The sequence below is a fragment of the Providencia rettgeri genome (assembly GCF_001874625.1).
GTDB lineage: Bacteria > Pseudomonadota > Gammaproteobacteria > Enterobacterales > Enterobacteriaceae > Providencia > Providencia huashanensis.
Genome location: NZ_CP017671.1, coordinates 4,612,339 through 4,670,009, shown reverse-complemented (window position 1 = coordinate 4,670,009; position 57,671 = coordinate 4,612,339). Strand labels below are relative to the sequence as shown.

Here is a 57,671-nt window from a genome sequence, read left to right as displayed (position 1 = left end):
CTTTACTCGCCGATAAAAATATTTGGTTTCGACCGGTAATGAGTGCATCCATAAAGGCTTCACGAGCGAAAAAGTAAGTTGCCCCGATTTGGCGTGATTTTAAGATGTTACGAATTCGGTGCTTATGGCCGGCGCCGTACCATGCTTTCTGGTACTCAAACATATTTTCACGAAAGATTTCTTCCAGCTTTTCAATCTGCTCTTCGCTAAATAAATTCTTCTCAGGGGCGCGGCGTTCACCTTTATTGCGATTGGCCAGTTTCGGGTTCAAATCAACCTCATTGCCGCCGTTTTGGTACTTGTGAATTTTGGCATGCCGCTCTACTTGGCGATAAAGTAAGTCGATTTCTTTAAAGTCTTTCCCCTCTTTATTTTCTTTACTCAATAGCGTACAAAGTCGCATCTCCAGCGTCATTTCCACGCGATCAATGGGGGTGATTTCATCCCACTTATCGCGGCGTTTCCAACTGTGAATTGTCGCGGCCTTTTCCTTGAGAGCCTCGGCAATACGCGCGATGCGATACCCACTAAAGTACATGTGCATGGCGCGTTTTCTTGGGTCAAAATCGTGTAATGTTTTCATATCGCCAGATTACTGGCTCAGACGCCCAATCGCCCCGAGCTGCCATTGTGCCATTTCCCACACAATGGCAAAGCATTGTTTCTTAGCCCTCATCCCTGAAAACATAGGCTCATTATTTTTTTATTTACGCATGAAATTTATCTACGTATGAAATTTAATTGCCGGAGCCTGAGCAATGACAAAAAAATCTAAACCTGTGCGCCTTTGTGTTGAGGGAGCCACAACCGATGGACGTAAAGTGCAGCGCCAATGGCTCACTGATATTGCCAAAAATTACGACCCATCCGTTTATGGTGCTCGGATCAACATGGAGCATCTAAATTATGAATGGATGCCGCGCTTTGGTGATGTGGAATCTGTTTACACAGAAGAAATCAGTGAAGGTGCTCTGAAAGGAAAACTTGCTCTATACGGGATTTTATCACCAACAGATTCATTAATTGAGATGAATCGTAAGCGTCAAAAGGTTTATACCTCCGTTGAAATTAACCCTAATTTTTCCGATATGAATTCGGCCTATTTGGTGGGCTTAGCTGTCACGGATAACCCTGCCAGCCTTGGCACGAGCATGTTGGAATTTAGCGCGGGTGCAGATAAAGCCGCGACTTTCTCAGAACGCAAGCAAGATAAAGATAACGTCTTTACGGCGGCGGAAGAAACGGTGATTGAATTTACCGAAGAAGAAAACAAACCAGAAAAACCCAGCTTGAAAGATCGCATCATGGCGAAATTCAGTCGCGAACGTCAGCGCAATGATGTTGAACTCAATGACATTCACCAAGCGGTAGAGCTTTGCGCGGAAGAGCAAACCGAAACTGCACAAAAGCTGACTCGACTTGAAACACAAGTCAAAGCGTTATCGGGTATCAAAAAAGAAAATGAAACCCTGCGCAGTGAGCTGGACCAACTCAAAAAAGATTTGAGCCAGCAAGATAATCAGCAACACCGCCCCACGTCTTTTGGTGGCAATACAACCAACACTGAAAACCTGACTGATTGCTAAACGGGAAAAACAATGAGAAAAGAAACAAAAGTTAAATTTAACGGTTACATGACCCGTCTAGGTGAGATTTACGGTGTTCAGCCACACGAATTCACAGATTCAAAAGTGGAAATTGAGCCTTCGGCAGCCCAAAAACTGGAAAGCAAAATTCAGTTAAGCGCCGTCTTTCTGACCAAAATTAATATTGTGCCTGTCAAAGACCAAGTGAGCGAAAAAATCGGCCTCGGCATTGGCTCAACGGTTGCCGGCACGACGGACACCACCAAACAAGACCGCGAACCGACTGACCCAACTCAATTGGCCAAACAAGGGTATCACTGCCGCCAAACGAATTTCGATACCGCTATTCGTTATGAAAAACTGGACATGTGGGCGATGTTTGAAGATTTCCAGCGCCGCATACGTGATGCCATTATTCAGCGTCAAGCTCTTGACCGCATTATGATTGGCTTTAACGGGACACATCGTGCTGCAACTTCAAACCGTGAAGTCAACAAGCTACTACAGGACGTAAATGTTGGTTGGTTACATAAAATTCGCCTTGAAGCCCCTGAACATGTTTTAGGTTCTTCAACCGATAAAGACACCAACCAAATCACCCCTGAGCCTATCAAAGTGGGTAAAGGTGAAGAGTATGAAAACCTTGATGCACTGGTTATGCAAGCCGTCGACCACGCCATTTCCGAAGTCTATGCCGATGATACCGATTTAGTGGTTATCTGTGGTCGCTCATTATTAGCCGATAAATATTTCCCAATCGTCAATCGTGATCAAGCCAATACCGAGGCGTTAGCTGCGGATGTGATTATCAGCCAAAAACGCCTCGGTGGATTGCCGGCGGTACGTGTTCCCTATTTCCCGAAAAATGGAATGCTTATCACACGATTAGATAATTTATCTATCTACTGGCAAATCGAATCACGCCGCCGTCAAGTGGTAGACAATGCCAAACGTGATCGTATCGAAAACTACGAATCAGTGAATGAAGATTACATTGTTGAAGATTACGACTGTGTGGCGTTGATTGAAAACATTGAGCTGACGTCTGGAAAACCGGCAGAGCCTACTGAGCCGGACGAAGTAAAAGACGCGCCAACCGGAGAATAAGCTGTGAATCCGTGGGAACGAAAACGCATGCAGGTTGAAGCCAAGAACGTCAGCGACTATGGCGTTCTTGCTGACCCCTCGGCAGCAACACAAGTCAAATTGATGTTGCGCCAACACATGCGGGATTTAGGTAAAACCCAATCATTTGAACGCAAAGCCGCGTACAAACGTAAAGCCTTACCGCTATACGAAACGTGGATCACTGAAACATTAAAAGGCAATTCAGGCGTTCAAGATGATGTTTTGATGTACCTGATGTTGTGGAGTTTTGACGCGGGTTTGTACGCGCAAGGGCTAGATATAGCGGAGTATGCATTAAAACACAAGCTCGCCATGCCGTCAGGCCAATCCCGCACAACCGGTTGTGCTATTGCCGAAGAAATGGGGGATAGAGCCAAAGAAGCCTATACCGCAAAAAATCCCATTCCATTGGATATCTTGCAGCGCACCATGGCATTAATTGAGCATGAAGATATGCCCGATAAAGTCCGCGCCGAGCTACATAAATGGCTCGGTTACAGCTTGCGCGATAATGATTTTCCGCAACCGGCTTTATGTGAATTAATGCGTGCCCTTGAGCTCAATGAGCGCAGTGGGGTTAAGCAGGACATTAAGAATATTGAAAAGTTTTTGTCAGCAAAAAACAGGGCTGATGAATAAAGAACGTGCCAACGCGCAAGGCGGCGCGAGATAAGAAATTTATTTTTCGGACTCTCGCCCACCGCCTACCTATTTTTAAGGTGACCTTATGGATTTTGTTTCACCCGAACCAGCTAACGAAAAAGACGAAACAATCACCAGTGGTGATTTTTGGCCTGTGATTAATACCCGCGCATTTCGGGAATCAATGCGAGTTGACGGTACGGTCACCCAAAGCCGATTAATTGAAGCCTTAAAAAACGCCATCATCGAAACCAACCGTGAATTATCCCGCTTTCAACAGCAAGAAATCCACTTGGGCTATACAACGTTAGGCGCGGTTCCGGCCAGCAAAATTACGCATGGGGAGATTGACGTATCGGAATTAGTGATCCTTTATCGCCGTGCCGTATTCAGCGCAGCAAAAGCAAACTTAATCGAACGTTACCGCGATATTGATACAACCCCCAACGGTAATAAAAAAGCCGACGCCCTTGAGCCCAATATTGATGATTTACAGCGCGATGCGATTTGGGCAATTCAGCGCATCAAGGGAACGACACACAATATTGTTGAATTGATATGAAAATCAGAACGATAAAAGGTGACACCATAGACGGGATATGTTGGCGATTTTACGGCAGAACGACAGGCATGACCGAGGCTGTTTTGTTAGCGAATCCCAATCTTGCCGAACATGGTGCCGTGCTACCTGCGGGGCTATTGATTGAGTTACCTGAAATTACCGAAGAGCCGGTACAGCCACTTATACAGCTATGGGATTGATACATGTTTGATAAAGATCCGAACAGTTTCGGTATCGCACAGTGGTTATTAATGCTCTTCATTTCAATGTGGGGAGGTGTTGTGAGATACATCATTGACGTTAAAACGAATAATGCCCCGTGGAGCTGGTTTGCGGCTTTTATGCAAATGGTCGTTTCCGGCTTTGTCGGGTTGTTAGGCGGATTGCTCTGTATTGAGGGAAATCAGAGCATTTATATCACCCTATTCACCACCGGTGTATTTGGTGCGATGGGAAGTATCGGACTTTCCTATTTATGGTCACGCTTTACTGGAGGAAAACATGTCTAACGTACCACGCGGCATACGCAACAATAATCCGGGCAATATTGATTATAACCCGAGAAACCCATGGCGAGGGGAGCTGGCCTTTGACCCTAGCATTGAGCCCCGTCATAGCCGTTTTGAGAAACCTGAATACGGTATTCGCGCATTATTCAAGCTTTTGCGAACCTATTCAACCTATGCAGGAAAACAAGGGGTTGGTTGCGGCAAAATTGATACGGTGGAAGAAATTATTGAACGTTGGGCGCCGGCAAAAGACCGTAATAATACAGAGGGTTATATTAATCGTGTCTGTAAAGAAACGGGCTTTGGTCGTCGTGATTGCCTTGATGTTTATGACAAAGAAACGGCATTCAAAATCGCTAAAGCGATAGTCCATGTTGAAAATGGTCAGCAGCCATACAGTGATGAGCTGTTTGAAAAAGCGTGGGCGATGTTGTGATGTTTGAACCCAATAATGCGAGACGAAAAGCTTATGTTTAATATGAAAAAGTGGGGAATCGCTTTCGCATTATTCCTTGTCGTCGGTGTCATATTCGCCGGCTGGCAAGGTCTCAAAAAAATAGACCAGCTCAATGAACGAGTCGGCATACTCACGGCAGAAAACCAACAACTTTCGTTAGACGTTGATAAAAAAACCGCACTGATCACTGACCAATCATTAAGTTTTCACCGTGCAAATCAAATCGCGGGTGATGCCTATCGTCGCGGTATTATTCAACGCGCCGCCGCCGAGGAAAGAAAAATTGAATATAAAACCCTTCTTAAAAACGAGCCAACGTGTGATTTACCTGTGCCTAAGTATCTTGCTGATCGGGTGCTCGACAACACCTACCGTATCCGTGCAAACGCAATGCGTTCCCATTCCGAAAACACTCACCCAGCAAGTACCACCGCCTCTACCGGACGGGTTCTAACTTATTGCGATTTGGCTTTGATGGTTGACCCTTTACTTGCAGCCTTAGAAACCGCCAATATTCAACTAAGTGCGATTGAGCAATTTGATGAGGAACGGAACCGTGAAAAAGCTCATTAACTTACGGGAATATTTAGACAGCAAAATTCCATTTCTCAAAGATAACCCCGAAAATTTATACTTGTTCGTTGAAAACGGGCGGATTATTTCCACGTTAGAAGAAACGCCCAGTTTTGAATATGAATACACCGCTAATATTATTATTGAGCGTTATAGTGGTGACCAAAATGTCTTAATTGCAGTAGTCAATGATTGGCTAAGAAAAAATCAATCCGATATTTCAGCGAACCCCGCAAAGCGGCAACAAGATTTTAGATTTGAAGCGGTGATTTTAGATAACAAAACCGCCCACATCAGTATTGATTTAAATCTCACCGAGCGTGTATTAGCGATTGATAACGACGGCAAATATGTGATTGAGGCTACCCCTGAGCCGGCCAACCCGTTTAATGAATGGCCAACGACACGATGAATGATGATACTTTGCGTCAACTTGACAGTGAATTAACGCATTTATTAACTCGCATGTCGCAAGGCCAGCGCCGGCAGCTCGCCAAAGAAATCACTCGCGATTTACGCCGTTCTCAAATTAAGCGCATTTCACAACAAAAAAATCCGGATGGCAGCCCATACACCAAACGCAAAGCGAATTTCATCACGGTACAACGTGAAATCCAATTTATGTGGCACGGTCAAAAACGTACCTTACGGAACTGGCGAGGTAATAGCAAAACAATCACTGGCCAAGATGCGAATAAAAAAGCCCAGCGCTCATTTCGTAAATCAGATATTCAGCGCTATATCAGTATCAAGAAAGATAAAATCAGTACAGAGCGCAAAACCAAGCAAACCCGCATGTTTAAAAAACTGGCCACCGCCCGTTTTTTACGCGCCTATAATAGCGATAAAGAAGCCGCTATTTATTTTTTACCTTCCGCAGCAAATATTGCCGGTGTACACCAATTCGGTTTAACAGAGCGTATTGGTAATGCAAAAATAACCTATCCATCACGCCAGTTGTTAGGGCTCACTCCGCAAGAAATCAGGCATATTGAAAGTCAGATTATTGATTTCCTCTCACGATAATGTGTATCACTGACTGCACAAAAGGCAGTAGCTGCAATCAATACACTATCAATGGCACGCTTAAGAAAATCATTTTTTTGAGGTTGTCATGCGCAAATTTATTCCGCTTTTACCTGTGGGGCTTTTTATCTTTATTTCAATTCTGGCCATTAGTGTTGATGACTATAAAGTCGTTGCAGGTGCAGAGGTCGTTAGAATTCTTGTGAATATCTACGTGATAGCAATATTTTTCTCTTTTAGCCCTAATTTAGAAAGTGGCTCTCATTCTTGTACATTAAAAGGAATAACGAAAAGTCTAATTCCTTTTAATCTAAATATTTACCGGTTAGTCATCGTATTAAACGTTATCGCTGCATTCCTATTAATTGTTACCAAGCAATGGATTTCTATTCCATTGCTCATAGTCTGGTTTGCTTATCAGTACTGGTTTAGAAAAACAATTTTATCAGCCATTAACTCCGAGGCTTGATATTTAATGTCTGCCGAGATTCGTCGCTTAATCAGAAACATGATCCGCATTGGTATCGTGACAGATGTGAATGCCAAGAAAGGCTGTCGCGTACAAATTGGAAACTTAGAAACCGACTGGCTAAATTGGGTCACCTTACGTGCTGGTAGTACTCGCACCATGAATGCACCTAGCGTGGGTGAGCAAGTCCTTATTCTTGCTTTAGGCGGCGAACTTACCACGGCATTTGTGCTAACCGGTATCTTTTCCAATGAACACTCAGAACCAACCGACTCCATCACAGCGGACCATCGTACTTATTCAGACGGGGCAATCATTGAATATGAACCCGCTACCGGCGCACTGAAAGCAACAGGAATTAAAACGGCCAATATTGAAGCCAGTGAGCAAGTTAGCGCTACAACAAAAGTGGTTATCGTCAATGCAAGTAAACAAATTAACCTCACTACTCCAAAGGTGATTTGCTCACAAAACCTCACCTGCGCCACGCTCAATGTCACCGAGGGCGGTGAAATGACGGGTAATTTTACACACACCGGCGGAGCGATTAAATCCAATGGTATTACGTTACATGATCATACACATGGCGGTGTACGCAGTGGTGGCGAATCCACAGGAAAACCCCAATGAGATATTGCGGTATGAGTCGAGAAAATGGAAAGTGCCTTTCCGATATTGAGCATATACGCCAATCCGTGCGCGATATCTTGATCACGCCTATTGGCTCACGCATCGCACGGCGAAATTATGGTTCGCTATTATCAGAACTTATCGACCAGCCACAAAATCCCGCGCTGAAATTGCAGTTAATGTCAGCGTGCTACACCGCATTGTTAAAATGGGAGCCCCGCATTTTATTAACTCGCATTAGCCTAAATAGCACCGAGGCTGCGCAGATGATTGTGGATATTGAAGCCACAAACCAAGACACCAATCAGTCACTTAATTTTTCGGTCAATGTGAGGTAGCGATGGCAGCCAGTATTGATTTAAGTTTATTACCCGCACCGGATGTGGTCGAAACGTTAGATTTTGAAGTGTTCTTTGCCGAGCGCAAAGCCGCACTAATTGGTGCGATGCCAGCAGAACAACGGGAAGCCATCACTCGCACCTTAGAATTGGAATCTGAGCCGTTAACCAAATTATTGCAAGAGAGCTGCTACCGTGAATTGATTTTACGTCAGCGCGTTAATGAAGCGGCTCGCGCAAGTATGGTGGCCTTTGCCACCGGTGCCGACCTTGACCAACTCGCGGCTAATAATAATGTTAAACGCCTGATGTTATCAGCCGGCGATGAAAACGCTATCCCACCCATTGCACCGGTGTATGAGTCCGATTCCAATTTACGCATGCGTATACCCGCCGCTTTCGAAGCGTTAAGCGTAGCTGGCCCGATTGGCAGTTATGAATATCACGCACGGTCTGCCGATGGTCGGATTTCTGACGCTTCTGTGATTAGCCCATTACCGGCTCATGTCACGGTTACTGTTTTATCCCGCGAGGGGAACGGCAGCGCACCGGCTGATTTAATTGAGAAAGTCGATATTGCCTTAAACGATGAGGATGTAAGGCCAGTGGCTGACCGTGTGACTGTGCAATCAGCAACCATCGTTAACTATGAAATAGACGCAGTGATTTACTGTTATCCCTCACCTGAATACGAGCCGATTATGGCGGCGGCAGAGGAACAAGTGAAACGCTATGCGACACAGCAGCACCGGTTAGGCCGTGACATAGTGCTCAGTGCTATTTATGCCGCGCTGCATGTGCAAGGTGTGCAACGCGTGAAACTGAAAAAGCCGGTAGCGGATATCAAGCTAGATAAAACACGGGCCAGCTTCTGCACACAAATTAACGTGGCACTAGGGGGCTCAGATGAATAATCGTTTATTACCTGTCGGCTCATCACCGTTAGAGCTAGCGGCGGCTGAGTCACTGGCACAAATTGAGCGCGTGCCTATTCCTATTCGTGAACTTTGGAACCCTGATAAATGCCCCGTGCATTTGCTGCCGTATCTGGCGTGGGCGTTTAGTGTTGACCGATGGGATAAAAACTGGACGGAGAAAGCCAAGCGGGATGCCGTGAAAGCCGCCATGTTTATTCATAAACACAAGGGCACGATTGGTGCATTGCGCCGTGTGGTTGAGCCATTGGGTTATTTAATCCGCGTGATTGAATGGTGGAAAACCAACGAAACCGCCGGCACGTTTCGCCTTGATATCGGGGTTCTTGAAACGGGTATCACCGAGGAAATGTATCAAGAGTTAGAAGCATTGATTTTTGATGCAAAACCGGCGAGCCGTCATTTAGTCGGGCTCACTATTCAACTAGAAACCCGCGGTGAATTCTATTGTGCGGCATCCAGTTACACCGGTGATTCATTGACTGTTTACGCGTATACACCGCCTTTAATTTCTGTTTCTGGCCTTGATGTTCAAGGCGCGGCTATTCACTTAATTGATGAAATGAGGATTAATCCACAATGAAATACTTCGCCTTACTCACAAAATTAGGTGAGAACTTATTAGCCCAAGCGACAGCGCTAGGCACAAAACTTGAATTAACACATATGGCAGTGGGCGATGGTGGCGGGAGTTTGCCAACGCCGGACACCAATCAAACTAAATTAATTGCTGAAAAACGCAGAGCCGCCATTAACACATTATTTATTGATGATAAAAATAAAAATCAAATCATTGCTGAACAAATTATTCCTGAACAGGATGGCGGTTGGTGGATACGTGAGATTGGGTTATTTGATAAAGCCGGCAATTTAATTGCGGTAGCAAACTGCCCCGAAACGTACAAGCCACAATTAGCGGAGGGCTCAGGCCGTACGCAATCTATTCGAATGGTATTGATTGTCAGCCACACTGAATCCGTCACATTAAAAATTGATCCGTCAGTTGTTCTGGCAACTCGTGAATATGTGAATACTGAAATCACCGTGCTGGACAAAAAAATTGATGCACTATCAGCACAAACCAAACTGGATTTAAATAAAAAATTCGATAAAGCGAATATTTCAGGTGTTAAAGGCAATGATAACGACAAAGTGCCTAGCCTGAATTTGCTTACGACTGAGATTGGAAAATTACCGACAAAAGCAGACCTTCAAAATATCACATCTCAAACTATCTTCGCTAGAGCTGAAGCAATACCACAGAATGCAGATTTAAATGATTACACAAATGCAGGTTTGTTTTACCAAGCTTCGAGTAATCCTGGTGCAAATGCAAAAAACTACCCACCGAATAGTTCCGCAGGCTCGCTTGAGGTTGTAAGAACGGGCTCAACAAGCGTTAAGCAAGTTTATACAGATTGGTACGATAAAAAGACGTATACAAGACGCTACAACGGTGGAAATAAAACGTGGGCGGATAAATGGGATGAAGATTACACAAAGCTAAACCCCCCAACAGCTGCCGAATTAGGCGTGTATAGTACCCAGCAAGCTGATGATAAGTTTCAACCTAAAGGAAATTATCAACCCGCAGGGAGCTACCAGCCGAAAGGTGATTATGTCGATAAGACGGCAACATATGAACAGGTTGTTAAAGGCCCATTGACCGCAAACAGCGCTATGTACATAACAAGTGACGGTGTAGGCAGTGATTTACTGTCACTTGTTACATGGGGCGGCAGGTTTGGACTAAGAAAGCGTGTGAATGGTAACTACGGTGGTACAGTCGAAGTACCTATGACAGGTGGAACAATTGCGCTTGTCGAGCAGACAATTGGAATTAACCAAACGTGGAAAAATCTCACAAGTTCACGAAGTGTTGGTGTGTCTTATACAAATACGTCTAACAAACCAATTTTAGTGGTATTGACGGGGCAAGGCGAAGGTGATAATTCAGCAAAAATTGCTGTTGATAATGTCACGGTTGCAATTCTTGGGGGGATTAAAATCTACTCAATCAATCGTGGAGTATCATTTATCGTGCCACCGGGAAGTAAATATCTTGTTGAAAGTACGGCAGTCATTGCAGTATGGAGCGAATTATCATGAATCACTACAGAGATAAAAAAAATGGTCAAGTCTATGCGTATGATGAGCAGCAGCTTGCTACAGTTGCTAGAATGGGGCAACTGGAACAGCTCATTCAAGATATTGAGCCACAATACATCGCAGCCCGTAATAATGTCTATGATGCATCGAATACGCTTGAGCAATTGAAAACCCAACTTAATAATGCTGTAGAGAATGAAGAGTCTGAGGATGTCATTTTAACGCTAACAAATGATGTTGATAACGCGATAGAAACCTATAATCAAGCAATGGCAATATTTGCTCCAATTGAGTCCGAATACCAACCTTTGAGAACAGAATATGACGCTATTTTGCCTGTTTTTTTTGAAGTACGCGAAAATATCAGCGTAATGAAAAAAATGACAGAAAAAGAAGTTAATGCGTATTTGAATCCTCCTGTTTCAAAAGAGCAATTAATCTCAGAAGCTGAACAGAAAAAACAATCACTTTTAGTAGAGGCGAATAATGCAATTGCACCATTACAAGATGCTGTAGATTTGGGCATGGCAACTGACGAAGAGAAATCACAATTAACAGCGTGGAAAACATACCGTGTCTTGTTAAACCGTGTTGATACTTCGCTAGCACCAGATATTGATTGGCCTGAAAAACCCGAATAACATTAATCTACTCTGAGCCCCAATTAACGGGGCTTTGCTATTAAAGTGTACACAGAGAATCACTCATATCAACATTTGATAACTGCTCCCGCCAATATCCGAATATTCAGCATAACCTATTAAAAATGTAATAAGTTACAGTTTCTATTTTTTACCGCAGCACTTTTTATATTTAAGGCCACTGTTACATGGGCAACTATCATTTCTACCAATTTTATTCCGCATTAAATGATTATATTTAAAATAAGATGATATATGATTAAGAGATGGTGATTGGTTTAATACCATACGACCAATATAAACACTGCCGCCACCGACTCCTATTGCTAGTGAATTATTGGTAATCTGGATACCAACTTGGCAATCACTTATATTCATAGCCGATGATGTCAAACATTGACCATTTTTGGTGTTTATTTGTAAATCTTCGTTTTCATTACACTTTATTTTACTACCACGATGGGTCATCTCTAGTTTTTCAACAATTAAACTGTGAGGGGCTTCCGTACGTAATATTAACGTAATATCCCCACGTTGTTTCCTAATTGTTATTTTTTGACCAACGACTTCAACATCCCAATTTGAAGTCGTTGTAATCCACTCATTATCAATTATTTTTAAAATTTCATGCCCATTTCTATCTGCAATAAATGCATTTATCCGAAAGGGAGCACCTTCACATTCAGGTGTTTTAATAGTAAAAATTGATTCCCCGTCAATTTCAATTAAAGACTCCACATTTTTACATATTAAAGTACCTATTTTGATAGTAGGCTCTACTAATCCTAAATCGAATGGGCCAAATGAAAAACCTTGTTGTCTACAAATAGGCTTAATAGAGCGAAGTTTTATAGTTTCTTTTGAAAGGATTTTTCTAGTTACTCTATCATGACAGCCCCCACATAATAGAACTATATGTTCAGGATTATGTTCTATAGCTTCAGCGAATGTGGGTTCTAAGTGCTCATATTGATAGACTGCATTTCCACAATTTACACACCCAAACCCACATCGTTGCCTCACTTCTCTCTTAATGGCTGCTGGAATAGTATCTGTCAATCCATATTTGTTTTTTCTCACGCTACTTTCCTTAAAAATTCTGATTCCTGCGCTACTTATATAAATGTATATTACAACATAGCATTGAATTCATTTTATGTACTTTTATTGCAAGATATCTAATTATATCGGCTTTGTTTCATCCCTCACACAATCCCCATTCCGTGCATTTACATTAACCCCAACCCAAAATTGAGCTATTGCAAAATAGAGGACGCTAGTAATGGCTCAAGATTATCACCACGGCGTGCGAGTGATTGAACTCAATGAAGGCACGCGACCTATTCGCACCATCAACACCGCCATTGTCGGAATGGTGTGTACTGCTGATGATGCAGACACAAAAGCCTTTCCACTCAATACCCCTGTTTTAATTACAGATGTGAAAAATGCGGCAGGTAAAGCCGGCGAAACTGGCACGCTTGCACGCTCATTGGATGCTATCGGTAACCAATCAAAACCGGTTACCGTGGTTGTACGTGTTGAACAAGGGGAAAGCGAAGCAGAAACCACATCCAATATTATTGGTGGCACCACGCCCGATGGCCGTAAAACTGGCTTGCAGGCATTAACCGTGGCGCAAGGCCGTTTAGGTGTTAAGCCTCGTATTCTAGCCGTACCAGCTCATGATACACAGGCGGTTTCATCAACACTCGCCGGTATCGCGCAAAAAATGCGTGCCATGGCTTATATTAGCGCCTATGGCAGTAAAACTATTTCAGATGCCATTGATTACCGTAAAAACTTTAATCAACGTGAATTAATGTTGATTTGGCCTGAATTCCAAAGTTGGGATACCGTCGCGAATGCAGAGAGTAATATCTACGCCACCGCGTGTGCCTTGGGTTTGCGTGCCAAGATTGATAATGAAATTGGCTGGCATAAAACCTTGTCTAACGTGGGTGTTAATGGTGTCACGGGCATTTCTGCCGATGTGTCATGGGATTTACAAGACCCTGCCACCGATGCCGGCTTACTTAACGAAAACGATATCACCACGCTAATTCGCAATAACGGCTTCAAGTTTTGGGGCTCCCGTACTTGCTCTGATGACCCGTTGTTTGCCTTTGAGTCCTACACCCGCACCGCACAGGTGTTATCCGACACCATCGCCGAGGGATTGGACTGGTCAATTGACGGTACGCTCAATCCCTCACTGGCTCGTGACATTATCGAAAGCATCAATGCAAAACTGCGCAGCATGACAACGCAAGGCTATTTGTTAGGCGGTGAATGTTGGTTCGATCCAGACGTTAACACCAAAGAAGAGCTGAAAAGCGGCAAGTTATACATTGATTATGACTATACAGCCGTACCCCCACTGGAAAACTTACTGTTGCGTCAGCGTATCACCGACCGCTATTTATTGGATTTTGGCTCAAAAATTAAGGGGTAATCATGGCCTTACCACGCAAACTTAAAGATTTAAATCTGTTCAATGAGGGTGAAAACTATATGGGGCGTATTGAAGAAATCACGCTACCGAAAATCACCCGTAAATTTGAAACCTATCGCGGCGGCGGCATGAATGGTGGCGTCAAAATTGATATGGGGTTAGAAGATGATGCTCTCTCAGCTGAGTTAACGTTTGGAGGCTTAGAAGCCCAGCTCTATAAGCAGTGGGGGATCACTCAAATTGATGGCGTGATGTTGCGCCTTAATTGTGCTTATCAACGCCAAGATACTAAAGAATACACCGCCGTTGAGGTCGTGTTACGTGGTCGATTCAGTGAAATTGACTCCGGTAATGGCAAGGCCGGTGAAAACACCCAAGTCAAAGCGCCTTTTAATGCCACGTATTACAAACTGATTTGGGATGGTGAAACACTCATTGAGATTGATTTACTCAATATGATTGAAAAAGTTGATGGTATTGACCGCTTAGAAGAACAACGCGCCGCATTAGGTTTATAGGAAAAGTAAATGACTGAACCAGTAGAAAAAAATCAAATCACCGTCACGCTAGATGAACCCATTACGCGTGGAACAACCACGGTAACAGAGATTGTGGTACGTAAACCCAATTCTGGTGCATTGCGTGGTGTTCGTTTAGCCGCACTGATGGAAATGGATGTGGATTCGGCGATGTTGGTATTACCCCGCGTCACCGCACCGGCATTGACGAAACCCGAATTAATCATGATGAACCCTGCGGATATGCTGAATTTAACCAAAGAGCTTGTGCTTTTTTTGTTACCGAAGTCGGTGACTATGGATTTCCAGAACGATTAACCGTCAATGACTTAGTGGCAGATATTGCCACTATTTTTCACTGGTCACCCGCTGTCACCGATGAATTTTCCCTAACCGAATTATTAGAATGGCGTTATCACGCCCTTAAACGTAGCGGTGTAGAAGATGAGTAAAGATTTACGTTTACAGGTGATTTTAAGCGCCGTTGATAAATTCACGAAACCGTTTAAGAGCGCCCAAGCGTCGAATAAAAAACTGGCGGAAACCCTCCGCCAATCTAAACAACAACTCAAAGAGCTCAACAACCAAGCCAAGCAAATTGACGGGTTTAAGAAAACCAAGCAATCCCTTGATGCAGCAAATAATGCCTACCAACAAGCCACCGCCAAAGTTAGCCGGCTCGCACGTGAATTATCCAGCGTTCAAAATCCCACGAGGGCCCAATCACGGGAGCTTGACCGCGCAAAAGCGGCTGCTGCAAAACTCAAAGCTGAAACCGGCACACTGAGTGCCTCATTGCAGCGCCAACGGGAAGCGTTAAAAGGTAGTGGGATTTCAACGCGCCAATTGAGCCAAGCGCAAGTCAAATTAAATAGCGATATTGCCAGCACAAGCCGGCGATTACAGCAACAAGAGCAGCAACTAAAGCGGGTAGCCAACCAAGAAAAGCGAATGTCTGCGGCAAAAAATAGCTATCAAAATGCCATGGGAGTACGTAATAAAATGGCCGGTAGCGGCGCGGGTATGCTTGCATCCGGTGTGGGGCTAGGTTATGCGGCTAAAAAAGTCTTAGTACCAGGCTATGATTTTGAAATTGGCATGTCGAAAGTGCAAGCCTTAACCCGCCTTGATAAAAATTCTGACGACTACAAGATGTTAAGGGAGCAAGCGCGAGACCTTGGGGCAACAACCGCATTTACCGCTAATGAAGTTGCACAAGGCCAAGCGTTCTATGCCATGGCTGGTTTTAAGCCAGAGCAAATTAAAAATGCGATGAAAGGTACATTATCAATGTCACTCGCTGGAGACATTGACTTAGCCACTACGGCGGATATTGGATCTAACATCTTAACTGGCTTTAAACTGAACTCGAATGAAATGAATCGGGTTAGTGACACGTTAGTAGGGGTGTTCACTCGCGCTAATGTTAATTTAGCTATGCTAGGCGACACAATGAAATACGTTGCCCCACCGGCAGCAGGATTAGGTGTTGACTTAGAAACCGCAGCAGCAGCAGCGGGTAAACTTGGCGATGCAGGTATACAGTCGAGCATGGCTGGTACTAGTTTAAAATCTATTTTTGGGAGACTAGCAGCCCCGACGTCAGAAGTATCAAAGGCTTTAAAAGAAATAAATTTAAAAACAACCGACTCAAAAGGAAACTTTAGAGAATTTACTGAAATTCTTGTCGAACTGGACAAAAAAACAAAAGGAATGGGTAATGCTAAGCGCGCTGGATTGTTTAAAAAACTAGCAGGGGAGGAAGCCTTTAGCGCCTTAATGGTTTTAACCGATCAAGCGTCCACGGGATCTTTACAGCAATTAATAGCTGAGCTTAAGGCCGCAAAAGGCGAAGCTGAAAAAGTTGCAAATGTCATGACAGATAACCTTGATGGTGACTTAAAAAACTTAACCTCGGCTTATGAAGATGTAGGAATACAAATTTTTGGCGGTGCGGATAGCCCTTTGCGGGATATCACTAAACGAGTCACAGACCTCATTTCGAAGTTTGGCCAATGGGCAAAGAAAAACCCTGAACTGGTCAAACAAATCACCATGATCACATTGGGGTTAGGTGCGGTGCTGGCCGTTGGTGGCGGAATCACATTGATGATTGCGGCATTAATTGGACCACTCGCCATGGCGAAATTAAGTCTGTCCGTATTAGGTATCAAAGGCAGTGGTTTTCTATCATTACTCATTAAGCCTATTAAGTTAATTGGAACGGCATTTATGATGCTAGGCCGTGCGCTATTAGCTAACCCGATTATCTTAATTATTACCGCCATTGCTGGCGCGGCTTACCTGATTTATAAATATTGGGATAAAATCGTACCTTTCGTGAAAAATTTATGGGAGGGAGTTAAGAATATATTTTCCGCTACATGGGTATGGATCAAATCTTTTCTTATGAAGTGGACAATTGTCGGTATCATTGCTCCTCATTGGGATAAAATCACCAACTATGCCAATGTCGTTTGGGATGCGGTCAAACAAACGTTTTCTCAATTTTGGGAATGGGCCAAATATTTTATTTTGAATTGGACAACACCAGGGCTGATATACCAACATTGGGATAGTATTGTTGCTATTACGTTAAGCATGTGGACTACTATCAAGAAAACCATATCTGACAAATGGGATCAGATTGTCGCGGATGTTAAAGGCTTACCGGAACGCTTTAAACAAATTGGCGGTGAGATCATTGATAGTTTGAAAAACGGCATTCTGGAAAAATGGGAATCACTGAAAGCCCAATTTGCCGAACTCAAGCAAATGGCAACAAACATATTGCCCGATTGGATGCTTTCGGATGAAACCAAAACTGTCCGCGCCATGTCACAAGTGACCGTTATTCAAGCCGGTATGAAAAGTGCGGGCATGTTCGACAATGGCGGATTTATTCCACGTGGACAATTCGGCATTGCGGGGGAATATGGACCCGAGCTTGTTAATGGGCCAGCTCATATCACTAGCCGGAGAAAAACCGCTGCACTGGCTGCGGCAGCATTAACCCTCGGCTCTATGACAGCGACAGCAAAACCCATCCATCCTTATGCTTTACCCGCAAATAGCTATCAATCCGCGCCAACAACCATAAACCAAAGCAATCATGCGGCAAATACTGCGCCGATCACTATCAATGTTTACCCATTACCGAACCAGTCAGCAAACGATATTGCTAGAGAAGTCGCTAAACAATTAGAGCAAAACCAACGGCGTGAACAGGCAAGACGACTGAGTCGGTATCAAGACAGCGAGGACGATTAATTATGGCAATGGCAGCACTAGGCTTGTTTGTCTTTCAATTAAATACAACGCCTTACCAGATGATGCAAATTAACCAAAAATACCGTTATGGCGTGAATAATCGTGTCGGCAAACGCCCCGCAGTTCAATTTATCGGCCTTGATAATGACGATATCACATTAAGTGGCTCATTATTTCCGTCACTGACTGGCGGCAGACTGTCATTACTGGTATTAGAGCAAATGGCAGAAACGGGAAAAGCATGGTCGCTGATTGATGGCTCAGGCACCATTTACGGTATGTTTGTAATTGAAGAAATCACCCAATCGAAAAGTATTTTTTTTGCTGATGGCTCGGCCAGAAAAATTGATTTTACGCTGAAATTAAAACGCACGGATGAATCGCTGTCTCAAATGTTTGGCGATCTAGGTCAGCAGCTCAATGATATTCGCGGAGCCTTACCGCTATGAGTTTTTTAACCAAAGATGAACTAACCCCTGCATTTGCGCTTGCGGCCGGTGGTGAAAATATTAATAGTCTAATTCAGGGGCGTTTAATGTCATTAACCATGACGGACAATCGCGGCTTTGAAGCTGACCAATTAGATATTGAATTAGATGACAGCGACGGAAAGCTCGCCTTACCTAAACGTGGAGAAACCTTATCATTGCATCTTGGTTGGAAAAACGAACCGCTGATCTACAAGGGTACATTTACGGTTGATGAGGTTGAACATAGCGGCGTGCCAGATAAGCTCACGATCCGTGGTCGTAGTGCGGACTTCCGCGACACTTTAAACGTCAAGCGTGAGCAGTCTTACCATCAAAAATCGTTGGGCGATATTGTCCGCACCTTGGCGGAACGCAATAAGTTAAAGGCGGTTATTGATGAAAAATTAGATAAAATTAAACTCGCTCATATCGACCAAACCAACGAATCGGACGGCTCATTTCTCACACGAGTGGCGAAATCCGAGGGGGCAATTGTTGCGGTTAAAAGCGGAAACTTACTGTTTATGAAACAAGGTCAAGGGCTCACCGCAACTGGCCAACCGATTCAAACTATGCACATTACTCGCTCAGTCGGTGACGGTCACCGCTTTTCACTGGCTGACCGTGGTGCATACACCGGTGTTATTGCTAACTGGCTTGACACACGTGAGCCGAAAAAGAAAAAAGCAGTGACGGTAAAGCGTAAGCGAAAAAGCAAACAACCTACAAAACCCGCCGAACCGAAAGAAAAACAAGGGGAATATTTAGCCGGCGAACAAGGAAATGTTCTCACGCTTTCTCATACCTACGCCACGAAAGAAAATGCCGCCCGAGCCGCAAAAGCCAATTGGGAAAAAATCCAACGTGGTGTTGCGTCATTTTCGATTCAACTCGCGGTTGGTCGTGCAGATCTCTACCCTGAAATGCCTGTCACCGTTAGCGGATTTAAACCCGAAATTGATAACGCGGACTGGACATTAACGCGAGTCGTTCATTCACTGAATGACAGTGGTTTTACAACCGCATTAGAGTTAGAGGTGAAAATCTCGGATTTAGATATAGCTGACGAATAATTTTTTAGACTGTATAAAAACACATGATATAATTCACATAACATCAACATCATGACAAAAGGTAATCTATCATGATGAATTGTCCCGAATGCGGTCATGCTGCACACACTCGTAGTTCCTGCCAAGTTTCATCCGAAACCAAAGAACGTTATAACCAGTGCCAAAATATTAATTGTGGTTGCACATTTGTCAGTCACGAATCAGTGACAAAAATTGTTGTTAAACCCGCACATGTTAATGTTGTTGAGCCGCATCCGAACAAATACCAACAACCCTCTTTAGCATTATAAAAAAAAACGCCCTCAATATGAGGGCAAAGAATTATTTACTAACGTTTATTAACTCATCAAAGAAATTATAAAAGCCTTTTTTGTTGTGGTCATCAAAGCGTAATTCGTTAAACTGCATAGTAAATGAGCAGTTATTATCCGTTAATTCGCTTAATGAGTTTATTGGGATATATTTTTTAACAATATCTAGCGCTTGTTGTTTGGTAATAGTCGTTGTGTATTCAGGGCTATTTTTGAGTTTCTTACCATCAGAATAGACAAGATATGAAGTTACTGTAACTTTATCATTTAGAGTATTAATAAAGGCGCGATAAATACCATAGATAATAGCTCTTTTAGCAATAAAATCCTTCACATCGGGAAAATCATCATCAGCTGCTTGCGGAGATATTATAACATTTAATGGATTTTCACTGATAATGTTAAGGGTATGCTCTTCTTCTGTGTAGTCATTAAAGTAAGTCATTGCTGCTGCGAAATCTGGGTAAACTTCGTTTTCTTTTGTACAAAGTTCATTGTTTTCTTGTGTCACGGGAAGTACCTCTGATTGGTTTTGTTTGGCTTGCATATTTTGCGGCTGGGCATGTTTTTGTTCGTTTATAGACATCTGGTTTTCAATTTGGTTTTGTGTATCAGAAGAGGGGATGAAAGCTATAAATATGGACAGTAAAATAAGAAAGCTTACTGAGTACACAAGAGAAGATTTTGTTCTATTGGGCATGAGTACACATTTGGGTTTTATCAAGCCGACAATAAAAGCAATTAAAGCTATAAGAGTCAGTATAAAAAATAAGTTAGCCATGAATTCTCCTTTTAGTGAGTGACGTGCTTAAATTAGATTCTGGTTTGAATGATAAGTAAAGCCCCTCATTTTGAGGGGTTGATGGGTCAATAATGGTCGATGTGGACGGAACGTGGACAGTGTGAATTATAAAACATTAGATAACAATAAGTTATAGTTAAATAATGAACACCATCCCTGTCTTTTATAGCCCCTGTTAGGGGCTTTTTTTTTATCGCAACACTCGCTTTTGATTTATAGTTGTTAGCTATAGTTAGCAATTCAATCAGGGTCGCTATGATAAAATAACGTATCCATCAAAAGCAGGGTTCACCTTATGATTCAGATATTAACAACACAAGATTATCGCAATATGCCTTGGAAAAATGGCCAAGGTTCAACCCTTGAAGTGGCTCGTAGTCATGGTGAGGGTTTAGATGACTTTGATTGGCGAGTGTCGATTGCTGATGTAAAAACGGCGGGGCCATTTTCTCATTTTATGGGGCGGCAGCGTATCATTGGTGTACTAGAGGGGGATGGGCTTATTTTACATGTCGATAATAATGCGCCAGTTGCACTAAAATCTAAATCATTCTTTGCTTTTTATGGTGAAAGTGACGTACATGCCGAACTAATTAACGGCCCCATTCGTGATTTTAACTTGATTTATAACCCTGAAAAATATGCCGCTCGGTTACAATGGGTTAATTCAACGTCAGCTAATTCTTGGCATAGTGATGCCAACGAAATTTTAATATTTAATAATAGCCATAGTTTAAATATGGAAATCAATTTAGAAAACGTTTATTTAAATCAATCTGAAACCTTATTGGTTAAAGGGAATGAGCGGGTCTTGAATTTTAGTCTTGAACAAAATAAGGAAAGTGATTTTTGTATAATTGAGTTATTTATTAGGTAGTTGCAATTTATGATGACTCTATATTCGCATATTTTCTGTGAATTAAATGTTTAAAGTGTTATTTGTCAGAACAATGTTCTGACAAATTTGCAATTTTAATAAAAACATTATCAAATTCATATATTGAATAATTATGGCTTTATTCCTATTGTTATTTTCCGCAGAATTTATAGGCTTTAGCATTACTAAAAAATATAATACTTATATATTCTAAAGGAAAAATGTTCTATGAAAATGAAGGCACTTGTGGCGGTCGCTGTTTCTGCTGTCATCTTAACGGGCTGTAAAAACTTAGACCAAGGGATGCTGACTAACTCTGGTATGCAGTTATTCCAAGCAGCAACATTGAGTGATTCAGATGTTAAACAGCTAAGCGATCAATCTTGTAAAGAGATGGATGCACAAAACAAAATTGCTCCTGCTTCTAGCAAATACGCTAAACGTTTAGATAAAATCGCAAAAGCACTGGGTAATGAAGTTGACGGTACTCCAGTAAATTATAAAGTTTATCTGACTAGCGATGTGAATGCGTGGGCGATGGCAAATGGCTGTGTCCGTGTATATAGCGGCTTGATGGATGTTATGAATGATAACGAAGTCGAAGGCGTTTTAGGCCATGAAATGGGCCACGTTGCATTAGGTCATACACGTAAAGCTATGCAAGTTGCATACGGTGCCGTAGCAGCACGTACAGCAGCGGCATCAGTGGGTGGCGTTGCAGAACAATTAAGTGCATCTCAATTGGCTGCTCTAGGTGAAAAACTGGTTAATTCTCAGTTCTCTCAACACCAAGAAAGCCAAGCAGATAACTTCTCTTATGACCTGCTGAAAAAACGTGGCGTTAAGACGGAAGGTTTAGTGACTGGTTTTGAAAAACTAGCCAAAATGGGTAGCCAAGAGACAAGTATGTTTGACTCTCACCCACCATCAAGCGAACGTGCGCAAAATATTCGTGACCGTATTGCGGCCGACAAAAAATAATTATTAATTTTGTCTACTCAGTGTAGCGGCGTAAATACATGCCGCTACACCTTTGTTATTCCCTGCTGTTTGTCTTAGTATCGCTGTCCTTATATTATTTGATGATATAAATCAGAACTTACCCCGTTGTACTCTTGTTATTGACTCTCTATCTTAACCAATTAACGATATTCAGTTTTTTTCGTAATTTTGCAGTTTTACTTGTGATAAAACGCTAGCAAGGAAAAAAGATGGAAAAAGTGCAGAAAATTTCTCTTCTCGCGAAGGGAATGGGCATGTTGTTATCGGGAACTTGTCGTTTATTAACAGGCGTTCGTACTCGTTGGGTGGGCTGCCAGCCATCAATGACCCCCCGTATTTATTATGCAAACCACTCAAGCCACCTTGATGGCCTAGTTATTTGGTCTGGTTTACCCCCTCTTATGCGCCATTTTGTTCACCCTGTAGCGGCGAAGGACTATTGGGATAAAACACCTTTTCGCCGCTATCTTGTTAATAAAGTATTTCGTGCAGTATTGGTGGAAAGAAAAGGGGACAAACCTGCACAAAATGCTATTTTGCAACCGCTTGAGTCGGTATTGGATGCTAAGCATTCTTTGATTTTATTTCCTGAAGGGACAAGGGGTGATGGCGAAACGTTGAGCCAATTTAAAAGCGGCCTTTATCACCTTGCGAAAAAATACCCTGACGTTGAAGTGGTTCCCGTGTATTTGGAAAACTTAAATCGGGTATTACCTAAAGGCTCCAAACTTGTTGTTCCAATAATTTGTTCTGCAATGGTGGGTCAGCCATTGGCACCTCTAATGGAAAATGAAAATAAAACGGTGTTTTTGCAACGCGCAAAAGCAGCACTTGAGGAGTTGATGCCATGAGTATTTGGGACAGTGAGCTCGTTTTATTATTATCTGGTGTATTTGGTATATTAGTGTTTGCGAGTGTGATCGGCGGCATTTTAGCTTATCGCTATTCTGGTGAGAAAAGTAACCCAACCATTGATAACTTAAATGCGCGTATACGTGCATGGTGGGTTATGTGCATTATCTGTGTGCTTGCCGTTGTGTTAGGTAATATTGGTGTGGTGATCTTATTTGCCTTGATATCATTCTTCGCACTAAGAGAGTTTATTACGTTAACGCCAACACGTAGAAGTGACCATGAAGCCCTATTTTGGTGCTTCTTCGTGTTCATTCCGTTGCAATACTTGCTTGTTGGTATTGAATGGTATGGGTTATTTTCGATTTTTATTCCTGTTTTTGTCTTTTTGTTTTTACCGACCCGAATTGCCTTAGCTGGGGATACTTTTCATTTTCTTGAACGTACCGCTAAAATTCAATGGGGAATGCTAGTCGCTGTTTTCTGTTTAAGCCATGTTCCTGCTTTGTTGATGTTAAATATTGAAGGTTATGAAGGGGAAAATGCAAAATTATTACTTTTCTTGATCATCGTGACGCAGATTTCAGACGTGCTTCAATATGTATTTGGCAAACTGATGGGTAAGCACCCTATTGTGCCAAAACTTAGCCCAAACAAGACGATAGAAGGCTTTGTCGGTGGCATTTTATCTTCTGTGTTGATCGGGATATCCCTTTATTGGGTGACACCTTTTAGCTGGTGGGTTGCCGGGCTGATGTCATTAGCGATCACGATTATGGGGTTTGTTGGTGGTTTATGCATGTCAGCGATTAAGCGGGATAGCGGAATTAAAGATTTCGGCGCTATTATTGAGGGGCATGGGGGGATGTTAGATAGAATTGACTCACTGTGTTTTGCTGCTCCAATTTTTTTCCATTTAACGCGATATTACTATACATAAAGGTATTTCGTTTTCGTTTTTGTTCGTTTATTCAAAAGCACCGTAAGGTGCTTTTCTTTTGTTTGACAGATACAGCATAGGATGAATTTAAGTGTTATCATCAATACTTAATTTTTATTTCAAACTAAGATGCGATCTAGGGCTATAGCTGGTTAGTCTAGGGCATTACATTTATTTAGTGCTGAAATATTTACCTATTGGGGTCATCAGCTAGAATTATGTAAACTAGATCACAATAAAGCATAAAAGCTTGATGGAAAGCAGAGGCATAATCACCTATTTGCCGTATTATTTGCTAGGTGAATCAATTCAGCTTTGTAGTTAAACGCAGTTAGCACGAAAAAATTAAGTAACTCAATGAGTTTATAGATTTGCAATTTTATATTCATTAATCAGAGGTCATCATGGTCAAGCAGATTAAAAGAATTGGGGTTTTAACGAGTGGTGGTGACGCACCGGGCATGAATGCAGCGATCCGCGGCGTGGTACGCGCAGCGCTAGGCGAAGGCTTAGAGGTCATGGGTATCTTTGATGGGTACCTCGGGTTGTATGAAAACCGAATGAAACAATTAGACCGATACAGTGTGTCGGATATGATTAACCGTGGTGGTACTTTTTTAGGTTCAGCACGTTTCCCACAATTCCGTGATGAAAAAGTGCGCGCTGTTGCGTTTGAAAATCTGAAGAAAAACCATATAGATGCATTAGTGGTTATCGGTGGTGATGGTTCATATTTAGGGGCTAAGTCACTGACAGAAGCTGGTTTCCCGTGTATTGGCCTGCCGGGGACAATCGACAATGATGTCGCGGGTACGGATTACACTATCGGTTATTTTACTGCGCTTGAAACCGTTGTTGAAGCGATTGACCGCCTACGTGATACCTCAACATCCCATAAACGTATTTCTATTGTTGAAGTGATGGGGCGCTATTGTGGTGACTTAACGCTATCCGCAGCCATTGCCGGCGGTTGTGAGTTTTTGGTATTACCAGAACAGGAAATGGCATTTGACCGTGAAGAGCTGTTATCAGAGATTAAACGCGGCATCGAAAAAGGCAAACGCCATGCGATTGTAGCTATCACTGAGCACGTTTGTGATGTTGGTGAATTAGCAAAATATATTGAACAAGAGACGCATCACGAAACACGTGCGACGGTTCTTGGCCATATTCAGCGCGGTGGCTCCCCAGTGGCTTATGACCGTATTTTAGCTTCTCGCATGGGGGCTTATTCAATACAGTTGCTGCTTGAAGGCTATGGCGGGCGTTGTGTTGGTATCCAAAATGAGAAATTAGTACACCATGATATTATTGATGCTGTAATGAATATGAAAAGGGTCTTCAAGAAAGACTGGTTCGATACAGCGAAAAAATTGTATTAATCCCTCTGTAATTGCAAATCTCTCCTGCATGGTTGGTTTCTACTGTGCAGGTTTGATGCTATTTTTCGCCCTAGACAGCTAGGTTGTTGAGTTAATATTCGTTTTGTAGTCTTGTTGCGACCCGCTTGTTTTTTATTCTACATATTCCCCATACGCATAAGTTTTTCTTTTTAATTATTTCTCGTAATTGATTCTATCTGTCAGCCTCTTCCTTATCTAAAACTTGATGGGGTAAAAGATGACGCATTCATGGCAGGTGACAAAGTCTCGATTGGCAGCAGCGTTGCTATTAGTATTAACTACAGGCACTTGGGCGAAAAATATTCAGTTGTTGAATGTATCTTATGATCCAACCCGAGAGTTTTATCAACAATATAATCAGGAGTTTAGCGATTATTGGAAAAATAAAACCGGCGATAGTGTGACTGTTCGCCAATCTCATGGTGGGTCAGGTAAGCAAGCGATATCGGTGATGAATGGCTTAGAAGCAGATGTGGTGACATTGGCATTAGCTTATGATGTGGATGCTATCGCGCAAAGTGGCCGTATTGATAAAGACTGGGCCAAAAAACTTCCTGATAACTCAGCTCCTTATACATCGACTATTGTTTTTTTAGTCCGCAAAGATAACCCCAAAAATATCCAAGATTGGGATGATTTAATTCGTCCGGATGTTTCTGTGGTGACGCCTAACCCGAAAACATCTGGGGGGGCTCGTTGGAATTATTTAGCCGCATGGGGCTATGCCTTAGATAAAAACCAACAAGACTCTGAAAAAGCAAAGCAATTTGTAAAGCGGCTCTATCAAAATGTTGAAGTATTAGACTCCGGCGCTCGTGGTGCAACGAATAGCTTTGTTGAGCGTGGGATCGGTGATGTATTGATAGCTTGGGAAAATGAAGCGTTACTCGCTATCAATGAATTAGGGGAAAATGGCCAGTTTGAAATAGTGACACCCAGCATTTCTATTTTAGCTGAACCAACAGTCGCTGTGGTGGATAAAACCGTTGATAAACGAGACCGCAGAGTTGTTGCTGAAGCTTATTTAGCCCATTTATATTCCTTACAAGGGCAGGAAATCGCTGCGAAAAACTATTATCGCCCACGAAATAGTGAAGTTGCTAAAAAATATCGTCAGCAGTTTCCTGAGCTTAAATTGCTGACCGTCGATGAAAGCTTTGGCGGATGGCAGGCGGCACAAAGCACGCATTTTGCCAATGGTGGGGTGTTTGATGAAATTATTCAGCGTTAATACGTTTTATATTTCACACTGTAGTGCTGTTGGCTACGTTGATTAACCACTGGTGTATGCATCTAGGGGATGCTTAGCGCGAACTATTTTGAGTCTAACTAATAATCAGTGGGATATCATTCCTAGCCTGTGAGGGGCAGACTAGGAATGAGGTTAATTTATTGCCACTGATATTTCACACCTAATTGGCCAAGATAGAAGGTTTGGCGGTTGTTGCTTCCAGAGGTGATCCCTGCATTTTTAGGGTTTTCCCAAGTGCTTGGCTCAACGGCGAAGCCACCCCAAAGAGTGAGTTTTGGTGTTAAGTTATAGAAAACTTGAGTCCCGACGCGATAGCCATCCTTCACTTTTTGCGTTGTACGTTTGTTACTATCATAGTTATGTTCATTTAAATAGTAGCGAAAATAGGGCATAACGCTCCAATCTTGGTTGAGTGTTATTGGGAAGTAGCCGCGAATTTGGTTTTGTTCCCACGTCTTATTGAAGTCTTTATCCCATGTCCAGTCGGTATACATATACACTTTTGCGGTTGCAGAATCATTGATTTTATAGACTAAACCGTGTTCAGACTCCCACTCATAACTATTCGCTGCATGGAAATTATCGTAGTGGTATATCGCATCCCAGAAGTTAAATGCCCATTTGTCGTTAAAATTATAGGTTCCACTAGGCATTAACCAAAACATGGTATTCGATGGGCGTGCTTGTGTACCCGGTGCAGAATCATTTGATTCTTTTCGGTAAGTTACATTTAAGTTGAACTGCCCAATATCACTTGAATACATTTTTCGCGTTGCACCAATTTGTGTACGGTTACGAATAAACGAATCTTTTGAAGTTGAAAAGTCGTGGTTATAGCTACGTAATGATTCCTTGTGCTCAAGGAAAAAGCTCCATTTTGACTCTGGGTTAACTAAAAATAGCTGGCCTATCATGCTGGTTTTATCAAAAACTTTGCGATCATTAGTATTATGGTGGCCTTCAAATTTTTCGAGTTCCATATATACGTTAGAAGATATTCGCCAATAATCATTGTTTACTGGCTCTGCCGCAAAAGCAGATGCTGTTAGCCCAGATAGTGCGGTAAGAAATAAACCATTCAGTGAAGTTTTCATTTTAACCCTTTATTTTTTATGTGTTTTTTATTTTTAGTGCCGTTATGACGGGCGTGAGTATCTAGCCTTTATACCGTGGAGGTATAAAGGCTAATTTGTTAATAAGAATTAATATGTGGTGTGGTAGTTTTCACCATGACCATAAGGGAATAGGATTTTGTCCCCTTGTGGGTTTTTGATATTGACGGGGAGCAACCCTTGAGGTGGGTTTAGAGGTTGTGCAGCGCGGTTAGCAAACAGCGTACGTAGCCCGCTACGGATATTAGTTTCCAACGAATTGCGGTTATTATTAGTCACATCGAAGCCAGTGATCCCATAAATAGCAATGTTAGCTTTAACATCATTTAAATAGGCAATGTCATATGGATTACGTGAAGAAATAACAACAAGCGGTATATTTGCGTTATTAGCAGCATCAATAATTAGCTGAGCATTTGTTGGGGTATCTTTCAGGTTATAGGTTGTCAGTAAAATTAAATCTTGTTTTTTAACGATATCTCTAGCCTCGCTTTTTGATAGCGTATTTTCATTTAGTTTTATTACATTGTCGCTGCTATTAATGATTACGTCTGTTTCTTCCGCAATATCACTTAACTGTTTCTGGATTAACGCATTACGTGGTTTTTCATCAGAAATAACTAAGATACGGTTTTGAGGTTTTAACTGGTAGGGCAGAATATTATCATTCTTAATTAATGTAATTGCTTGTTCAGAAACCATATTTTCTAGGTCTTTATGGCTTTTAGACGCTACAATTTTTTTAGCCTCAGTGAGGTTAATAGGCTGCGCCGTAATTTCTTGTTGAAGTTTTTTCAAGACGACTCGTTTTGCCGACTCATCAATACGTTTTTTTAACTCAGGGTTTTTCGCCGCTTGTGTTTCTAAGTAACGATACATGTTATCTAGGCGTGTAATTGCTTCTGTATCCCACATCTTTATTGGCATTAATACAATATCGGAACCCGCTAACAGCGATGTTTCGACGGCCCAATTAATGTCAAAGTTGTCAGCTATTGCCCCCATGTCCATTGCATCAGTGATAATTAGCCCATCATACTTTAGCTCATCGCGTAAGATACCGTGTAAAATAGGTTTGGATAAGGTTGCTGGGGTGCCAACTTTTTTCCCCGCCAACGTTGTGATTTTATGGTCATCAAGGGCAGGGACAATAATATGAGCGGTCATGACCGCATCTGCGCCATGTGCTAAAGCATATTTAAATGGGGCGAGTTCAGTAGAATGCCACGTTTTTGTATCAGAATTCACCACAGGTAAATCAACGTGGGAATCGGCGGAAACATTACCATGTCCTGGGAAATGTTTAATAGAAGTCAGTAGGTTATATTTATGTATCCCTTTTATATAGCTGGTGGACAATGTTTCAACTAGGTTTTTATCATCAGAATACGAGCGGACACCAATCACAGGGTTATTTTGGTTGTTATTAATATCAACGACAGGGCCAAAGTTGATGTTAAACCCAAGGCTAGATAACTCATATCCGTGGATCATCCCTGTCAGTTCAGCAAGTGCCGGGTTACGAGTCGCGCCTAAGGCCATATTTCCCGGCATTTCAGTCCCAACTCTCAAGCGTGTTACATATCCGCCTTCTTGGTCGGTGCCGATAAATAAGGGTAAATTACTACGAGATGATTGTAATTGATTAATAAGTTCAACGGTTTGTGGTGTATCTATTAAGTTTTCACGGAATAAAATAACAGACCCTAAATGGTATTGGTTGATCACTTTAGAGACTTCATCATTCATAGCAAGGAATGGGGCTGGGTCACCATTGCTATCGTTATTCCAATATCTGAAATCCAACATAAATAACTGGCCGATTTTTTCTGCTTCAGACATGTTATTAACGATTTCTTCAGCTGATTTCTGTTTATTTTTCCATAAATCATTGAGCTGGGCTTGTGTCATTGGGTCGGCGATTGACCATGCACTGAAAAGGCATGCAGCCAGTAAGGTAAGCTTTTTCATATTATTTTCTCTAGGTTATTTTTCGAGGAATAATAAGTGCCAAAATTTATTTATGATGTGAGAAAAATCACAGTTGATACTATTCTTCATTTTAAGGTAATGGGAATAGCGAGGAAATAGTGACTTAGATATAGCAGATTCATTTGTATGATATTAAACAATAATTATCCCGGAATAGTTTATTATTACCTGGAATAATTTCATTTTGGTATTATTTCGTTGTGTGACCTAAGCCTTAAATATGGTTAAATAGTATATATATCTTTGTATCTTGTTTATGCTTTATTGTTTCATCGGGCAATTTAGTTTTTATTTGATTTAATTTTATAAAATTAGTAAATGGCGAGCAAAAATATTAAAGCCACATATAAAAGCAACGTGGCTTATTTTTCTGTAAAAAATAACTAAGCCCTATGAATTAAGGGTTACCAAGTATATTTTACCCCAATTTTTCCAAGATAGAGTACTTGTTTATTATTATCGCCAGAGGTGATGTCATTCTTTTTAGAATATTGCCATGTAGTGGGTTCGTAAGCGGCACCTCCCCATAACGTTAATGAGGGAGTAACATGGTATTCCACATCAGCACCAATTCGGAAACCATTTTTAGCTTTTTGCGTTAAGTAATGGTTTTCATCATAAGTGTGTTCGCTTAAATAGTAGCGAAAGTAAGGTGTAAACTGCCAATTGTCATTAAGAGTAATGGGAAAATATGCCCGAAGCTGTGACTGCATAAACCGGTCACTGAAACTGTTATCCCATAGTTTATCTATATAAACGGTTAGTTTGGCTTTCAATGCATCGGAATGTTGATAAGTGAGACCATATTCTGTTTCTGCTTCATAACTATTGGAATTAAAATAGTTACTATAGTAAAGATAAGAAAGCCAAAAATTAAATGACAAATTATCGTTAAAATAATAGTTACCTGATGGCGTTAATGCATATAAGCGATTTGATGAGCGAGCTTTGGTGCCTGGAGCAGAGTCATTGGATTCTTTACGATAGCGGAAGCTAAGGTCGAGATCAGATTGTTTTGATTTAACCAATTTCTTTGTGATATCAAATTGGGTTCGGTTGCGAATATAAGCGTCCCGAGATGGGCTAAAATTACGCCCATGGTTTCTTAATGATTCCCTGTGTTCTAGAGCAAAATGCCAGTCTGATGCGGGGTTGGTTAGCTTTAATTTCCCAACAGTGCTGATTTTGTCGTAGACTTTATTGTTGAATGCATCACGTTGACCGCGATATTCTTCTATTTCTAGATAAACATTGGTTTTTATATGCCAAGCATCCTGTTTTTTTTCAGAAAAGCAAATAGTCGGGAATATAATTATGATGCTATAAATTAGACTAACTATATATTTCATATTTATCCTTTATGATGAGATGAATAATCATTGTTGATTTTTTAAGTTGGATAAATCTGAATTATATTTTATTTTTAGTCTACTGTTATTATTTGATTTATGAGGAATGATATTTGTAATGGAAAAGAGTAATGATATTTAATTAATTGATTTTAATGGTTTTATTTTTACTTTGTTTATATTTGAATGTTGTCTTAATTATGCTATCTGGTTTTTCTTAATCATTTGTTTATTAATTAATTTGAAGATTAATTTTAATTGTTTTAAATTTAAATAACTTCAGGTTTTAAATCTAAAGCTATATTTTATTATGTGAACAAAAAGTATTATAAAGTATTTAATATATTCCATTAAATATAACTATTATCTAATAAAAAACCGCCAATAAATGGCGGTTAAGAATAAACATGAATAACCTAATAAGGTTATTTAGTTTTTTTCGCTTCAGCTGCTGCTTTTACAATGACTGCAAATGCGTCAGCTTTTAGTGATGCACCACCAACTAAAGCGCCGTCAATATCTGGTTGAGTAAATAACTCAGCAGCATTACTTGCATTCACAGAACCACCGTATTGGATGATCACTTGCTCAGCAATTGCAGCATCTTTTTTCGCAATATGAGTACGGATAAACTTATGAATTGCTTGTGCTTGGGCTGGAGTTGCGGATTTACCAGTACCGATAGCCCAAATTGGTTCATAAGCAATTACTGCACCTTCGAATGCTTCTGCGCCTAATGAATTCAGTACAGCATCGATTTGGCGAGCACAGACTTCTTCAGTTTTACCTGCTTCATTTTCTGCTTCTGTTTCACCAATGCACAGAACTGGGATTAAACCTTGTTCTTTTAATACAGCGAATTTTTTAGCAACAAATTCATCACTTTCATTGTGATAGGTACGGCGCTCTGAGTGACCAATAATAATGTACTTGGCACCGACATCTTTCAGCATTTCAGCAGATGTTTCGCCTGTGAATGCGCCAGACAGGTTAACGTCAACGTTCTGTGCACCTAATGCAATACGGCTACCTGCCAATGCATGTTTAGCTTGAGTCAGGTAGATTGCTGGTGGCGCAATTGCTACATCGCAGCCATCAACGCTGCTAAGTTCATTACGCAGACCTGCGATCAGGTCATTGACCATATGGGTGCTGCCGTTTAGTTTCCAGTTACCCATTACCAATGGATGTCGCATGTTGTTTCCTCCAACCAGAGAGTTTGAATGATTAATCAATAAGTTATTCATTACGCGCTGATGTTGTACGCGCAACGTGACAGTTTTGTCGCCATTCACCTTTCGTATTATAAGAACAATAGATGATAATAGCTTTGCTTTTTATCATGCTTATTCTGAGAGCGTGATCACTACCCGTTTAGGGCGTTTGTTGTTCTAGCTTAATCGGTTCAACAGCAAAAGTAAGCACATTATTGTCACTTTTTACTAAAATATACCTCAATACCCCGAAGCGAGCTTCTTCAGCCCGGTTTGTGTTTTTGTCTGCCATAATTTTATTTAATGCCTCAGTGAGTTCAGGAGCTTTATCAAGTGGGACATCGGGGGCAAATTGGTGGATAATTGCGATGGTATAGCGTTCCATTAACTGTTGGTTTGCTTGTGCTTCTTGGCTATTTTCTGCGGGGAGTAGCGTAATTTGTAAGCTCTTAATTTTTTCGCTTCCACGCTCTAAAACCGCGGATGAGTATATGTATTGGTTTATACGAGAAGCTGCCCGAATATAAGGTGCGGAAATGTCTTGGCTGGCAATCACTTTATATTCGTGAAGATATAAATCTTTATAAGTTTGGTTAAATTGATTGCGCAATTTAGGAATGGTGAGGTCAAAAGAAGGGGCATCAGGAGCTAAATAGGCGACTTCAACGTCGGTATCTGGCATTGTTGGCACTTTCTGAGCCAAGACCAATTGTGGCACACTAAGCGCAAAAATGGTTATGATGGCGTATATAGAACGAAATAAGGTTTGGGGCATTTTTTTGACACTCATTCTTTGGGTTTTCATATTGTATCAGGATTATAGGTAATGACATTACAACAATGGGCTTTTTCCTTCAAAGGTCGTATCGGTCGCCGGCCATTTTGGGTAGGTATTGCCGCCACTTTTATTTTAATAACGGCTGTTGCACTATTACAAAATGTATTTTTATTGCCTGAAATATTCTCTTTAGTTTTCTTTATTGTATTACTTTATCCCCTAGCAGCGATTTTTGTGAAGCGTTTACATGACAGAGGTAAGTCAGGGGGCTGGTTCGGGTTAATCGTACTCGCATTTGCCCTGTTTTCGATAGATGTCAGCCAATTTGAGCCGATATGGCAATGGGGAATAGGCCGTTTTTTACCTTTGCTAATTACCATGATCATGGTTTTAGATTGCGGCGCTTTTTTGGGAATGGAAAGTGCGAATCAGTATGGTGAGAAAACAGAACCCGTTGAGTATCTATAGCGTGAGGCTATGGAGCCAAAACTACCCTGAGCATCTCTCAGGGTAGTACTTTTACATGATTGCTAACGTTGCGGGTCTATTGGGCCTGTTTACCAGTATTGTTCACTAGAAATATGGCCGGGTTTTCGGCGTAGGTGCTTAACCATCCCGTGGCTATTTTTCAGCATTTCGCGCGTATCTCTTACCATCTCAGGGTTACCACATAACATGACATGGCAGGTATCAGGAGAAAGGGTTACACCCACTGCATTCTCTAGCGCATGGCTTTCAATGAGAGCGGGGACACGCCCATGGAGAGAGTTTGAGCACTGTTCACGGCTCACGACAGTGACAACCTTAACTTTCCCATGAAATTGTTGTTCTAAAGCTTTCATGAGAGGCAAATAGCTTAAATCTTTTGCAAAACGTACTGCATGTAGCAAGATGATATTATCAAAACGCGCTAAGTCTTTACCTTCTTGTAAGATGGATAAAAACGGCCCGATGGCAGTTCCGGTTGAAAGCATCCATAAATTTTTGCATTCTGGTATTTCATCCAAGACAAAAAATCCGGCAGCTTCATCCGTGATTTGTAAGGTATCGTTAGGCTTTAATTTTGCAAGTTGTGGGCTTAATTTCCCTCCAGGAACAATCACAAAGTAAAATTCAAGCCGGTTATCGCTCGGTGCGTTAACGTAGGAATAGGCTCGTTGAACTCTTTCTCCCTCGATTTCCAGTGCTAATTTAGCGTATTGTCCGGCTGTAAAAGGTTTAATTGGCGCCTCAATGACAAGGCTAAATAATGCATCAGTCCAAAATTTGGCTTCAATGACTTTCCCAGTTACCCAATTTGCCATAAATTCCACCTCTTAGTATTTCAAAATAAACTAACTAAAACGACATATTGATTACATGAATTAGCTAGGGAATGGATCATTAGGATTTAATACTAAATCAGTTCACTATTTATGCTTATCGATAATGTGTCCCAGTGATTTATTCTTAAATATGGCTTATTTTCAATTTCAATGTACAGTTATCTTGACAGTGTTGGCGAATATTACTGCCATTGTTAAATAAACTAAAATGTACTGCTACTACGAATAAAGGGTAATTTTTGTTATCTTAATCACAGTAGGACAAAATCTGTTGTTTGTTATTTACCTGAAGCAGGTTTAAAGCGCAGAACAACAATTAAATATTGATAATTTAATGTCTAAATAGTCGCTGTATTATTTTTAAATAATACAGCGTTATTGTGTGTCCGGATTGTCTATCCGGGGTTTTGATATATTTGAGAGAAAAATGAGAAAGCTGGAACATTTCAATCTGTTATTAATGTTAATTGCATTAGCGGCTGTCGGCCAAATGACACAAACTATTTATGTCCCTGTGATAGCTGAAATAGCGGTGTATTTTAATGAGCCTTCCGGGGCTGTTCAGCAGGTAATGGCCGCTTATTTATTTTCTTATGGTTTTTCACAGTTATTGTATGGTCCGTTGTCCGACCAAATTGGCCGCCGACCTGTTATTTTGTTCGGTTTGACAATTTTCTTATTTTCCACCATCTTGGCGATTTTTGCTCCAACCTTGACGACATTAACAGTTGCCAGCGGTTTACAGGGGCTAGGTACTGGCGTAGCTGGTGTGATGGCGAGGACCATGCCGCGTGATTTATATAAAGGTACTGCGTTGCGCTATGCAAATAGTTTATTAAATATGGGGGTATTAGTTAGCCCATTATTGGCACCCATGTTTGGTGGTATATTAGCCCATTTTTGGGGGTGGCATGCCTGTTATATTTTCCTGTTTATCTTAGGTGCATCAGTGTTATTAAGTATGTACCGTTGGCTACCTGAAACCCGCCCAGTTTCGCCTGAAAAACACAGAATGGTTGATTCATACCGAGCGCTATTATCAAACGGCTCATTTTTATCGTATTTAGCAATGCTGATAGGCGCGTTAGCAGGGATAGCCGTGTTTGAGTCGAGTAGCGGTGTATTAATGGGGGGAGTTTTGGGGTTAAGTAGTATCACAGTGAGCATTTTATTTATTCTGCCGATCCCTGCCGCTTTTTTTGGTGCTTGGTATGCAGGGCGTGAAGGAAAAACCTTTTATCACCTGATGTGGCACGCCGTATTAATTTGCCTGCTGGCAGGTATCATGATGTGGCTACCAAGTTGGTTTGGTATTATGAATACATGGACATTGTTGGTGCCAGCCGCCGTCTTTTTCTTTGGTGCTGGGATGCTATTTCCTTTAGCAACAACGGGGGCAATGGAGCCATTCCCTTATTTAGCGGGTGCTGCCGGAGCGCTGGTAGGGGGATTGCAAAATGTAGGTTCAGGGGTTGCAACATGGATCTCTGCATTGTTACCACAGGATGGGCAGTTTAGCCTTGGGCTTTTAATGTTTTTAACATCCATACTGGTTTTATTGTGTTGGCTGCCATTAGCTAAACGGATGGGTCATACAGAACGAACTGTTTAATGGATAAAATAAAGTGGGAAACGATAGGTTGTCCCACTTTATTTGCAATATTAGGCGGCAGTGCCGTTAGGTTTATTGGGTGATTAGGCGATTAAAGGCGAAACAATTTGCGTAGGTTGTGGCAGTATTGCTCCATGAAAAAGCGATAAGTTATCCTTTTGATCAATTGTTGATAGCAGCGCCGGTTGTTCTGCTATTGAGTTAAATTCGACTGGGCGGTCATAATTTACAAACGCGGTATTTTCTGCCAATTGGTCTATGCTGTTTTGGTAGAGCCAAATTGAGCTAGGAGCCACGTTATCCTGCAAGTGTTGGTCGATATACACTTTGATTCCAACTAATTCTAAGCCCGGGGTACTGTCGATGGTTCCGTTGATAGTCAATATGTCTTGGTCTACAGAAAGATACCAGCGTTCTTTTGGTGTATATTCTTCAATTCTACCCTGCTCATTATAAAGCTGTAGTGTTACCCAATATGTATGTTCGCTATTAGTTAGGCCAAGTTGTTTAATGTTAACCAGTTGATGAATATGTACATCAGATAGTAAGTTTCTTTCTGAGGGGACATTAAGTTGGCGATTAGAAATAAAACGTTTATCTACTTGAATATCAAGGTGGTTAATCGGCTTAAATTCGTGTATGGCCAGTTGTATTTCATCCTCACCAAATGGGTCACTTAATGAAAAATCCTGTTGGTGTAATTGGCCGTTTTCGACCCAGCTAGCGCGTAGTTTACTATGTTTATCAATACGCGATAAATTTACCTGACCCGTCTTAGCATTAACCAAATCATGTTCGGTTGCAGACCAAAACAGCTTAGTGCCACGCCAATAATTATCTAGCTGTAATTTTTCTGGTAGCGTTTGCCCATTACTGTTAAAAAACAAACGATTTGCCAGTGATTCAGGGTTTTTATATTGAAAAATGATTTTTGCTGCATCTTTGTTGCCCGCTTCTTTAACTTCCAGTTTAACCAATTCCCCCTTGTCAGCAATTTTTAAGTTCAATTGGTTATCAAATATAAAAATATCTTTTGTTTCAGAGAGTAAGCCGTGGTGCGTTGCGTAAGTAACTTTGAATGAATAGTCCGAGTAGTCATCATCAAGAGATTTTGTGATGAATTCATCATGAGGGGTATTTATGGTGCTAGCGATCGTTTTGATGATATTCAGCCGACTATAAGGATGAAGGGTACCATCCGTCATTCGCGTAAATTGCCTATGTAGCCAATATATTGGGGTATCACGCTGAATATAGTGTTTAGAGTACTTGTTTTGATGAGCTTTTTGGATGAGAAAATCTTGGATTTTTGCTACGAAATAATCAGAGTGAGGAAGAAAAGCATCGTTATTGGCTAAGAGTTCCATAGACGAGGTGGGGTACATTGCTGGCTTGACCTCAGTAACATCACCGTTAACCGATAGCCGTTTATAGGTAATATACCGTTGCTGTTGTTGGTCATAGGCAATATTTACCCCATTGCTATGCTCCTTAAATGGGTATACTTCTTTATTATTAGTATGCGGTAAGCCTAAGCCATGGCCATATATTTCATGCCATAAAATCCCCGAATCTGCCAATCCCCCGCCATAATTGGGTGAAGCTATCCCCAACAACCAGAAAAAAGCACCATCAGGTATTAAAGGCTCGATAGCGGAGTAATGAAATTCAAAATTGAATGGGGTTAATTTTGCTAATTTGAAGCTATTCATATATGCCCAATGAATCTGTGAAGCGGTAAATTGCGGAATTACTTTGGGGTTATCATATTTAGGGTTTGACAGAATACGGGTGGTAAGGTAGCCATTAATATAAGGGTTTAGTGCTGGGGACTGCGAAACAGCTGGGTAACTATAGAGAGTAAAGTGTTTGATTGGTAGCCTAGCGGCGGCTTCTATCCCCCAACTTAGGGGGGAGTAGGTGTAAGTGCCATGCCCTTGTTGATAAAGGCTAGTAGTATGGATATGTGAGGTTATTGAGTGATTGGGTTTTACGTTTAATTGAAAATTACCATTTTCCTCGGTATAAGGCATAAGAATCGGGGTATTATCGGCTAAAATGCGAATTCTAACCCCCGGTTGTACCCACTCGCTTTTTAATGGGGCGGTATAGCTTTGATGATGCAAATCATTAGCAGGAATACTCATTTTTATGGGAATTGGTAATAACGTTTGCGGTAGCCTTTCGGGGCCCACTAACCTTACTCGGCCTAGTTCTTTTCCCTCCTTTGTGCTGACTATCGCGACAAAATCAGGTGATTTCGCGGAAGATTGACTAGTCACATCGACTTTAACCAATGCCCAACGGTTGGCGGATAAACAGAAATGGGGGGTATCTGGTGCCTGCAGGTGAGTCTGTGCGAGTTGAATATTATGTACTTGCATGTCATGGGGTTTAGGGTGTTTTTTGGGGCTGGGCTCATTATAGATAGGGTCTTGGATGGTAAAGGTTTTTTTCCCAGGGATGGAAACCAGTGGAGGGGCTTCCATTTGTAATTGAACGGATATTGGGGCAGAGATATCCCCATTTTTCATTACGGCAACAAAATCAAATTGCTCTACTCCGTGGTGATTAAAGTGATTATCTGGCTGGTATTGCCATTTCCCGGTTCTCTCATCTAGCAAAACGTCGCCAAATTGTGGTTTTTCAATTAACTGATACTCCACAATGTTTTCATCTGTAGGGAGATCGCCTGTGACGGCACCTACGATGAAAGGGTCTAATGATGATGTTGGGTTTTCAACAATAACAATAGGGAGGATTTGTTCTTGATAACCAAATTGGAGGAGGTCGAGCTTCCGGTTTTGTAAATCAGTAATATTTAACTGATATGTCTTTTTATTCCAGTTGACACGAATGTCACTATCATCAATGTGCTGGTGGATATAGTCTTGCAGGTATTGTGCAAATTGTTCAGGGGAGGTGAATTGGGTTTCTGTCAGTTTAAACTCTTCACGATAAATCTCAGTAATATGGCTATCTTTATCCGTGAGTTTTAGTGAAAGGTGTGTCCAGTTATTAATTTGGTCTTTATCAATGCTAATGGATTGAATAATTGCATTATCTTCTATTTTTTATAAACGGTATTGGGAACATCAACATAGGGAACAGGCACGTTTCTTTTTAATTGAAATTGGGAAATGCAAATACCTTCTCCAACAATTATTATTTGGTTATTTTTATAGCTGACTTTTACTAATGGGTGGGATAATAGACTCAGTTGATGGTTGATCTTATTTTCAATTTCTTGGGCTAATTCAGGCCAAGAAGACCGTGATATTAATGCGATGTCATCTAATTTTAGAATTATATTTTGATGTTCACTGCTAAGGACAATTGAAAAATATTCTGATTGTTGAAGGGTTTCATCTGTTAACTGTATTGAGTTGATCGCTGAATGAGGTAAGGAAACCACTTGTTGGAAGCCATGTGGGTTAAATGACGGTGTATTTTTGTTTGTTTTGGCTATGTCAGTCTTAGATTGGATATAGCTAAAGGCACTTTCTGGAATACGCTCTATTGGTGATTGCCCTGAACGATATAATAAGTCAAATTTAGGTGGTGATGTTTCTGTAATTGTCTTAATGCTAAAATTTATTGTGCCATTTTTATCTATATGCCCAAGGGAGATAGCCTGATGTTCATTCGAAGGTATAATATGAATGTCTCTTGGGCCTATGCTTAATGTCGCGCACTCCTGTAATAATGAAGTATCTAGGTATAAGGTCCAGTCACCTGAATCGGTAAACGTTATTTCCCCGCTATAATTCCAACCAGTTCGGTAAGTCTGTTCGGTAATTACCGAGTTCTGCTGCGAAAAATTGGAAATGATATGGGTATTTTTTTCAATATCATTTTTACCTTTAATTTGGTAAGTGCTAACTAATATTCCTTGTGGCGCATTATTTTCTTTTTCAGTTTTTGCACTGTTTTTATCATTAACATCAATTAATGAAAGCTCATTGATAAATTTTTGCATTGATGGAGAGGGGGGAACATCGTCATTTTCAATGATGAGTAAGCTACCGCCAGTCAATTCGAGGTAATGGCGTAGTAGCTCGACTTGTTTATCATTACTGCTAGATGAAACAACGACCGTATCATAGTGGCGGTGCCATTGCCCACTGGGTAATAAGAGGTCTGCGATTTGGTCTGCGGCACGTGCATCCCCCTCTTGCCATTTAGTTGGTGAATTAGAACTATCAACAAATAAATTATGGCTGGGGTGGAATTCAGAGCCTGAAAATTGAAACTGTTCAACGGTGCTCAGTACATAATTGGGCTTGTTTCCACCGGATAAACGCGGCGAATTCATTAACCAATTGAAAAAAGTAAAAGTAGCTTGGCTGGTGGTAGATTGGCGCGGGTTTTCTTTTAATCCACGAATTAAGTCAGAATCGTTTTTTATTATTGCTACTCGGCTGTTTTGTTTATAATAGCCAAACTGTAGTTTTTTTTGCTGTATTTGTTCTGAAACAAGCGTAGATGTGGTTAGTTTATATAAATAATTTGTAGGTTTCTTGAGGTGTTCCATACCCATTTTCCTTGAAAGAATAAGTAATAATACATGTAGTTCAAGGTGATTTTAGATAAACTCATATGGGCTTTCTAATTTATTATTAGTCTGATTATTGGCTTTCTATTTATTAGCTAATTGGTTTTCCCTGCCTTGTCTCACCATTCGAAAGTCAATAAATTGATTTTCCTCGTTTATTTTCAAAAACTATTCAGTTTACTGGCAAACACAATATATCAGTTAATCGTTTAAGGCAGTGCCGAAGCACCGCCTTAAAAAACAATAAAGTGTTAGTGGCAATAATTAACCACGGTCTTCCCACTCTTGAGCTCGTGCTACTGCTTTTTTCCACCCTTCATATTTGAAATTACGTTCTGTCGTTTCAATACCAGGCTTAAAGACACGCTCAATAGTCGCTTTGCTTTGTAGTTCATCAAGGTCATTCCAGAAACCAACGGCTAACCCTGCAAGATAAGCAGCACCTAATGCTGTACTTTCACGAACCTCTGGGCGTTCAACAGGGGTCCCGAGAATATCCGCTTGAAATTGCATTAGGAAGTTATTGGCGACAGCACCACCGTCAACACGTAGTGCTTTTAAACGTTCGCCAGAGTCTGCTTGCATTGCGTCAAGTACGTCACGAGTCTGGTAGGCGATAGATTCTAGCGTTGCGCGAATAATGTGATTACGGTTAGCACCACGGGTTAAGCCAAAAATTGCTCCTCGCGCATAAGGGTCCCAATAAGGGGCTCCTAACCCTGTAAAAGCAGGAACGACATAGACACCATTACTGTCTTTCACTTTAGTGGCAAAATATTCGGAGTCAGTCGCTTCATCGATTAATTTTAGCTCGTCGCGTAGCCATTGAATGGAAGCGCCCCCGACGAAAACCGCACCTTCAAGTGCATAGTTCACTTCACCTTTCGGACCACATCCTATGGTCGTTAGTAAGCCGTGATTAGAGCGTACCGCGGTTTCTCCGGTATTTAACAGCAAGAAACAGCCTGTTCCATAGGTATTTTTCGCCATGCCAGGCTTGACGCACAGTTGGCCGTACAGCGCCGCCTGTTGGTCACCCGCCATTCCTGAAATTGGGATACGCGTTCCACCTTTCCCCCCAATATTGGTTTGGCCATAAACCTCTGATGATGGACGAACCTCTGGGAGCATGGCGCGTGGAATATTTAGGGCTTTAAGAATTTTATCATCCCATTCTAGGTTGCGGATATTAAACATCATAGTACGGGATGCGTTGGTATAGTCGGTGACGTGGACACGGCCTTGTGTCATTTTCCAAACTAGCCATGTGTCAACGGTTCCAAACAGTAATTCCCCTTTTTCTGCGCGCTCACGAGCTCCTTCTACGTTGTCTAAAATCCATTTAACTTTTGTGCCGGAAAAGTAAGGGTCAACGACAAGGCCTGTGTTTTGGCGAATATATTCTTCTAGATCACGGTCATTTTGTTTGAGATGAGTACAAAAGTCAGCTGTGCGGCGGCATTGCCATACAATCGCATTATAAACAGGCTTACCTGTTGCTTTCTCCCAGACAATAGTCGTTTCTCGTTGATTAGTAATGCCAATTCCAGCGACTTCATCAGTTCGGATATCTGCTTTGGCAAGAACTTCAACTAAGGTCGAACTTTGTGATGCCCAAATTTCCATAGGGTCATGTTCTACCCAGCCTGGCTTAGGATAAATTTGTGTGAATTCACGTTGTGAAATACTAATAATATTTGCATCGTGGTCGAGTACAACCGCTCGTGAACTGGTTGTGCCTTGGTCAAGTGCGACAATATATTTTTTCGCAATAGTGGTTTCTGTCGTCATAATTTAAGCCTGTTCCGAAGATTTGGTGTTTTTAACGGATAACTTTTCTGTTTTGGTCTCTTCTTCACATACCATGCACGGTAGGTGGCGACCAATAAGTTTACGATAGGCGAATGCCCCTAGCAGACCACCAACAATAGGTGCTGTCAATGGTACAAGGAAATACGGTATATCACGGCCACCTGTGAGCGCGATGTCACCCCAGCCTGCAAGATAAGCCACAACTTTCGGCCCAAAATCGCGAGCAGGGTTGAGGGCGAACCCTGTTAGTGCACCAAATGAACCGCCGATAACTGCGATTAAAATACCAATTAATAGTGGAGCAAGTGGGCCACGAGGTACGCCATTACCATCATCAGTTAGCGCCATAATTAAACACACTAAGATGGCAGCAATAACCACTTCAATGAAGAAGGCATGAGGAACGCTGATTTGTGGTGCAGGGTAGGTAGAGAATACCCCTGCGGTAAATAAGCTTTCTTGTGTACCCCTAATAATATGGTGAACTTGGTCGTAATCGAAAAAAACGGGGGAATACATAGAGTAGACTAATGCCGCTGCAAAGAAGCCACCTAGCATTTGTGCGATGATATAAGGGATCACTTTGCGCTTATCAAAACAAGCGAATAGCCATAGTGCAAGGGTCACCGCAGGGTTTAAGTGAGCACCTGAGGTTCCCGCTGTAAGATAAACGGCTAAGGCAACACCGAAGCCCCAGATAATACTGATTTCCCAGAGACCAAGTTGCGCCCCTGCAATCCTAACTGCGGCAACACAGCCTAAACCGAAAAATACTAGCAGTGCAGTGCCTAAAAACTCTGAGATACACTGACCAGTGAGTGATGTAGTCGTCATTTGGCTCATATGTTTCTATCCTACGAAAATGAAAATTATTGTAATGTTTTTTTAGTTAAGACTTTCTAATCGAAAATCATTAGCTGTAAATTTATCGTTAAAGAACATAAACGAGAAATATCGAAATTGAAAAATGTGTGTTACATCACTAAAGCGAAAGAAAACAACCAAAAATAGTGACGAGTTCGACCTTTATGGTGTGATCTGACCAGTATTTTTTATCAATGGTTATTAGTATTCAGATGGAAGGAACTGGACACAGGGGATCATGCTACTTACAATCGTGTAAAAGCAGATAAGGGAGACCTAACAAATGTCATTTGAAGTATTTGAGAAACTCGAGTCCAAAGTTCAACAAGCGATTGATACAATCACGTTGTTACAAATGGAAATTGATGAATTAAAAGATAAAAATGGTGCACTAAGCCAAGAATTAGAAACGACAAAGTCAGGTACTGAGTCTTTAGTGCGAGAAAATGAACAACTCAAACAAGAGCAGCAAGCATGGCAGGAAAGGTTGCGTACTTTGTTAGGGAAGATGGAAGAAGTGTAATTTCTCGTCATACTTCGCGTTGTAGGGGTGTTGGCTTCGTCTCTTCGCCCTAGTCACATACTTATGTATGCTCCTAGGGTCTTATCGACTTTGCCGCCTGCCTACAACACGAATTATTTAGAGAAACGTTCGTCATACTTTGCGTTGTAGGGGGTTGGCTTCGTCTCTTCGCCCTAGTCACATACTTATGTATGCTCTTAGAGTCTTATCGACTTTGTCGCTTACCTACAACACGAATTATTTAGAGAAACTTTCGTCATACCTTGCGTTGTAGAGTATAAAAATAAGGGCTGCAATAATTTGCAGCCCTTATTTTTAGAATTTTTAACGGATTATGCGTCGATATTGTCATCTTCGATAAAACCGTCGTTCTCAGACGAGGTTAATGGCTCTTCAGAAAGAATAATGCCGGTATTATCCGCATACAGATAATCACCAGAGAAGAAGGTGACGCCACCAAAATTGACGCGGACATCACTTTCACCAATGCCCTCATCAGGGCAACCTGCTGGCATAGCGGCAATAGCTTGGATGCCAAGGTCAAGTTCCATTAGTGCATCGACTTGGCGAACCGCGCCATAAATCACGATGCCTTCCCAATGGTTGTCAACAGCAAGCCTTGCTACTTCGGCGTCAATAAGCGCTTTACGGACAGAGCCACCGCCATCAACTAGCAGAATACGGCCGGTACCGTCTTCTTCCAGCAAATCATACAGTAGGCCGTTATCTTCAAAGCACTTAACTGTAATGATTTGACCGCCAAATGAAGTACGCCCACCAAAGTTGGAGAAAAGAGGTTCTACCACATTAACGCTTTCTTGGTATATATCGCAGAGTTCGGAAGTATCATAATTCATAGGATTTAGGTCTTTTTTTGCTGCAAGAGGTAGCCAGTATATCCCTTTTGAACAGTACTTGGCAAAGTTACCCGCCTAAAAATAGGCGGGAAAAGTCAAAAAATAGGCAAATAATGATGATTACTTGCTCATCACCACGCCAATAGAGAATAACACGTTGGTGATCAGTGCCGCTTTTACCATATTTTCAAGTAAAGGACGCATACCTTCTGGTGTGGGGTCGCTAAGAACACGGCGTAAATGGTTCATCAATACTGGCACCGCAAGTAAGAATAGCCAGCCACTCCAACCTTGTAAGTAAATCAGGTTGAAAAACACTAAACATAAAATGGCAACGATAATAATAATTGCGTGGTAAATGCGTGCACCCTGCGGCCCTAAACGCACAGCTAATGTATTTTTACCTGCTTTGATATCATTTTCGATATCACGCATATTATTAATGTTTAATACGGCAACTGATAGCAACCCGCAAGCTGTGGCGGGTAACAGGGTGATGATATTGAAACTATTTGCCTGTAAGTAGTAAGTCCCAATCACGCTTAGCCAGCCAAAGAAGATGAGTACCGATATATCCCCCAGCCCTAAATAGCCATAGGGTTTTTTACCAACAGTGTAGGTAATGGCCGCAACGATGGCAATTAACCCTAGGGCTACGAAACCGATAGCATCTTCGGGTTTTTCACACGCGACAATAATTAACAGTAACCCAGAAATACAGGCCGCCGTAATATTGATTTTTAACGCTTTTTTCATGTCAGCTTGCGTGATAACGCCTTTTTGCATACCACGTAGTGGGCCAATACGCTCTTCGGTATCGGAACCTTTTACAGCATCACCATAATCATTGGCAAGGTTAGATAAAATCTGTAATAGTCCAGCGGTAATAAGGGCTAAAAGCGCCACAGGCCATTTAAAGTTGCCTGTTAAATAGGTTAGAGCGGAGCCTGTGACAATCGCAATCACCCCGAGAGGGAGGGTTTTGGGGCGTAGGCTTTCAATCCAAGCTTGTTTACGGCTTATTGTATTTGGTGAGTTCATTTAATTACTTCACAGGTTCATACTTGTCATATTTCAAATTGTAGTGATCTTGGCTGTACTTTATTGCTCTAGTCACATACTCGTATAGGTTACTTGCTATATTCCAGCTACTTTAGTCACATCGGGCTGATGTTATTTTGGTTTTCTACAATCTGAATTATTTAAAGTCGTGTTCTTAAAAATTTAACTAGCCTATCGCAATGATAAATATTGTTGAATTTCAAAGCAGTAGGATTAATATTTCATAGAAAAAAGTGCAGCGATAAAAGCTGCACTTTAGTCGATGTATATTAAGGATACATGAAAACCTGATAATTAATAAGATTATAAAATAAATCTACTCAGGTCTTCGTCAGCAACCAGTTCGTCTAAGTGTTGTTTGACGTACTCAGCATCGATTTGGATAGTTTGGCCATTACGGTCGCTTGCATCGAAAGAAATATCTTCCATTAAACGTTCAAGTACCGTGTGCAGACGACGAGCACCAATGTTTTCAGTTGATTCATTCACTTGCCATGCTGATTCTGCAATTTTACGGATACCGTCTGCTGTAAATTCAATATTGACGCCTTCAGTTGCCATTAGCGCTTTATATTGCTCAGTTAAGGAGGCATTTGGTTCTGTCAAAATGCGGACAAAATCTTCAGTGGTCAGTGCTTGCAGTTCAACGCGAATAGGTAGACGACCTTGCAGTTCAGGGATTAGATCTGATGGGCTAGATACTTGGAATGCACCTGATGCAATAAAGAGAATGTGGTCGGTTTTTACCATACCGTGCTTAGTCGAAATGGTACAGCCTTCGATTAATGGTAATAAGTCACGCTGAACCCCTTCACGGGATACGTCTGGACCTGAGCTTTGACCGCCACGTTTACAGATTTTGTCGAATTCATCGATAAACACGATACCGTTTTGCTCTACGGCTTCAATAGCTTGTTCTTTTAGCTCTTCTGGGTTAACTAATTTAGCGGCTTCTTCTTCCACTAATAGTTTAAACGCCTCTTTGATTTTCATCTTACGAGGCTTTTGTTTTTGACCCGCTAAATTTTGGAACATGGATTGTAACTGGTTAGTCATTTCTTCCATGCCCGGAGGCGCCATGATCTCAACCCCCATTGGGGTGGCCGCAACTTCAATCTCAATTTCTTTATCGTCTAACTGGCCTTCACGTAATTTTTTACGGAATGTTTGACGCGCAGGTGATTGTTCATCAGTGGGTTCAGATTGACCCCAATTGTTTTTTGCCGGTGGGATCAACACATCTAAAATACGCTCTTCGGCCATTTCTTCTGCACGATAGCGGTTTTTTTCGATAGATTGTAAACGCACCATTTTGACGGCAGAATCAGTCAAATCACGAATAATAGAGTCAACTTCTTTACCCACATAACCGACTTCTGTAAATTTTGTCGCTTCAACTTTGATAAACGGTGCATTCGCTAATTTTGCTAAGCGGCGAGCAATTTCAGTTTTACCTACCCCTGTTGGGCCAATCATCAGAATATTTTTTGGGGTAACTTCATGGCGTAACACTTCATTTAACTGCATACGGCGCCAGCGGTTACGCAGAGCAATTGCTACAGAGCGTTTGGCTTTGTTTTGGCCAATAATATGATTGTCGAGTTCGCTGACAATTTCGCGTGGAGTCATTTCGGACATGCTAGCAATCCTTATGATTTTGAAGAAATTTCTTCAAAGTTGACATTGTGGTTGGTGTAAATACAGATGTCGCCAGCAATGGCGAGTGCTTTTTCGGCAATTTCTTTTGCGCTCAAGTCTGTATTTTCTAACAGTGCACGTGCTGCTGATTGCGCGTATGGACCACCGGAACCTATGGCAATTAAGTCATTTTCAGGTTGTACCACGTCACCATTACCCGTAATGATAAGCGAGGTGTGTTCATCTGCGACAGCGAGCAACGCTTCTAGCTTGCGTAGCATACGGTCTGTACGCCAATCTTTTGCAAGCTCAACGGCCGCTTTAGTTAAATGGCCTTGGTGCAGTTCGAGTTTACGCTCAAACAGTTCAAAAAGTGTGAATGCATCTGCGGTGCCACCGGCAAATCCGGCAATGACTTTGTCATTGTATAAGCGGCGAACTTTGCGGACATTGCCTTTCATGACGGTATTACCCATCGTCGCCTGTCCATCACCACCAATTACGACCTGGCCATTACGGCGAACACTTACGATTGTTGTCATGAGTTAGCCCCTGGTTTTATTACAAAAAGAATGCAGCTGGTTTTAATTTCCAAAAGATAAAATTCAAGTGGTAGCTGTTTAATTAGCTAGCACTTGAATTGTGTTGAAGATAAAAACAACCGCTCATGAGTACATTAAAACAGTACATGGGGTGGGAGGTTAGGATTTTCAACCCCCTGAAGCACGAAGAATGCAACCTGATACACCGACACCTGCTGCTCGGTCACGCATTTTCTCTGCGGTTGACTTGGAATAAGGGCCTAATACGATACGGTGCCAGCCACCGCCACTAGAGATACGGCTTTCAATACCTGAAAAGGCGAGTGTTGCTTGTACCGACTCTGCTTGTTCTGCTGTACGGAATGACCCGCATTGAACTAACATATTTTGCAGATTATTCGCTGGTTTTTTATCCGGTACATTTTGTGACGATGAGGGCGGTGCCGCTGGTCGAGATTCTACTTTCGGTTCGTTATTCACAACAGGCTTACGTTGAACTGGCTCTATAGGTTGAGCCGGTTCATTGATAATGACCTGAGACCGCGGCACTGGTTTACCGTTAGCAGGGATTTCTTGTAAGTTAGTTACCGGTTGGCGCCGGTCAGAATCGATTTGCTCTAATAATTGACGTTGTTCAGGTGTTAAATCTGATGGACGCAGAATATTAGTACCGGTATTAGGCTGCTGAGAGCTTGGTATATCAACACCGCGGCGCTCGAGTTCTTTAATATAGCGCCAGCGCTCTTCAGGTTTGGGCGGAAGTGTGCTGCCCGTAGGTGCAGTTGGTACGACAGATTGTGGTGGTAGGGTATCCTTTTTATTTTGGGTGATATAAAACAGGCCACCAACGAATAGCACGACAATCACCACAGCAACGACCAAAGTAGTCATTGGCAGTCCCTGTGCTTTTTTCGATTTACCTTTGCCTTTTTTACGAGCGGATGAGCGCCCTCGAGCTACATAATCTTTTTGTGCCACGCTATTAATTCACTAATTATTAATTGTTGTCGTCATTTGGCTTAACATGTTACTTAACCTGAGTGGCTTTGACTAGGGGCTGTTCATCTTTGCTGATGATTTTTACAGCGCGTTTTGGTGTTAAAACCAGCTACATGGTTAGGTTTAGTACAACCATGCTCGGTAAGCTACATAATTCAGAAAAATAGACCTTCGGGTTCGATTAAATGTAATTTTTCTCTGTGTTAAGCACTTCTTGCCTAGGTGACTGTGACTAGACGGTGAATCGCTCGCCTTGAGCAAAATACATTTAATACGAATAAAAATGTACCATTAAAGTTCAATAACCCCTAGCTTTTAGGCGCTTTTGTACTCTCTCTAATGATTAAATCAGAATCTAGGAGACGAGACCCTGGGGTGACATTGTTACCGTGGATCTGTTCTAGTAACAGTTGCATAGCATGATGGCCGATTTCAGTACGCGGTTGGTCGATAGTCGTTAATGCGGGTAAAGTGTATTTTGCTTGTTCTAAGTTATCAAAACCAACGAAAGAAAGGTCATCTGGGAGTTGTAACCCCATTTTCTTCGCTTGCCACATAGCCCCTATGGCCATGATATCACTGTGACAAAAAACGGCAGTTGGGGGTTCAGGAAGTGAAAGTAACGTTTTCATGGCTTCTGCGCCACCTTCGTGCGTAAAATCGCCGCGAATAATATAGTTTTCGCGTAACTTTTCGCCAGTACGCAACATCGCCTTTTTATAACCTTCTAACCGATACTCACTCAACGGCATATGAGAGGGACCTGCGATACAAGCAATCAGCCGGTGGCCTTGCTTTTGTAGGTAATGGGTCGCGTTAAATGCTGCCGTAAGGTTATCAATATGAACGGTAGGGAGCTTTAATTCAGGGGCAAACTCATTCGCCATAACAATTGGCGGTAGGTTTTTTTGTTCTTCAGTGGAGACATCAAAGGGGATATTAGAGCCGAGTAATACCATACCATCGATTTGTTTGGTAATAATCAGGTTAATAAAGGCATTTTCTTGTTTTTGTTGATGTTTGCAATCACCAATTAGCACAAAATAGCCTTCTTGTGCTGCAATTTCTTCGATACCACAAACCACGTCGCTAAAGAAAGGGTCACGGATATTCGGAACGAGTACAAGAATAGTTTTTGATTCATTGCGCTTATAACTTCTAGCAAGGTTGTGGGGGTAATAGCCAACATCCATCACGGCTTGCTCGACCTTTTGCCTTGTCTGCAAAGAAACCTTTTCTGGGTTCATCAAGGTTCTAGAGACTGTCGCTGTCGAAACGCCCGCAGCACTGGCAACGTCTTTCATTGTTGCCGTATTATTGTGTTTTTTACTTTCCACAACGCCTTCCTTAGATTGATTTAATCGTTTGCTTTTTTTTGAATGGCGAAAGCACGTCATTATTTATGATTAGAAGTTATTCTAATTGGTTTCACAATAATATCTGTTACCTAGTTTGCATAAAAAGTGTGACTTACGTCATTTTTTAGAGCTGCTTCGCAAATTTAAAAAAAATTTGAGAGGAAATTCCTAAAAATCGGCTGTTGAAACACAGAGATATCTAGAGATACTTTGTTCATGAGTATTCAAATTATTAATTTAAGGAATGAGGTTAGCAATCAGTCGGGTCGACGTCCACATTCCATTTTACTTTACGGCTTTCTGGCTGCTGAAGGATTTCAGGCAGTAGTTTTGCCATAAATTGCTGCAAATATAACCGTGAAGGGTGTTGGAGCAATAATTGCCAGCGGAATCGTCCACCTCGTTTGGCTTGAATCGACGGCGATGGCCCTAAAATCCACAGTTTAGCGTCACTTTGCGGGTGCTCTGCGATATATTGCCGTACATTTTGCAAAAAAAGGCGTGAATCTTGGTTATTGTGATCTTCGGAGCGGATCAAAATATGGTTAGTGTAAGGTGGTAACATGGCGATACGGCGCTCTTCCATTGCCTCTTTTGTGAAAGCGTCATAGCCGTTTTCAAGTAAATTGAGTAGCAGAGGGTGCTCTGGGTGGTGAGTCTGTAAAAAAACGTCCCCTTGCTTACCAGCTCGACCCGCACGGCCTGAAACTTGTACATATAATTGGGCAAAACGCTCAGCCGCACGAAAGTCACTCGAAAACAGTGCGCCGTCAACGTCTAATAGCGCGACTAAGGTAACATCTGGAAAATGGTGGCCCTTAGCTAACATTTGCGTGCCGATAAGGACCCTTGCCCCACCTTCGTGAACTTGGTTTAAATGTTGCTCAAGTTCGCCTTTACGACTAGTAGTATCACGGTCAATACGGGTCACTGGCGTGTCAGGGAAAAGCTCCGATATCCCCTCTTCAAGTTGCTCTGTTCCCATACCTACGGGCACCAAGTGGGTTGACCCACATTGTGGGCATTGGCGAGGGATCGGGCGTTGGCTGTCGCAGTGATGACAACGTAATTGGTGAAAATTCTGATGTAAGGTGTAGTAATGATCACAGCGTTGGCACTCGGCAATCCAGCCACATTCATGGCAAATCAGTGCCGGGGAATAGCCCCGACGATTTAAAAATAAAATCACCTGATTATTTTTCGCTAAATGTTCTTTAATATGTTGGATTAGTAAGTGTGATAGGCCATATTTTAAGGGTTGGCCTTTTAAGTCAATTAGATGTTGTACTGCAGGGTGAGCATTCCCAGCCCGAATAGTGAGGTTTAATTGACGATACTTATTTTGTTGAACATTAAAAAGGGTTTCCAGTGACGGTGTTGCGGTCCCCATCACAATCGGAATATTATTTTTTTTGGCGCGAAAGACCGCGAGGTCTCGAGCATGGTAACGCCAGCCATCCTGTTGCTTATAAGAGCTATCATGCTCTTCATCGATAATGATGATGCCTAAGTGGGCAAATGGGGTAAATAGGGCAGAACGAGTGCCAATAATAATTGCATTTTGCCCTTGTTTAGCTCGTAGCCAAACGGCTAAACGTTCACTGTCATTTAACCCCGAATGTAGAACATCTACAGGGGCATTGAAACGCTCACGAAAACGGCTAATGGTTTGTGGGGTTAAGCCAATTTCGGGAACGAGAACTAAAGCCTGTTTACCTTGGGAAAGCACATTTTCTAATACGCTTAAATAGACCTCTGTTTTACCGGAACCTGTGATCCCAGCAAGCAGCCATGGTGAGAACTCGTCATCTTGTGCACGGATCGCTCCGACCGCGGTGGCCTGTTCGCTGTTAAGGCGTAGCCTTTCGCCACATATTGTAAAGTTAGGTTGCCATTTTTCCGCAGTAGGCTGAACAGGGTGTAGTTCTATATAGCTTTTCTTTTTTAAGGCTTGTAAGGCACTTTCGCTGATTTCAAGTTCATTGACCTGATGGCGATACACAGACCGGCGACGTAAAAGGGCGAGTGCTTGCTGCTGCTTAGGTGAACGTTTTAGCTCATTAAGGTCAACCGCAAGGCCTAACTCAGTAACTTGCCATTGCCAAATAGGGGTGAATTCTGCGGCTTTACCTTGGCGCAGTAATGTCGGTAGAGCGTGGAAAAGAACCTCACCAATTGGGTAATGGTAATATTGGGCAGACCATAATAATAATTGCCAAACATCGTCAGGAAATAGAGTTTGCTGGTCAAGAACCAGTTCGATAGCTTTGAGCTTGTCTTCAGCAAATTCACTTTTATCGCTATGTTTAACCACAACCCCCAGTGCTTGGCGCTTGCCAAACGGCACCATGACACGGCTCCCAATGACGGGAAGCGCCATGTTATCAGGGAGGCGATAATCAAATGTGCGATTTAAAGGAACAGGTAATGCCACCTGAACGACGATCATAGCTGGATTTCCGTCTGTTTTTTATGCGATGATAATAATAAGAGCGGACTAGAGTAACACAAAATTTACTCGGTTTTCATTGCGTGATAAACAGAATTTCTGTATGATCCGCCGCCTTTGGTAGTTATTTTTGCCAATAATATTAAATTCAATCAACACGACGTGTGGTGTCCGGCGTTAGGGCTGGAATGGCGACACGGCCTTAATAGAGGTTCTCCCATGAAAAAAGGTATTCATCCTAAATACGAAGAAGTTACTGCAACTTGTTCTTGCGGTAATGTTATGAAAATTAATTCAACTGCTGGTCACTCGCTGAACCTGGACGTTTGTGGTAATTGCCACCCGTTCTATACTGGTAAACAGCGTGATGTTGCGACTGGTGGTCGTGTTGATCGCTTTAACCAACGTTTCAGCATCCCAGGTTCTAAAAAATAATCGAACTTGTGAAATGCAAAAAAAAGGGAAAATATATTTTCCCTTTTTTTATGGGTAGAATAAACCGTTAGAAGCGGTAAACCACACCAAGCATAATGTCATTGCTTCTGACTTTCACTTTTGATTTATCTTTGGCACCGTCAGTGTAAGAGCTCACCTCAGATTTACCTGCATCTAAGAAGCGGTAGCTTAAATCTAATGATAGATTGTCATTGATTGCATACTGTGATCCCAATCCTAAACTCCAAGCAAAATTACTATTAGTTTTTGATTTAGACGATGAACTATATTCGCTACCACCGGAATTCGTTTCAGAGTAGGAATACTGTGCTTTATGCTTAATGCTCGCTAACCCTAAGCCCACAGATACATAAGGTGTGAAATTAGTTTCATTTTTGAAGTCATAGTAGGCATTGACCATGAAAGTATTTAGCGTGATATCATTTTTTGCATCATCACTATCTGAATAGAAAGAACCATTGCCATTGTCCCAAGAGCTACTCGCTAGATTATATTTGGAAGATGCTTTCCCTCTAAGGGTTATATCGAGCTCAGTACGAAGAGGTAAAGAGGTCATATCATATAAGTCATAACCAACAGCAAGGCCGCCACCGAACACGCCTTTGGTTTTACTTCCACCACTGGCACGATCATACTCACCAAGGTCATCAATACTTTCCCATTTTTGGTCGGAAAGTTTTAAGATTGATGTTCCCATTTTACCAGAAACATAAAAACCACTATTCGATGCCATCGCTACGCTAGAAACGACGCTTAAAAGAGATACTGCAATTATCTTTTTCATTAAAAATACCGTTTAGTTAGTTTATTGGAAATAAGGTTTTATTATAAGTCAAATTAAGCGTTTGATTTAAGATAAGTTAAAATTGGGTGAAAAACGATATGATTATCGTTATTCTTTGTTAATAGTTGATAATTAACGGTTTCATGGTGGGTTTATGGTGGTTATTAGTATTTTATTTTGTTTAAACGCGGCCAATATTTAAGAACGCACTCTTTATGGGGTGCGTTTTATGCGTATTTAGCGTTTTTTACACGGGGCTGGAGCATATTGTGTCTCTGCGGGGAAAGGGGTTGCTTCGCAGTCGGCTAATTCTTCCCGAACTTCAAAAATCGCAAAACCAATTACGCCAATATTCCGTTCGTCACCTTGAACATTTTGATTTACATAAGAATCTTCTGGTGCTGAGAAGCGAAAAGCGGCGACTTGGTCCTGATTCTTGCGGAAGCCTTCAATGGTGACCTCATGTTTGGGACGGATCAAATATCCATTATTTTGGTATGAACCTGCACGGCCATTTAGTACGTCAATACCATCAACGGTTGTGACCACTTCGTAGGTTCTATTTCTATCGGTATTGGCGATAGTCAATTGATAACGCTGTCCCTCTTGGGCGGGCAAAATATATTGTCCTTGGTTATTACGGTAAATTGGCATTTTACGGTCATTTCCATCAGTGATTTTGATCTCTATGGGGGACAACGGAATATAATTGATGGTTTGAACATGGCTTGGGACACGTTCACCACGGTAAAAGATAATGGCGGTGTCAAAAGGTGTGTTGGTTAAACGTGAGGCTTTGACCGTTTGTACAGCAGAATTAACATCTTCCCCCCATTTTGTCCCTAATTTTTTCGCTGATAAATCGCTATTAGCAGTTTCTTTATATTCTTTGGTATAACTAGTTGAGTGGTTTGTGCATCCTGCGGTGATGAGTAGTGCTCCACCGAGTAAGCCGATTAAGACCTGATTATATTTATTCATTACACTATCCTTAATAATTCTAATTATTGGGTGTGGTTATAGATTGGTGTGATGAAGTGTAGAGAAGTTGGGGAAATAAGCCTGCGGGCAATTCTGAAAGTGAACTAATTCAGAGAAATCTTGGTGTTAGGTGTGAGACCAAAGAAAAATTTTAGCGTGGCTTGGGATGAGCGATTAAGTGTAATCACCTTTAGATAAGATAAGAAGAGCGCTACGCCACTGGCAGGGAATACCTGTTTGCGACGTAGTGAAAAACGTATTGCATTACTGAGGCAAAAATTGAGTTAGTACTCCCACGTTTCTGGGTCGATACCTAATTCACGCATGATTTCTTTTGCCGCTTCAGGGATTTCGTCATTACGTTCTTTGCGTAAATCTTCGTCATTCGGCAGCGGTTGCCCCGTGAATGCGTGCAAAAATGCTTCGCACAGTAATTCACTATTTGTAGCGTGACGTAAGTTATTAATCTGGCGGCGTGTACGCTCATCAGTTAAAATTTTTAGTACCTTCAACGGGATAGATACTGTAATTTTTTTTACTTGCTCACTCTTTTTGCCATGTTCAGCATACGGACTGACATATTCACCATTCCATTCAGCCATGAGTTACCTTGGATATTTTCAGTAATAATTAAAAATAATATGCATATTCTTTTTAAGAGAAACTTATTCTAAGCTTCAAATAGGGCGTGTCTGCATATAAGTAAGAAGAAACTTGTCCTAGTTTACCACAATTTTTCCTGTGAAATTAACCAGCTAAGTCTATTTGTGCTATTGATTATCAATGAGCACATAATCATTAAGGCTGATTATTCCATTACTTGATATAAACGTAAAGAGGTTTAGACGTCTAGATATGTTGACGTCTAAACATCTCATGGGTATGATTTGAGCAATCACAAATCAGGAGAAGCGTTTATGGCCTACAAACCGTCAACTATCGCAATTCATAATGGATTAAATGAAGATCAACAATTTGGTTGCGTTGTGCCTCCCATTTATTTGTCCAGTACCTATAATTTTACTGACTTTAACCAGCCGCGAGTTCATGATTATTCACGTCGAGGAAACCCAGGGCGGGATATAGTACAAAAAACATTAGCGCAGCTCGAAGGGGGAAGTGGGGCTGTAATGACGAATAGCGGTATGTCTGCGCTTCATCTGTTATGTACGGTATTTTTACAACCGGGTGATTTACTTGTAGCTCCCCACGATTGTTATGGGGGAAGTTACCGGTTATTTAATAGCCAAAGCCAGCGTGGGGCTTATCAAGTACAGTTTGTCGACCAAAGTGACGAAAGTGCATTGCAAAAGGCATTAGATAAAAAGCCTAAATTGGTGTTAATCGAAACACCGAGCAACCCACTATTAAGAATTTTTGATATACAGCATATTGCTCATTTGGCTCATGAGGCAGGGGCATTAGTCGTTGTTGACAATACATTTCTAAGCCCGATTTTACAGCAACCGCTTTCATTAGGGGCGGATTTCGTTGTCCACTCATGCACTAAATATCTTAATGGCCACTCAGATATTGTGGCTGGAGTTGTTATTGCCAAAGATGAAAAATGGGCAATAGAATTAGCGTGGTGGGCAAATAATATTGGTGTTACTGGAGGGGCTTTTGATAGCTATTTACTATTGCGAGGGATTCGAACCTTATCGCCACGTATCTTACAACAGCAGAGAAATACACAAGAAATCGTAAAGTATCTTAAATCACAGACTTTAGTGAAAAAATTGTATTATCCTGAATTGGAAGATCATCCAGGGCATCAAATTGCACTTAAGCAGCAAAAAGGTTTTGGGGCAATGTTAAGTTTTGAATTTGCTGGTGATGAATTACAACTACGTCGTTTTCTGAGCGCCTTGTCTTTATTTACATTGGCAGAATCATTAGGTGGTGTAGAAACCCTGATTTCTCATACGGCAACAATGACCCACGCGGGGATGTCCGCTGAAGCTCGAGCACAAGCCGGTATTACGGATAGCTTGCTGAGAATTTCGGTCGGGATTGAAGACCCTCAGGATTTAATTACAGATTTAGAGCAAGCATTTCAGGTTGCGGCACAACGTTAGCGGAGTTTTTTGATGAGTGTACTAACAGCGGTTGAGGTGGCACCTTGCCACCGCCAGTTACATAAGTTTGGAGGTAGTAGTTTAGCGGACGCGAAGTGTTATCAACGAGTTGCGGCTATTATGGCTAACTATAGCCAACCCGGTGATTTAATGGTGGTTTCCGCTGCGGGTAGTACAACCAATCAACTAATCAATTGGTTGAAATTAAGTCAGATTGACCGTATTTCGGCTCATCAAGCTCAGCAAATATTACGCCGCTATCAACTGGATTTAATTGAATCTCTTTTGCCAGAACCAAAAGCAAAAGAATTAAGCCAATTATTCATTCAGGATTTAGAACGACTCAGTGTTTTACTGGATAAGCCGAATAGTGATGTCACTTACGCAGAAGTCGTCGGTCATGGTGAAATTTGGTCTGCGCGCCTTATGTCTGAAGTGTTATCTCAAGCTGATATGGCAAGTTCTTGGTTAGACGCGCGTTTATTTTTACGTGCTGAACGC

60 protein-coding genes (2 of these 60 only partly in view) are annotated in these 57,671 nt (G+C 41.7%); 37 read left to right on the top strand and 23 right to left on the bottom strand.

Going from position 1 to position 57,671, the window contains the following annotated elements:
* Nucleotides 1-583, bottom strand: partial view of a terminase ATPase subunit family protein gene (locus tag RB151_RS21730; RefSeq protein ID WP_071548744.1) — the 5' end (the start) only. Its footprint begins 1,175 nt before the window's first position; 583 of the gene's 1,758 nt are visible here — the first part of the coding sequence; the start codon lies at nucleotides 581-583; its stop codon lies beyond the left edge, outside the window.
* A 175-nt stretch (nucleotides 584-758) separates the two neighbouring features.
* On the opposite strand from RB151_RS21730, the gene RB151_RS21725 reads away from it, so the two are divergent.
* The 17 genes from RB151_RS21725 (at nucleotide 759) to RB151_RS23930 (ending at nucleotide 11,605) form a co-directional block, all read left to right on the top strand.
* Nucleotides 759-1,586: a GPO family capsid scaffolding protein gene (locus RB151_RS21725; protein WP_071548743.1), complete on the top strand. Its 828-nt coding sequence runs from the start codon at nucleotides 759-761 to the stop codon at nucleotides 1,584-1,586.
* Nucleotides 1,587-1,598: 12 nt separating this feature from the next.
* A complete protein-coding gene (locus RB151_RS21720; RefSeq protein ID WP_071548742.1) occupies nucleotides 1,599-2,693 on the top strand; it encodes a phage major capsid protein, P2 family in 1,095 nt (364 codons plus the stop codon).
* A 3-nt stretch (nucleotides 2,694-2,696) separates the two neighbouring features.
* The gene (gene gpM / locus RB151_RS21715; protein WP_071548741.1) at nucleotides 2,697-3,353 is read left to right on the top strand and encodes a phage terminase small subunit; all 657 of its coding nucleotides are present in this window, start codon (nucleotides 2,697-2,699) and stop codon (nucleotides 3,351-3,353) included.
* A gap of 88 nt (nucleotides 3,354-3,441) precedes the next feature.
* A complete protein-coding gene (locus RB151_RS21710) occupies nucleotides 3,442-3,918 on the top strand; it encodes a head completion/stabilization protein (protein ID WP_071548740.1) in 477 nt (158 codons plus the stop codon).
* Nucleotides 3,915-4,118 (top strand): tail protein X, encoded by a 204-nt coding sequence (locus RB151_RS21705; RefSeq protein ID WP_071548739.1) that lies wholly within the window; start codon nucleotides 3,915-3,917, stop codon nucleotides 4,116-4,118. The genes RB151_RS21710 and RB151_RS21705 overlap by 4 nt, the downstream gene beginning before the upstream one ends.
* Nucleotides 4,119-4,121: 3 nt before the next feature.
* The gene (locus RB151_RS21700; protein ID WP_036962068.1) at nucleotides 4,122-4,427 is read left to right on the top strand and encodes a phage holin family protein; all 306 of its coding nucleotides are present in this window, start codon (nucleotides 4,122-4,124) and stop codon (nucleotides 4,425-4,427) included.
* On the top strand, nucleotides 4,420-4,863 hold the full coding sequence (locus tag RB151_RS21695) for a structural protein (protein WP_036962066.1): 444 nt from the start codon (nucleotides 4,420-4,422) through the stop codon (nucleotides 4,861-4,863). Before RB151_RS21700 ends, RB151_RS21695 begins: the two co-directional genes overlap by 8 nt.
* 33 nt (nucleotides 4,864-4,896) lie before the next feature.
* The gene (locus tag RB151_RS24510) at nucleotides 4,897-5,457 is read left to right on the top strand and encodes a DUF2570 domain-containing protein (protein ID WP_233618439.1); all 561 of its coding nucleotides are present in this window, start codon (nucleotides 4,897-4,899) and stop codon (nucleotides 5,455-5,457) included.
* A complete protein-coding gene (locus RB151_RS21685) occupies nucleotides 5,441-5,869 on the top strand; it encodes a phage tail protein (protein WP_036962064.1) in 429 nt (142 codons plus the stop codon). Before RB151_RS24510 ends, RB151_RS21685 begins: the two co-directional genes overlap by 17 nt.
* The gene (locus tag RB151_RS21680) at nucleotides 5,866-6,483 is read left to right on the top strand and encodes a phage virion morphogenesis protein (protein ID WP_071548738.1); all 618 of its coding nucleotides are present in this window, start codon (nucleotides 5,866-5,868) and stop codon (nucleotides 6,481-6,483) included. Before RB151_RS21685 ends, RB151_RS21680 begins: the two co-directional genes overlap by 4 nt.
* Before the next feature lie 88 nt (nucleotides 6,484-6,571).
* Nucleotides 6,572-6,952 (top strand): hypothetical protein, encoded by a 381-nt coding sequence (locus RB151_RS24505; protein ID WP_071548737.1) that lies wholly within the window; start codon nucleotides 6,572-6,574, stop codon nucleotides 6,950-6,952.
* Nucleotides 6,953-6,958: 6 nt separating this feature from the next.
* The gene (locus tag RB151_RS21670; RefSeq protein WP_071548736.1) at nucleotides 6,959-7,582 is read left to right on the top strand and encodes a phage baseplate assembly protein V; all 624 of its coding nucleotides are present in this window, start codon (nucleotides 6,959-6,961) and stop codon (nucleotides 7,580-7,582) included.
* On the top strand, nucleotides 7,579-7,920 hold the full coding sequence (locus tag RB151_RS21665; protein WP_036962053.1) for a GPW/gp25 family protein: 342 nt from the start codon (nucleotides 7,579-7,581) through the stop codon (nucleotides 7,918-7,920). The genes RB151_RS21670 and RB151_RS21665 overlap by 4 nt, the downstream gene beginning before the upstream one ends.
* Before the next feature lie 2 nt (nucleotides 7,921-7,922).
* Nucleotides 7,923-8,834, top strand: coding sequence for a baseplate assembly protein (locus RB151_RS21660; protein ID WP_071548735.1), 912 nt, complete (start codon nucleotides 7,923-7,925; stop codon nucleotides 8,832-8,834).
* The gene (locus RB151_RS21655) at nucleotides 8,827-9,438 is read left to right on the top strand and encodes a phage tail protein I (RefSeq protein ID WP_048606836.1); all 612 of its coding nucleotides are present in this window, start codon (nucleotides 8,827-8,829) and stop codon (nucleotides 9,436-9,438) included. The genes RB151_RS21660 and RB151_RS21655 overlap by 8 nt, the downstream gene beginning before the upstream one ends.
* Nucleotides 9,435-10,964: a phage tail protein gene (locus tag RB151_RS24500; protein ID WP_227528853.1), complete on the top strand. Its 1,530-nt coding sequence runs from the start codon at nucleotides 9,435-9,437 to the stop codon at nucleotides 10,962-10,964. The genes RB151_RS21655 and RB151_RS24500 overlap by 4 nt, the downstream gene beginning before the upstream one ends.
* Nucleotides 10,961-11,605 carry a tail fiber assembly protein gene (locus RB151_RS23930; protein ID WP_071548734.1) on the top strand — a complete coding sequence of 215 codons (645 nt, stop codon included), beginning with the start codon at nucleotides 10,961-10,963 and terminating at the stop codon, nucleotides 11,603-11,605. Before RB151_RS24500 ends, RB151_RS23930 begins: the two co-directional genes overlap by 4 nt.
* Nucleotides 11,606-11,749: 144 nt before the next feature.
* Here the strand turns inward: RB151_RS23930 and RB151_RS23540 are convergent, their stop codons facing one another.
* Nucleotides 11,750-12,685, bottom strand: coding sequence for an SEC-C metal-binding domain-containing protein (locus RB151_RS23540; RefSeq protein WP_071548733.1), 936 nt, complete (start codon nucleotides 12,683-12,685; stop codon nucleotides 11,750-11,752).
* 202 nt (nucleotides 12,686-12,887) lie between these two features.
* On the opposite strand from RB151_RS23540, the gene RB151_RS21635 reads away from it, so the two are divergent.
* From RB151_RS21635 to RB151_RS21600, 8 genes are all read left to right on the top strand, one after another.
* Nucleotides 12,888-14,060 (top strand): phage tail sheath protein, encoded by a 1,173-nt coding sequence (locus RB151_RS21635; protein ID WP_071548732.1) that lies wholly within the window; start codon nucleotides 12,888-12,890, stop codon nucleotides 14,058-14,060.
* A gap of 2 nt (nucleotides 14,061-14,062) precedes the next feature.
* Nucleotides 14,063-14,578, top strand: coding sequence for a phage major tail tube protein (locus tag RB151_RS21630; protein ID WP_071548731.1), 516 nt, complete (start codon nucleotides 14,063-14,065; stop codon nucleotides 14,576-14,578).
* Nucleotides 14,579-14,587: 9 nt separating this feature from the next.
* On the top strand, nucleotides 14,588-14,896 hold the full coding sequence (locus tag RB151_RS21625) for a phage tail assembly protein (RefSeq protein WP_036962040.1): 309 nt from the start codon (nucleotides 14,588-14,590) through the stop codon (nucleotides 14,894-14,896).
* 14 nt (nucleotides 14,897-14,910) lie between these two features.
* Complete coding sequence (locus RB151_RS21620) at nucleotides 14,911-15,030, top strand: GpE family phage tail protein (protein ID WP_036962273.1); 120 nt, start codon at nucleotides 14,911-14,913, stop codon at nucleotides 15,028-15,030.
* Nucleotides 15,023-17,848: a phage tail tape measure protein gene (locus tag RB151_RS21615; protein ID WP_071548730.1), complete on the top strand. Its 2,826-nt coding sequence runs from the start codon at nucleotides 15,023-15,025 to the stop codon at nucleotides 17,846-17,848. Before RB151_RS21620 ends, RB151_RS21615 begins: the two co-directional genes overlap by 8 nt.
* Nucleotides 17,849-17,850: 2 nt before the next feature.
* Nucleotides 17,851-18,297 (top strand): phage tail protein, encoded by a 447-nt coding sequence (locus tag RB151_RS21610; RefSeq protein ID WP_071548729.1) that lies wholly within the window; start codon nucleotides 17,851-17,853, stop codon nucleotides 18,295-18,297.
* Nucleotides 18,294-19,391 (top strand): phage late control D family protein, encoded by a 1,098-nt coding sequence (locus RB151_RS21605; RefSeq protein WP_071548728.1) that lies wholly within the window; start codon nucleotides 18,294-18,296, stop codon nucleotides 19,389-19,391. Before RB151_RS21610 ends, RB151_RS21605 begins: the two co-directional genes overlap by 4 nt.
* A 71-nt stretch (nucleotides 19,392-19,462) precedes the next feature.
* The gene (locus RB151_RS21600) at nucleotides 19,463-19,681 is read left to right on the top strand and encodes an ogr/Delta-like zinc finger family protein (RefSeq protein WP_071548727.1); all 219 of its coding nucleotides are present in this window, start codon (nucleotides 19,463-19,465) and stop codon (nucleotides 19,679-19,681) included.
* A 31-nt stretch (nucleotides 19,682-19,712) separates the two neighbouring features.
* Here RB151_RS21600 and RB151_RS21595 read toward each other — a convergent pair whose 3' ends face one another.
* Nucleotides 19,713-20,483: a hypothetical protein gene (locus RB151_RS21595; RefSeq protein WP_071548726.1), complete on the bottom strand. Its 771-nt coding sequence runs from the start codon at nucleotides 20,481-20,483 to the stop codon at nucleotides 19,713-19,715.
* 316 nt (nucleotides 20,484-20,799) lie between these two features.
* On the opposite strand from RB151_RS21595, the gene RB151_RS21590 reads away from it, so the two are divergent.
* From RB151_RS21590 to RB151_RS21565, 6 genes are all read left to right on the top strand, one after another.
* Nucleotides 20,800-21,381, top strand: a complete 582-nt coding sequence (locus RB151_RS21590) for a HutD/Ves family protein (RefSeq protein WP_042846692.1) — start codon at nucleotides 20,800-20,802, stop codon at nucleotides 21,379-21,381.
* A gap of 228 nt (nucleotides 21,382-21,609) precedes the next feature.
* A complete protein-coding gene (locus tag RB151_RS21585; RefSeq protein ID WP_042846691.1) occupies nucleotides 21,610-22,362 on the top strand; it encodes a M48 family metallopeptidase in 753 nt (250 codons plus the stop codon).
* A gap of 230 nt (nucleotides 22,363-22,592) precedes the next feature.
* Nucleotides 22,593-23,234, top strand: coding sequence for a lysophospholipid acyltransferase family protein (locus RB151_RS21580; protein ID WP_071548725.1), 642 nt, complete (start codon nucleotides 22,593-22,595; stop codon nucleotides 23,232-23,234).
* Nucleotides 23,231-24,175 carry a phosphatidate cytidylyltransferase gene (locus RB151_RS21575; RefSeq protein WP_042846689.1) on the top strand — a complete coding sequence of 315 codons (945 nt, stop codon included), beginning with the start codon at nucleotides 23,231-23,233 and terminating at the stop codon, nucleotides 24,173-24,175. The genes RB151_RS21580 and RB151_RS21575 overlap by 4 nt, the downstream gene beginning before the upstream one ends.
* A 404-nt stretch (nucleotides 24,176-24,579) precedes the next feature.
* Nucleotides 24,580-25,557: a 6-phosphofructokinase gene (gene pfkA, locus RB151_RS21570; protein ID WP_042846688.1), complete on the top strand. Its 978-nt coding sequence runs from the start codon at nucleotides 24,580-24,582 to the stop codon at nucleotides 25,555-25,557.
* 238 nt (nucleotides 25,558-25,795) lie between these two features.
* A complete protein-coding gene (locus RB151_RS21565; protein ID WP_042846687.1) occupies nucleotides 25,796-26,809 on the top strand; it encodes a sulfate ABC transporter substrate-binding protein in 1,014 nt (337 codons plus the stop codon).
* Nucleotides 26,810-26,967: 158 nt separating this feature from the next.
* Here the strand turns inward: RB151_RS21565 and RB151_RS21560 are convergent, their stop codons facing one another.
* The 5 genes from RB151_RS21560 to RB151_RS21540 all read right to left on the bottom strand — a co-directional run bounded on the left by RB151_RS21560 (nucleotide 26,968) and on the right by RB151_RS21540 (nucleotide 33,287).
* Nucleotides 26,968-27,924: an OmpG family monomeric porin gene (locus RB151_RS21560; protein WP_042846686.1), complete on the bottom strand. Its 957-nt coding sequence runs from the start codon at nucleotides 27,922-27,924 to the stop codon at nucleotides 26,968-26,970.
* Nucleotides 27,925-28,032: 108 nt separating this feature from the next.
* Nucleotides 28,033-29,913 carry a glycoside hydrolase family 3 protein gene (locus RB151_RS21555; RefSeq protein WP_071548724.1) on the bottom strand — a complete coding sequence of 627 codons (1,881 nt, stop codon included), beginning with the start codon at nucleotides 29,911-29,913 and terminating at the stop codon, nucleotides 28,033-28,035.
* 425 nt (nucleotides 29,914-30,338) lie between these two features.
* Entirely contained in the window at nucleotides 30,339-31,283 is a 945-nt protein-coding gene (locus RB151_RS21550) for an OmpG family monomeric porin (RefSeq protein ID WP_071548723.1), read from the bottom strand.
* 425 nt (nucleotides 31,284-31,708) lie between these two features.
* On the bottom strand, nucleotides 31,709-32,479 hold the full coding sequence (gene tpiA, locus RB151_RS21545) for a triose-phosphate isomerase (RefSeq protein WP_042846683.1): 771 nt from the start codon (nucleotides 32,477-32,479) through the stop codon (nucleotides 31,709-31,711).
* Between the two features lie 178 nt (nucleotides 32,480-32,657).
* Complete coding sequence (locus tag RB151_RS21540; RefSeq protein ID WP_181468839.1) at nucleotides 32,658-33,287, bottom strand: DUF1454 family protein; 630 nt, start codon at nucleotides 33,285-33,287, stop codon at nucleotides 32,658-32,660.
* Nucleotides 33,288-33,323: 36 nt separating this feature from the next.
* Here RB151_RS21540 and RB151_RS21535 point away from each other — a divergent pair, with 36 nt between their 5' ends.
* Nucleotides 33,324-33,743 carry a DUF805 domain-containing protein gene (locus RB151_RS21535; protein WP_042846682.1) on the top strand — a complete coding sequence of 140 codons (420 nt, stop codon included), beginning with the start codon at nucleotides 33,324-33,326 and terminating at the stop codon, nucleotides 33,741-33,743.
* A gap of 89 nt (nucleotides 33,744-33,832) precedes the next feature.
* On the opposite strand, the gene fpr is transcribed toward RB151_RS21535, so the two are convergent.
* Complete coding sequence (fpr, locus tag RB151_RS21530) at nucleotides 33,833-34,579, bottom strand: ferredoxin--NADP(+) reductase (protein ID WP_042846681.1); 747 nt, start codon at nucleotides 34,577-34,579, stop codon at nucleotides 33,833-33,835.
* Nucleotides 34,580-35,027: 448 nt separating this feature from the next.
* Here fpr and emrD point away from each other — a divergent pair, with 448 nt between their 5' ends.
* Complete coding sequence (gene emrD, locus RB151_RS21525; protein WP_048605741.1) at nucleotides 35,028-36,212, top strand: multidrug efflux MFS transporter EmrD; 1,185 nt, start codon at nucleotides 35,028-35,030, stop codon at nucleotides 36,210-36,212.
* An 83-nt stretch (nucleotides 36,213-36,295) separates the two neighbouring features.
* Here the strand turns inward: emrD and RB151_RS21520 are convergent, their stop codons facing one another.
* From RB151_RS21520 to RB151_RS21505, 4 genes are all read right to left on the bottom strand, one after another.
* Nucleotides 36,296-38,878, bottom strand: coding sequence for a hypothetical protein (locus RB151_RS21520; protein ID WP_071548722.1), 2,583 nt, complete (start codon nucleotides 38,876-38,878; stop codon nucleotides 36,296-36,298).
* Between the two features lie 401 nt (nucleotides 38,879-39,279).
* Nucleotides 39,280-40,746, bottom strand: coding sequence for a hypothetical protein (locus RB151_RS21515; protein WP_071548721.1), 1,467 nt, complete (start codon nucleotides 40,744-40,746; stop codon nucleotides 39,280-39,282).
* A 285-nt stretch (nucleotides 40,747-41,031) separates the two neighbouring features.
* On the bottom strand, nucleotides 41,032-42,558 hold the full coding sequence (gene glpK, locus RB151_RS21510) for a glycerol kinase GlpK (RefSeq protein WP_042846678.1): 1,527 nt from the start codon (nucleotides 42,556-42,558) through the stop codon (nucleotides 41,032-41,034).
* A gap of 3 nt (nucleotides 42,559-42,561) precedes the next feature.
* Nucleotides 42,562-43,422: an MIP/aquaporin family protein gene (locus tag RB151_RS21505; protein WP_042846677.1), complete on the bottom strand. Its 861-nt coding sequence runs from the start codon at nucleotides 43,420-43,422 to the stop codon at nucleotides 42,562-42,564.
* A gap of 304 nt (nucleotides 43,423-43,726) precedes the next feature.
* Between RB151_RS21505 and zapB the strand changes: the two genes are divergently transcribed.
* Nucleotides 43,727-43,966 (top strand): cell division protein ZapB, encoded by a 240-nt coding sequence (gene zapB, locus RB151_RS21500; RefSeq protein ID WP_042846676.1) that lies wholly within the window; start codon nucleotides 43,727-43,729, stop codon nucleotides 43,964-43,966.
* A gap of 332 nt (nucleotides 43,967-44,298) precedes the next feature.
* On the opposite strand, the gene rraA is transcribed toward zapB, so the two are convergent.
* From rraA to priA, 7 genes are all read right to left on the bottom strand, one after another.
* Nucleotides 44,299-44,823, bottom strand: coding sequence for a ribonuclease E activity regulator RraA (gene rraA / locus RB151_RS21495; protein ID WP_042846675.1), 525 nt, complete (start codon nucleotides 44,821-44,823; stop codon nucleotides 44,299-44,301).
* A gap of 120 nt (nucleotides 44,824-44,943) precedes the next feature.
* Entirely contained in the window at nucleotides 44,944-45,864 is a 921-nt protein-coding gene (locus RB151_RS21490) for a 1,4-dihydroxy-2-naphthoate polyprenyltransferase (protein ID WP_042846674.1), read from the bottom strand.
* A gap of 324 nt (nucleotides 45,865-46,188) precedes the next feature.
* Entirely contained in the window at nucleotides 46,189-47,523 is a 1,335-nt protein-coding gene (gene hslU / locus RB151_RS21485; RefSeq protein ID WP_042846673.1) for an HslU--HslV peptidase ATPase subunit, read from the bottom strand.
* Nucleotides 47,524-47,534: 11 nt separating this feature from the next.
* A complete protein-coding gene (hslV, locus tag RB151_RS21480; protein ID WP_004265304.1) occupies nucleotides 47,535-48,065 on the bottom strand; it encodes an ATP-dependent protease subunit HslV in 531 nt (176 codons plus the stop codon).
* Nucleotides 48,066-48,233: 168 nt separating this feature from the next.
* The gene (ftsN, locus tag RB151_RS21475) at nucleotides 48,234-49,043 is read right to left on the bottom strand and encodes a cell division protein FtsN (RefSeq protein WP_042846672.1); all 810 of its coding nucleotides are present in this window, start codon (nucleotides 49,041-49,043) and stop codon (nucleotides 48,234-48,236) included.
* Between the two features lie 329 nt (nucleotides 49,044-49,372).
* A complete protein-coding gene (gene cytR, locus RB151_RS21470; RefSeq protein WP_042846671.1) occupies nucleotides 49,373-50,401 on the bottom strand; it encodes a DNA-binding transcriptional regulator CytR in 1,029 nt (342 codons plus the stop codon).
* Between the two features lie 271 nt (nucleotides 50,402-50,672).
* Nucleotides 50,673-52,871, bottom strand: a complete 2,199-nt coding sequence (gene priA, locus RB151_RS21465; RefSeq protein ID WP_042846670.1) for a primosomal protein N' — start codon at nucleotides 52,869-52,871, stop codon at nucleotides 50,673-50,675.
* Nucleotides 52,872-53,090: 219 nt separating this feature from the next.
* On the opposite strand from priA, the gene rpmE reads away from it, so the two are divergent.
* On the top strand, nucleotides 53,091-53,306 hold the full coding sequence (rpmE, locus tag RB151_RS21460) for a 50S ribosomal protein L31 (protein ID WP_004265313.1): 216 nt from the start codon (nucleotides 53,091-53,093) through the stop codon (nucleotides 53,304-53,306).
* 67 nt (nucleotides 53,307-53,373) lie between these two features.
* On the opposite strand, the gene RB151_RS21455 is transcribed toward rpmE, so the two are convergent.
* The 3 genes from RB151_RS21455 to metJ form a co-directional block, all read right to left on the bottom strand.
* Nucleotides 53,374-54,111, bottom strand: a complete 738-nt coding sequence (locus RB151_RS21455) for an outer membrane protein (RefSeq protein ID WP_048605758.1) — start codon at nucleotides 54,109-54,111, stop codon at nucleotides 53,374-53,376.
* A gap of 237 nt (nucleotides 54,112-54,348) precedes the next feature.
* Nucleotides 54,349-55,092 (bottom strand): hypothetical protein, encoded by a 744-nt coding sequence (locus RB151_RS21450; protein ID WP_071548720.1) that lies wholly within the window; start codon nucleotides 55,090-55,092, stop codon nucleotides 54,349-54,351.
* A 284-nt stretch (nucleotides 55,093-55,376) separates the two neighbouring features.
* Entirely contained in the window at nucleotides 55,377-55,694 is a 318-nt protein-coding gene (metJ, locus tag RB151_RS21445; protein WP_004265315.1) for a met regulon transcriptional regulator MetJ, read from the bottom strand.
* Between the two features lie 315 nt (nucleotides 55,695-56,009).
* Here metJ and metB point away from each other — a divergent pair, with 315 nt between their 5' ends.
* Both metB and RB151_RS21435 read left to right on the top strand, forming a co-directional pair.
* Nucleotides 56,010-57,170 carry a cystathionine gamma-synthase gene (gene metB / locus RB151_RS21440; protein ID WP_042846667.1) on the top strand — a complete coding sequence of 387 codons (1,161 nt, stop codon included), beginning with the start codon at nucleotides 56,010-56,012 and terminating at the stop codon, nucleotides 57,168-57,170.
* A 12-nt stretch (nucleotides 57,171-57,182) separates the two neighbouring features.
* Nucleotides 57,183-57,671: the 5' end (the start) of a bifunctional aspartate kinase/homoserine dehydrogenase II gene (locus tag RB151_RS21435; RefSeq protein ID WP_042846666.1), read on the top strand. 1,953 nt of this gene lie beyond the right edge of the window; only the first 489 of its 2,442 coding nucleotides appear in the window; its start codon is at nucleotides 57,183-57,185; its stop codon lies off the right edge, out of view.

Bases quoted from the DNA above. Each gene is read 5' to 3' on its own strand.
- rraA (WP_042846675.1), bottom strand. From the start codon at position 44,823: ATGAATTATGATACTTCCGAACTCTGCGATATATACCAAGAAAGCGTT.
- RB151_RS21565 (WP_042846687.1), top strand. From the start codon at position 25,796: ATGACGCATTCATGGCAGGTGACAAAGTCTCGATTGGCAGCAGCGTTG.
- RB151_RS21540 (WP_181468839.1), bottom strand. From the start codon at position 33,287: ATGAGTGTCAAAAAAATGCCCCAAACCTTATTTCGTTCTATATACGCC.
- RB151_RS21505 (WP_042846677.1), bottom strand. From the start codon at position 43,422: ATGAGCCAAATGACGACTACATCACTCACTGGTCAGTGTATCTCAGAG.
- RB151_RS21720 (WP_071548742.1), top strand. From the start codon at position 1,599: ATGAGAAAAGAAACAAAAGTTAAATTTAACGGTTACATGACCCGTCTA.
- metJ (WP_004265315.1), bottom strand. From the start codon at position 55,694: ATGGCTGAATGGAATGGTGAATATGTCAGTCCGTATGCTGAACATGGC.
- RB151_RS21455 (WP_048605758.1), bottom strand. From the start codon at position 54,111: ATGAAAAAGATAATTGCAGTATCTCTTTTAAGCGTCGTTTCTAGCGTA.
- RB151_RS21700 (WP_036962068.1), top strand. From the start codon at position 4,122: ATGTTTGATAAAGATCCGAACAGTTTCGGTATCGCACAGTGGTTATTA.
- RB151_RS23930 (WP_071548734.1), top strand. From the start codon at position 10,961: ATGAATCACTACAGAGATAAAAAAAATGGTCAAGTCTATGCGTATGAT.
- RB151_RS21580 (WP_071548725.1), top strand. From the start codon at position 22,593: ATGGAAAAAGTGCAGAAAATTTCTCTTCTCGCGAAGGGAATGGGCATG.
- RB151_RS21515 (WP_071548721.1), bottom strand. From the start codon at position 40,746: ATGGAACACCTCAAGAAACCTACAAATTATTTATATAAACTAACCACA.
- RB151_RS24510 (WP_233618439.1), top strand. From the start codon at position 4,897: ATGTTTAATATGAAAAAGTGGGGAATCGCTTTCGCATTATTCCTTGTC.
- RB151_RS21655 (WP_048606836.1), top strand. From the start codon at position 8,827: ATGAATAATCGTTTATTACCTGTCGGCTCATCACCGTTAGAGCTAGCG.
- RB151_RS21585 (WP_042846691.1), top strand. From the start codon at position 21,610: ATGAAAATGAAGGCACTTGTGGCGGTCGCTGTTTCTGCTGTCATCTTA.
- RB151_RS21555 (WP_071548724.1), bottom strand. From the start codon at position 29,913: ATGAAAAAGCTTACCTTACTGGCTGCATGCCTTTTCAGTGCATGGTCA.
- RB151_RS21490 (WP_042846674.1), bottom strand. From the start codon at position 45,864: ATGAACTCACCAAATACAATAAGCCGTAAACAAGCTTGGATTGAAAGC.
- RB151_RS21560 (WP_042846686.1), bottom strand. From the start codon at position 27,924: ATGAAAACTTCACTGAATGGTTTATTTCTTACCGCACTATCTGGGCTA.
- RB151_RS21605 (WP_071548728.1), top strand. From the start codon at position 18,294: ATGAGTTTTTTAACCAAAGATGAACTAACCCCTGCATTTGCGCTTGCG.
- RB151_RS21550 (WP_071548723.1), bottom strand. From the start codon at position 31,283: ATGAAATATATAGTTAGTCTAATTTATAGCATCATAATTATATTCCCG.
- RB151_RS21695 (WP_036962066.1), top strand. From the start codon at position 4,420: ATGTCTAACGTACCACGCGGCATACGCAACAATAATCCGGGCAATATT.
- RB151_RS21710 (WP_071548740.1), top strand. From the start codon at position 3,442: ATGGATTTTGTTTCACCCGAACCAGCTAACGAAAAAGACGAAACAATC.
- RB151_RS21590 (WP_042846692.1), top strand. From the start codon at position 20,800: ATGATTCAGATATTAACAACACAAGATTATCGCAATATGCCTTGGAAA.
- RB151_RS21450 (WP_071548720.1), bottom strand. From the start codon at position 55,092: ATGAATAAATATAATCAGGTCTTAATCGGCTTACTCGGTGGAGCACTA.
- RB151_RS21610 (WP_071548729.1), top strand. From the start codon at position 17,851: ATGGCAATGGCAGCACTAGGCTTGTTTGTCTTTCAATTAAATACAACG.
- pfkA (WP_042846688.1), top strand. From the start codon at position 24,580: ATGGTCAAGCAGATTAAAAGAATTGGGGTTTTAACGAGTGGTGGTGAC.
- RB151_RS21625 (WP_036962040.1), top strand. From the start codon at position 14,588: ATGACTGAACCAGTAGAAAAAAATCAAATCACCGTCACGCTAGATGAA.
- fpr (WP_042846681.1), bottom strand. From the start codon at position 34,579: ATGGCAAATTGGGTAACTGGGAAAGTCATTGAAGCCAAATTTTGGACT.
- priA (WP_042846670.1), bottom strand. From the start codon at position 52,871: ATGATCGTCGTTCAGGTGGCATTACCTGTTCCTTTAAATCGCACATTT.
- RB151_RS21635 (WP_071548732.1), top strand. From the start codon at position 12,888: ATGGCTCAAGATTATCACCACGGCGTGCGAGTGATTGAACTCAATGAA.
- RB151_RS21615 (WP_071548730.1), top strand. From the start codon at position 15,023: ATGAGTAAAGATTTACGTTTACAGGTGATTTTAAGCGCCGTTGATAAA.
- RB151_RS21660 (WP_071548735.1), top strand. From the start codon at position 7,923: ATGGCAGCCAGTATTGATTTAAGTTTATTACCCGCACCGGATGTGGTC.
- RB151_RS21725 (WP_071548743.1), top strand. From the start codon at position 759: ATGACAAAAAAATCTAAACCTGTGCGCCTTTGTGTTGAGGGAGCCACA.
- RB151_RS21705 (WP_071548739.1), top strand. From the start codon at position 3,915: ATGAAAATCAGAACGATAAAAGGTGACACCATAGACGGGATATGTTGG.
- glpK (WP_042846678.1), bottom strand. From the start codon at position 42,558: ATGACGACAGAAACCACTATTGCGAAAAAATATATTGTCGCACTTGAC.
- tpiA (WP_042846683.1), bottom strand. From the start codon at position 32,479: ATGCGACATCCATTGGTAATGGGTAACTGGAAACTAAACGGCAGCACC.
- metB (WP_042846667.1), top strand. From the start codon at position 56,010: ATGGCCTACAAACCGTCAACTATCGCAATTCATAATGGATTAAATGAA.
- RB151_RS21630 (WP_071548731.1), top strand. From the start codon at position 14,063: ATGGCCTTACCACGCAAACTTAAAGATTTAAATCTGTTCAATGAGGGT.
- RB151_RS21670 (WP_071548736.1), top strand. From the start codon at position 6,959: ATGTCTGCCGAGATTCGTCGCTTAATCAGAAACATGATCCGCATTGGT.
- emrD (WP_048605741.1), top strand. From the start codon at position 35,028: ATGAGAAAGCTGGAACATTTCAATCTGTTATTAATGTTAATTGCATTA.
- RB151_RS21665 (WP_036962053.1), top strand. From the start codon at position 7,579: ATGAGATATTGCGGTATGAGTCGAGAAAATGGAAAGTGCCTTTCCGAT.
- hslV (WP_004265304.1), bottom strand. From the start codon at position 48,065: ATGACAACAATCGTAAGTGTTCGCCGTAATGGCCAGGTCGTAATTGGT.
- rpmE (WP_004265313.1), top strand. From the start codon at position 53,091: ATGAAAAAAGGTATTCATCCTAAATACGAAGAAGTTACTGCAACTTGT.
- RB151_RS21600 (WP_071548727.1), top strand. From the start codon at position 19,463: ATGATGAATTGTCCCGAATGCGGTCATGCTGCACACACTCGTAGTTCC.
- RB151_RS24500 (WP_227528853.1), top strand. From the start codon at position 9,435: ATGAAATACTTCGCCTTACTCACAAAATTAGGTGAGAACTTATTAGCC.
- RB151_RS21575 (WP_042846689.1), top strand. From the start codon at position 23,231: ATGAGTATTTGGGACAGTGAGCTCGTTTTATTATTATCTGGTGTATTT.
- RB151_RS21535 (WP_042846682.1), top strand. From the start codon at position 33,324: ATGACATTACAACAATGGGCTTTTTCCTTCAAAGGTCGTATCGGTCGC.
- hslU (WP_042846673.1), bottom strand. From the start codon at position 47,523: ATGTCCGAAATGACTCCACGCGAAATTGTCAGCGAACTCGACAATCAT.
- RB151_RS21680 (WP_071548738.1), top strand. From the start codon at position 5,866: ATGAATGATGATACTTTGCGTCAACTTGACAGTGAATTAACGCATTTA.
- RB151_RS24505 (WP_071548737.1), top strand. From the start codon at position 6,572: ATGCGCAAATTTATTCCGCTTTTACCTGTGGGGCTTTTTATCTTTATT.
- RB151_RS21595 (WP_071548726.1), bottom strand. From the start codon at position 20,483: ATGGCTAACTTATTTTTTATACTGACTCTTATAGCTTTAATTGCTTTT.
- zapB (WP_042846676.1), top strand. From the start codon at position 43,727: ATGTCATTTGAAGTATTTGAGAAACTCGAGTCCAAAGTTCAACAAGCG.